The sequence below is a fragment of the Methylobacterium gregans genome, from assembly GCF_022179245.1.
GTDB classification, from domain to species: Bacteria; Pseudomonadota; Alphaproteobacteria; order Rhizobiales; family Beijerinckiaceae; genus Methylobacterium; species Methylobacterium gregans.
This window is the reverse complement of record NZ_BPQM01000045.1, coordinates 1-46451: the sequence shown is the minus strand read 5'-3', so window position 1 is coordinate 46451 and position 46451 is coordinate 1. Positions and strand designations below refer to the sequence as shown.

Annotated in this window: 46 protein-coding genes, 1 tRNA gene and 1 riboswitch; of the genes, 16 read left to right on the top strand and 31 right to left on the bottom strand. The window is 70.1% G+C overall.

Going from position 1 to position 46451, the window contains the following annotated elements; translation table 11 throughout:
- Window positions 1-89: 89 nt before the first annotated feature.
- Both pqqA (MFF54_RS10585) and pqqA (MFF54_RS10580) read right to left on the bottom strand, forming a co-directional pair.
- Window positions 90-179: a pyrroloquinoline quinone precursor peptide PqqA gene (gene pqqA, locus MFF54_RS10585; RefSeq protein ID WP_043388520.1), complete on the bottom strand. Its 90-nt coding sequence runs from the start codon at window positions 177-179 to the stop codon at window positions 90-92.
- Window positions 180-237: 58 nt separating this feature from the next.
- Complete coding sequence (gene pqqA / locus MFF54_RS10580) at window positions 238-327, bottom strand: pyrroloquinoline quinone precursor peptide PqqA (protein ID WP_043388520.1); 90 nt, start codon at window positions 325-327, stop codon at window positions 238-240.
- A 437-nt stretch (window positions 328-764) separates the two neighbouring features.
- Here pqqA (MFF54_RS10580) and mgtE point away from each other — a divergent pair, with 437 nt between their 5' ends.
- Entirely contained in the window at window positions 765-2132 is a 1368-nt protein-coding gene (gene mgtE / locus MFF54_RS10575) for a magnesium transporter (RefSeq protein WP_238302711.1), read from the top strand.
- 26 nt (window positions 2133-2158) lie between these two features.
- On the opposite strand, the gene MFF54_RS10570 is transcribed toward mgtE, so the two are convergent.
- The 3 genes from MFF54_RS10570 to MFF54_RS10560 form a co-directional block, all read right to left on the bottom strand.
- A tRNA-Leu gene (locus MFF54_RS10570) sits at window positions 2159-2245 on the bottom strand.
- Between the two features lie 34 nt (window positions 2246-2279).
- Window positions 2280-3461 (bottom strand): FAD-dependent oxidoreductase, encoded by a 1182-nt coding sequence (locus MFF54_RS10565; protein ID WP_238302710.1) that lies wholly within the window; start codon window positions 3459-3461, stop codon window positions 2280-2282.
- 19 nt (window positions 3462-3480) lie between these two features.
- Window positions 3481-3747: a zinc-finger domain-containing protein gene (locus MFF54_RS10560; RefSeq protein WP_238302709.1), complete on the bottom strand. Its 267-nt coding sequence runs from the start codon at window positions 3745-3747 to the stop codon at window positions 3481-3483.
- 193 nt (window positions 3748-3940) lie between these two features.
- On the opposite strand from MFF54_RS10560, the gene map reads away from it, so the two are divergent.
- The 7 genes from map (at window position 3941) to MFF54_RS10525 (ending at window position 10315) form a co-directional block, all read left to right on the top strand.
- Window positions 3941-4771, top strand: coding sequence for a type I methionyl aminopeptidase (gene map / locus MFF54_RS10555; protein ID WP_238302708.1), 831 nt, complete (start codon window positions 3941-3943; stop codon window positions 4769-4771).
- A 4-nt stretch (window positions 4772-4775) separates the two neighbouring features.
- On the top strand, window positions 4776-5543 hold the full coding sequence (radC, locus tag MFF54_RS10550) for a RadC family protein (RefSeq protein WP_238302707.1): 768 nt from the start codon (window positions 4776-4778) through the stop codon (window positions 5541-5543).
- Between the two features lie 91 nt (window positions 5544-5634).
- Complete coding sequence (locus tag MFF54_RS10545; protein ID WP_238302706.1) at window positions 5635-7074, top strand: circularly permuted type 2 ATP-grasp protein; 1440 nt, start codon at window positions 5635-5637, stop codon at window positions 7072-7074.
- Between the two features lie 72 nt (window positions 7075-7146).
- Window positions 7147-8091, top strand: coding sequence for an alpha-E domain-containing protein (locus MFF54_RS10540; RefSeq protein WP_238302705.1), 945 nt, complete (start codon window positions 7147-7149; stop codon window positions 8089-8091).
- A 25-nt stretch (window positions 8092-8116) separates the two neighbouring features.
- Window positions 8117-8944 (top strand): transglutaminase family protein, encoded by an 828-nt coding sequence (locus tag MFF54_RS10535; RefSeq protein ID WP_238302704.1) that lies wholly within the window; start codon window positions 8117-8119, stop codon window positions 8942-8944.
- 60 nt (window positions 8945-9004) lie between these two features.
- Window positions 9005-9760, top strand: coding sequence for a proteasome-type protease (locus MFF54_RS10530; RefSeq protein WP_238302703.1), 756 nt, complete (start codon window positions 9005-9007; stop codon window positions 9758-9760).
- A gap of 66 nt (window positions 9761-9826) precedes the next feature.
- Window positions 9827-10315 carry a hypothetical protein gene (locus tag MFF54_RS10525; protein WP_238302702.1) on the top strand — a complete coding sequence of 163 codons (489 nt, stop codon included), beginning with the start codon at window positions 9827-9829 and terminating at the stop codon, window positions 10313-10315.
- Here the strand turns inward: MFF54_RS10525 and MFF54_RS10520 are convergent.
- The 16 genes from MFF54_RS10520 to purB all read right to left on the bottom strand — a co-directional run bounded on the left by MFF54_RS10520 (window position 10290) and on the right by purB (window position 29386).
- Window positions 10290-10928, bottom strand: coding sequence for a thiamine phosphate synthase (locus tag MFF54_RS10520; protein WP_238302701.1), 639 nt, complete (start codon window positions 10926-10928; stop codon window positions 10290-10292). The genes MFF54_RS10525 and MFF54_RS10520 overlap by 26 nt on opposite strands.
- Window positions 10915-11724, bottom strand: a complete 810-nt coding sequence (locus MFF54_RS10515; protein ID WP_238302700.1) for a thiazole synthase — start codon at window positions 11722-11724, stop codon at window positions 10915-10917. The genes MFF54_RS10520 and MFF54_RS10515 overlap by 14 nt, the downstream gene beginning before the upstream one ends.
- A 2-nt stretch (window positions 11725-11726) precedes the next feature.
- Window positions 11727-11939, bottom strand: a complete 213-nt coding sequence (thiS, locus tag MFF54_RS10510; RefSeq protein WP_238302699.1) for a sulfur carrier protein ThiS — start codon at window positions 11937-11939, stop codon at window positions 11727-11729.
- Complete coding sequence (gene thiO, locus MFF54_RS10505) at window positions 11936-13144, bottom strand: glycine oxidase ThiO (protein ID WP_238302698.1); 1209 nt, start codon at window positions 13142-13144, stop codon at window positions 11936-11938. The genes thiS and thiO overlap by 4 nt, the downstream gene beginning before the upstream one ends.
- 68 nt (window positions 13145-13212) lie before the next feature.
- Window positions 13213-13343: riboswitch (TPP riboswitch) on the bottom strand.
- Between the two features lie 320 nt (window positions 13344-13663).
- Entirely contained in the window at window positions 13664-14932 is a 1269-nt protein-coding gene (locus MFF54_RS10500) for an adenylate/guanylate cyclase domain-containing protein (protein ID WP_238302697.1), read from the bottom strand.
- Window positions 14933-15072: 140 nt separating this feature from the next.
- Complete coding sequence (rpoD, locus tag MFF54_RS10495; protein ID WP_238302696.1) at window positions 15073-17067, bottom strand: RNA polymerase sigma factor RpoD; 1995 nt, start codon at window positions 17065-17067, stop codon at window positions 15073-15075.
- A 198-nt stretch (window positions 17068-17265) separates the two neighbouring features.
- Window positions 17266-19194, bottom strand: a complete 1929-nt coding sequence (dnaG, locus tag MFF54_RS10490; protein WP_238302695.1) for a DNA primase — start codon at window positions 19192-19194, stop codon at window positions 17266-17268.
- A gap of 107 nt (window positions 19195-19301) precedes the next feature.
- Window positions 19302-20216 carry an ROK family protein gene (locus MFF54_RS10485; protein ID WP_238302694.1) on the bottom strand — a complete coding sequence of 305 codons (915 nt, stop codon included), beginning with the start codon at window positions 20214-20216 and terminating at the stop codon, window positions 19302-19304.
- Window positions 20213-21631, bottom strand: coding sequence for a dicarboxylate/amino acid:cation symporter (locus tag MFF54_RS10480; protein ID WP_370880287.1), 1419 nt, complete (start codon window positions 21629-21631; stop codon window positions 20213-20215). Before MFF54_RS10480 ends, MFF54_RS10485 begins: the two co-directional genes overlap by 4 nt.
- A gap of 595 nt (window positions 21632-22226) precedes the next feature.
- Window positions 22227-23156: a CYTH domain-containing protein gene (locus tag MFF54_RS10475; protein WP_238302693.1), complete on the bottom strand. Its 930-nt coding sequence runs from the start codon at window positions 23154-23156 to the stop codon at window positions 22227-22229.
- A 304-nt stretch (window positions 23157-23460) separates the two neighbouring features.
- Window positions 23461-23874, bottom strand: a complete 414-nt coding sequence (gene msrB, locus MFF54_RS10470; protein WP_238302692.1) for a peptide-methionine (R)-S-oxide reductase MsrB — start codon at window positions 23872-23874, stop codon at window positions 23461-23463.
- Between the two features lie 58 nt (window positions 23875-23932).
- Window positions 23933-25081: a YihY/virulence factor BrkB family protein gene (locus tag MFF54_RS10465; protein ID WP_238302715.1), complete on the bottom strand. Its 1149-nt coding sequence runs from the start codon at window positions 25079-25081 to the stop codon at window positions 23933-23935.
- 95 nt (window positions 25082-25176) lie between these two features.
- Window positions 25177-26697, bottom strand: coding sequence for a malonate--CoA ligase (locus MFF54_RS10460; protein WP_238302691.1), 1521 nt, complete (start codon window positions 26695-26697; stop codon window positions 25177-25179).
- Between the two features lie 52 nt (window positions 26698-26749).
- A complete protein-coding gene (locus tag MFF54_RS10455; RefSeq protein WP_238302690.1) occupies window positions 26750-27091 on the bottom strand; it encodes a hypothetical protein in 342 nt (113 codons plus the stop codon).
- Window positions 27092-27155: 64 nt separating this feature from the next.
- On the bottom strand, window positions 27156-28013 hold the full coding sequence (locus tag MFF54_RS10450; RefSeq protein ID WP_238302689.1) for a D-amino-acid transaminase: 858 nt from the start codon (window positions 28011-28013) through the stop codon (window positions 27156-27158).
- Window positions 28014-28078: 65 nt separating this feature from the next.
- The gene (gene purB / locus MFF54_RS10445; RefSeq protein WP_238302688.1) at window positions 28079-29386 is read right to left on the bottom strand and encodes an adenylosuccinate lyase; all 1308 of its coding nucleotides are present in this window, start codon (window positions 29384-29386) and stop codon (window positions 28079-28081) included.
- Between the two features lie 430 nt (window positions 29387-29816).
- On the opposite strand from purB, the gene MFF54_RS10440 reads away from it, so the two are divergent.
- Window positions 29817-31931 carry a TonB-dependent receptor gene (locus MFF54_RS10440; protein ID WP_238302714.1) on the top strand — a complete coding sequence of 705 codons (2115 nt, stop codon included), beginning with the start codon at window positions 29817-29819 and terminating at the stop codon, window positions 31929-31931.
- Between the two features lie 45 nt (window positions 31932-31976).
- Here the strand turns inward: MFF54_RS10440 and MFF54_RS10435 are convergent, their stop codons facing one another.
- Together MFF54_RS10435 and carA are read right to left on the bottom strand one after the other, a co-directional pair.
- Entirely contained in the window at window positions 31977-32354 is a 378-nt protein-coding gene (locus tag MFF54_RS10435) for a hypothetical protein (protein ID WP_238302687.1), read from the bottom strand.
- Between the two features lie 106 nt (window positions 32355-32460).
- Window positions 32461-33702 (bottom strand): glutamine-hydrolyzing carbamoyl-phosphate synthase small subunit, encoded by a 1242-nt coding sequence (gene carA / locus MFF54_RS10430; protein ID WP_238302686.1) that lies wholly within the window; start codon window positions 33700-33702, stop codon window positions 32461-32463.
- A 191-nt stretch (window positions 33703-33893) separates the two neighbouring features.
- On the opposite strand from carA, the gene MFF54_RS10425 reads away from it, so the two are divergent.
- Window positions 33894-34355, top strand: coding sequence for a GatB/YqeY domain-containing protein (locus tag MFF54_RS10425; RefSeq protein ID WP_238302685.1), 462 nt, complete (start codon window positions 33894-33896; stop codon window positions 34353-34355).
- A gap of 44 nt (window positions 34356-34399) precedes the next feature.
- Here MFF54_RS10425 and MFF54_RS10420 read toward each other — a convergent pair whose 3' ends face one another.
- The 8 genes from MFF54_RS10420 to flgF all read right to left on the bottom strand — a co-directional run bounded on the left by MFF54_RS10420 (window position 34400) and on the right by flgF (window position 41844).
- Entirely contained in the window at window positions 34400-35401 is a 1002-nt protein-coding gene (locus MFF54_RS10420) for an ABC transporter substrate-binding protein (protein ID WP_238302684.1), read from the bottom strand.
- 14 nt (window positions 35402-35415) lie between these two features.
- On the bottom strand, window positions 35416-36201 hold the full coding sequence (locus MFF54_RS10415) for an ABC transporter permease (protein ID WP_238302683.1): 786 nt from the start codon (window positions 36199-36201) through the stop codon (window positions 35416-35418).
- A 22-nt stretch (window positions 36202-36223) separates the two neighbouring features.
- Window positions 36224-37072, bottom strand: a complete 849-nt coding sequence (locus tag MFF54_RS10410) for an ABC transporter ATP-binding protein (RefSeq protein ID WP_238302682.1) — start codon at window positions 37070-37072, stop codon at window positions 36224-36226.
- A gap of 161 nt (window positions 37073-37233) precedes the next feature.
- Complete coding sequence (locus MFF54_RS10405; RefSeq protein WP_238302676.1) at window positions 37234-38295, bottom strand: NAD(P)H-dependent flavin oxidoreductase; 1062 nt, start codon at window positions 38293-38295, stop codon at window positions 37234-37236.
- A gap of 75 nt (window positions 38296-38370) precedes the next feature.
- Window positions 38371-39129: a flagellar basal body L-ring protein FlgH gene (gene flgH, locus MFF54_RS10400; RefSeq protein ID WP_238302668.1), complete on the bottom strand. Its 759-nt coding sequence runs from the start codon at window positions 39127-39129 to the stop codon at window positions 38371-38373.
- 23 nt (window positions 39130-39152) lie between these two features.
- On the bottom strand, window positions 39153-40250 hold the full coding sequence (gene flgA / locus MFF54_RS10395) for a flagellar basal body P-ring formation chaperone FlgA (protein ID WP_370880290.1): 1098 nt from the start codon (window positions 40248-40250) through the stop codon (window positions 39153-39155).
- A 47-nt stretch (window positions 40251-40297) separates the two neighbouring features.
- Complete coding sequence (gene flgG, locus MFF54_RS10390; protein ID WP_238302658.1) at window positions 40298-41089, bottom strand: flagellar basal-body rod protein FlgG; 792 nt, start codon at window positions 41087-41089, stop codon at window positions 40298-40300.
- Window positions 41090-41103: 14 nt separating this feature from the next.
- Window positions 41104-41844: a flagellar basal-body rod protein FlgF gene (gene flgF / locus MFF54_RS10385; protein WP_238302650.1), complete on the bottom strand. Its 741-nt coding sequence runs from the start codon at window positions 41842-41844 to the stop codon at window positions 41104-41106.
- Window positions 41845-42120: 276 nt separating this feature from the next.
- Here flgF and fliL point away from each other — a divergent pair, with 276 nt between their 5' ends.
- The 6 genes from fliL to MFF54_RS10355 all read left to right on the top strand — a co-directional run.
- On the top strand, window positions 42121-42627 hold the full coding sequence (fliL, locus tag MFF54_RS10380) for a flagellar basal body-associated protein FliL (protein ID WP_238302635.1): 507 nt from the start codon (window positions 42121-42123) through the stop codon (window positions 42625-42627).
- A gap of 9 nt (window positions 42628-42636) precedes the next feature.
- Window positions 42637-43857: a flagellar motor switch protein FliM gene (gene fliM, locus MFF54_RS10375; RefSeq protein ID WP_066921077.1), complete on the top strand. Its 1221-nt coding sequence runs from the start codon at window positions 42637-42639 to the stop codon at window positions 43855-43857.
- Between the two features lie 8 nt (window positions 43858-43865).
- Window positions 43866-44390, top strand: a complete 525-nt coding sequence (locus MFF54_RS10370; RefSeq protein ID WP_238302620.1) for a DUF6468 domain-containing protein — start codon at window positions 43866-43868, stop codon at window positions 44388-44390.
- A gap of 47 nt (window positions 44391-44437) precedes the next feature.
- Window positions 44438-45265, top strand: coding sequence for a MotE family protein (locus tag MFF54_RS10365; RefSeq protein ID WP_370880291.1), 828 nt, complete (start codon window positions 44438-44440; stop codon window positions 45263-45265).
- Window positions 45266-45422: 157 nt separating this feature from the next.
- Entirely contained in the window at window positions 45423-45974 is a 552-nt protein-coding gene (gene rfbC, locus MFF54_RS10360; RefSeq protein ID WP_238302611.1) for a dTDP-4-dehydrorhamnose 3,5-epimerase, read from the top strand.
- 109 nt (window positions 45975-46083) lie between these two features.
- Window positions 46084-46451, top strand: a 368-nt coding sequence (locus tag MFF54_RS10355; RefSeq protein WP_238302602.1) for a GDP-mannose 4,6-dehydratase, incomplete at its 3' end; no start/stop codon positions are given.

Genomic DNA, 46451 nt, shown 5'->3' with positions numbered 1-46451 from the left:
TCCCGTCCCCCGATGCGTTCTGCACAACGGAAAAGGGCGCCGCCTCCGCGGAGGCAGCGCCCGGACAAACCGCAGGAGCGGCCGTCGGCTTAGTTGAAGGTGTCGATCTCAGCCGACTCGTAGCTGGTGACTTCCATGCCGACGCAAACTTCCTGAACGACGGGGGCAGACCAAGCCATGATATCTCTCCTGTAGGGGATTGGGATTCAGCGCGCGGCCGCTGGAGCGGCCACCGATTCAGTTGAAGGTGTCGATCTCGGCCGACTCGTAGCTGGTGACTTCCATGCCGACGCAGACTTCCTGAACGACGGGGGCAGACCAAGCCATGGCGTTTCTCCTCTGTTGATGGACGAAACATAGGTGATGTGTTGGGCGCAATACAAGCGGGCCCTACACTTATATTTCTCATAGGCTGCCGCGTCAGCGGCGCGTTCCGCCGGGCAGCGCGGCGAACGGACCGGAAAGGTGAAGGATCACAAGGATGTGGTCCGCTGGCGGTGCGAGTTTCGATCGCCGGAGCTTAGATGCGCAGCAGTCCCGGCTTGACGCTGCGACGGAGCGGGCGCAACCGGAGCTGCGCCGGCCGCAGGGCCGGCACTCCTATTCCCTTCAGAGCGATGCAGAGCGACGCCCCAGACCGATCGTTCGTGCCGGACCCGGGCACGCCGCTCCGCCCGTCGCGCCGCTCGCGCAGGGGCTGACGGCGCGGCCGCGTTCGGCCCGCCGCCCGTCCGGGTTCCGTCGCCTCACCCGAGGCGAGGCCCATGAACGAGATCGTCCAACCCATCCGGGTCGAGCCCTCCGTGCTGGCGGCCCGCCTCTCCGACGAACGCGCGCCGGACATCGTCGAGGCGCTGAACGCAGAGGCCCCGGAGGTCGCCGCCGCGATCCTGCTCGGCCTGTCGATCGAGCGGGCCGTCGAGGTGCTGGACCAGCCCGAACTCGCCTGCGCGGCCGACATCATCGAGATGCTGCCCCGCGACCGGGTCGCCGCCTACCTCACGGGCATGTCGGCCGACCGGGTGACGGACGTGTTCCGGGAGATCGAGGAGCCGGGCCGCTCGGACCTGCGCGCCCGGCTCGATGCCGAGACCCGCGGCGCCGTCGACCGGCTCAGCGCCTACGGCGAGGAGACGGTCGGCTCGCTGATGACGACCGAGTTCGTCAGCGTTCCGGCAACCTGGACGGTGGCGCAGGCGCTCGACCACATCCGGCAGGTCGAGCGGACCCGGGAGACCATCTACGCGATCTTCGTGCTCGACCCGCGCACCCGGACGCTCACCAAGGCGGTGCCCCTGCGCCGCCTGATCGTCGGCGATCCCGGTGCCAGCGTGCTCTCGGTCGCCCCGGAGCGGCGCCCGCTCAGCGTGACGCCCACCGCGAGCCGCGAGGAGGCCGCGCGCCTCATCTCCAAATACGACCTGCTGGCCCTGCCGGTGGTCGACGCGGTCGGCCACGTCATCGGCATCGTGACGGTGGACGACATCATCGACGCGATGGTGGCCAAGCAGACGCAGGACGTGCAGCGCTTCGGCGGCATGGAGGCGCTGCCCGAGCCCTACATGGAGATCGGCTTCTTCACGATGATCCGGAAGCGGGCCGGCTGGCTCTGCGCCCTGTTCCTCTCCGAGATGCTGACCGCCTCGGCCATGCAGGGCTTCGAGGGCGAGCTGGAGCGGGCGCTCGTGCTGACGCTGTTCATCCCGCTCATCATGAGCTCGGGCGGCAATTCCGGCTCGCAGGCAACCTCGCTGCTGATCCGCGCGCTCGCGCTCAACCAGATCCGCCTGCGCGACTGGTGGAAGGTGGCGCTGCGCGAGTTGCCGACCGGGCTGGCACTCGGCGCGATCCTGGGCGCGATCGCCGTCGCGCGGATCGCGATCTGGCAGGAGGCCGGGTTCTACGATTATGGCCCGCACTGGGTTCTGGTGGCGGCCACCGTCGGCGCGGCGCTGGTCGGCATCGTCACGTTCGGGTCGCTCGCGGGCTCGATGCTGCCCTTCCTGCTCCAGCGCGTCGGCTTCGACCCGGCGACCGCCTCGGCGCCCTTCGTGGCGACGCTCGTCGACGTCACCGGGCTGGTGATCTACTTCTCGGTAGCGCTGGTGATCCTGCGCGGCACGCTGCTGTGAGGCGCTGCCGCAAGTGGCGCGGCGGATGGTGCGGACGGCGGGACTCGAACCCGCACGGCCTTGCGGCCGCAAGATTTTAAGTCTCGTGCGTCTACCGGTTCCGCCACGTCCGCCCATCGCGACCGGTAGCCGGGCCCTCATTCGAGATCAAGCGGTGTCGGGGGTCCAGCCGTAGAGCCAGGCGTAGCGCTCGCGCATCCCGTCCGGGCCGAGGCGGCGCATCACGAGGTCGCGGGCGAAGGCCGTCAGCGAACCGGCGTGGTAGGTGCGCCCGTTCCGGCGGGCGGCGCGCTGGACGCGGGCGACGCGGCCCGCGCGGGCCGCCCCGTAGTCCGCCAGCGCTTCCGGCACCGGACGGCCGTCGAGGTGGCGGACGAGCACCGCCGCGTCCTCGATCGCGAGGGCGGCGCCCTGCGCCAGGAACGGCAGGACCGGGTGCGCGGCATCGCCCAGGAGCGCCACCCGGCCACGCGCGATCGGCCGCGCGACCGATCGCTCGGCCAGCGACCAGACAAGCCACGAATCGGGCAGGGCCAGGAGTTCGCGCAAAGGGGCCGCGCAGCCGCGGAAATGCGTGCGCAGCACCGCGGGGTCGCCGATCCGGCCCCAATCGGCGTCACCCTGCCGCTCGGGCACGATCGCCACAACGTTGAGGAAGCGCCCGCCCCGGATCGGATAGTGCACGACGTGCCGTCCGGATCCGAGCCAGAGGCCGGTCTCCGCGCCGCCGAGCCCGTCCGGCAGACCCTCGCGCGGGATCACCGCTCGCCAGGCCGCCATGTGGCCGGCCCGGAGGGGCGCGGGGTCGAGATGACCGCGGATGCGCGAGTGGAGGCCGTCCGCGCCGATCACGAGATCGGCCTCGACCGTGTCGACGCGGGCGTCGCTCTCGCAGGTCAGCGCGATCTCATCCGCCCGCTCGGCGAGACCGGTGACGCCGCGCCCGACGAGGAGGCGGATGTTCGGCCGCCCCCGCACCGCGTCGAGGAGCACCGTCTGCAGATCGGCCCGGTGGATCACGTAGTAGGGCGCGCCGTAGCGCTCGCGGGCGGCTGCGCCCAGCGCGACCGCGCCGATCCGGCGCCCGCTGTCGAGCGCCCGGACAGTCACCCCCGGCGGCTCGCTCGCGGCACGCCTGAGCGCGGCACCGAGCCCGAGATCGCCGAGGACCCGGCTCGCGTTCGGCGAGAGCTGGAGCCCGGCCCCGACCTCGCTGAAGCCGGTGCGGCGCTCGATCACCGTCACCCGGTGCCCGGCATCGGCAAGCGCGAGCGCGGCGGTCAGGCCACCGATGCCGGCGCCGACGACGGCAATGTCGAGCGCGGCCATGGCCGGCGCGGACGCGCGCTCAGGCGGCCTTGACGGTGTCGACCTTGGCGCTGTCGTCCCACAGGCAGGCCGGCGGGTCCGATTCGGTCGCCTTCAGGCCGGGACGGTAGCGGTAGAGGGTCGAGCAGTACTGGCAGATGATCTCGTCGTCCGCGCCCATGTCGAGGAAGACGTGCGGGTGGTCGAAGGGCGGCCGCGCGCCGATGCACATGAACTCGCGCGCACCGACCTCGATGACGGGCACCCCGAGGTCGTTGTGGAAGTGCGGAACCGCCTTATCAGCCATCTGCCGCCCTGCTGCTTGTGAGGGCCGCACGGGCGGCCCGATCCGCTGCCGCTTATGGGGGAAGCGCCGCGTCGCGCGCAAGTGCGGGGGCAAGCGTGCCTGCAAACGCGCCCGATACGCCGTGCCGCTTGGCGGAATCCCCCCGTACACCGTACATAGCGGCAGAGAGACGCCGCAGCGCAAGACCCGCCGAATGAACCAGCAAGATCAAGCGACCGCGCAGGGCGCGCGCCGTTCCCCCGAAGCGCCCATCCACGGGCCGGAGGGCTTCGAGGGGATGCGCCGGGCGGGCCGCCTGACGGCCGAGGCCCTCGACCTCCTGATGGAGGCGACGCAGCCCGGCGTCACCACCGAGGCGCTCGACAAGCTCGCCTACGAGTTCGCGATGGACAACGGTGCCTATCCGGCGTCCCTGCTCTATCGCGGCTACCCGAAATCCATCTGCACCTCGATCAACCATGTGGTCTGTCACGGCATACCGAACGACAAGCCGCTGCGCGAGGGCGACATCGTCAACCTCGACATCTGCCTGATCCTCGACGGCTGGCACGGCGATTCGAGCCGCATGGCCTTCGTGGGCGAGGTGCCCCGCAAGGCTGCGCGCCTCAGCGAGATCACCTACGAGGCGCTGATGCGCGGCATCGCGGCGGTGAAGCCCGGCGGCTCGACCAACGATATCGGTCGGGCGATCCAGGACTACGCCGAGGGCGAGCGCTGCACGGTGGTGCGCGATTTCTGCGGCCACGGCCTCGGGCGGACCTACCACGACGCGCCGACCATCCTGCACTACGTCGAGGCCAGCTACGACGTGCCGCTGAAGCCCGGGCAGTTCTTCACCATCGAGCCGATGATCAATCTCGGCCGCCCCGCCGTGAAGGTGCTGGCGGACGGCTGGACAGCGGTCACCCGCGACCGCTCGCTCTCCGCCCAGTTCGAGCACACCGTCGGCGTCACCGAGACGGGCTGCGAGATCTTCACGGTCTCACCCAAGGGTCTGCACCAGCCCAGCAATCCGGGCGCCTGACCCGGTGGCCCGGCGCGGCTCCGTTCCTGGGCGCCTGCGCGACGCGGACGCCTCCGCCGCGGGCTCGGCCGGCGACGAACCGGGGGGGAAGGGCGCGGAGGCGCCGCACTATCACGGCCACCGCGAGCGCCTGCGCACCCGCTTCGTGCAGGCCGGCGCCGACGCGCTTCCGGATTACGAGTTGCTCGAACTGGTCCTGTTCCGGGCCATTCCGCGCCGAGACGTGAAGCCGCTCGCCAAGGCGCTGATCGATCGCTTCGGCAGCTTCGCCGAGGTGGTCAGCGCCGAGCCGGCGCGGCTGGCCGAAGTGGAGGGCGTCAGCCCCGGCGTAATCGTCGATCTCAAGCTGACCGAGGCGGCCGGTCGCCGCCTCGCCCGGGGGGCGGTCCAGGAGCGATCGCTCCTCTCGTCCTGGAGCGCGGTGCTTGATTATTGCCGCACCACCATGGCGTTCTCGGCCCGCGAGGAGTTCCGGATCCTCTTCCTCGACAAGCGCAACCACCTCATCGCCGACGAGGTGCAGGGGCGCGGCACCGTGGACCATACGCCGGTCTACCCCCGCGAGGTGGCGCGGCGGGCGCTGGAACTCTCGGCCTCAGCGATCATCCTGGCGCACAACCACCCCTCGGGCGATCCGAGCCCCTCCGCCGCCGATGTGCGAATGACACGTGAGGTGGTGAATGTGCTCGATCCACTTGGAATCATCGTTCACGACCACATCATTCTTGGACGCACCGGGCATGCCAGTCTGAAAGGGCTGAAGCTGTTCTGAGGTTGTAGCGCGTTCGAGTCCGCGGCCCCCCGCGGATCCTTGGCGTGGCGCGCCTCTTGCCTCTAGCGTGCGGTATCTGGGAGGCAGCGCGATGGCCGGTGTGGCGTTCGACGAGATGACGGGAACCGGGGGATCGGCCGCGACCGCGGCGGACATCCGCCACGCCTACGGACAACTGAAGACCTGGCTCGACACCACGCCCTCCGACCATTTCAACACGCGCCGCAGCCAGGCCGAACTGCTGTTCCGCCGCATCGGCATCACCTTCGCGGTCTACGGCGACAACGATTCGACCGAGCGACTGATTCCGTTCGATATCATTCCGCGCGTGATCACGAAGCCCGAATGGGGTTTCCTGGAACGCGGCCTGAAGCAGCGCGTCACAGCGATCAACGCCTTCCTCAAGGATGTCTACGGTCCGCAGGAATGCATCAAGGCCGGCATCATCCCGGCGGACCTCGTCTACCGCAACGCGCACTACCGCATGGAGATGCGATCGTTCCGGGTGCCGCACGACCTCTACGTCCACATCGCCGGCATCGACATCGTGCGGACCGGCGAGAACGACTTCTTCGTGCTGGAGGACAATGCCCGCATCCCGTCGGGCGTGTCCTACATGCTGGAGAACCGCGAGGTGATGCTGCGGCTGTTCCCGGACCTGTTCTCGCGCCACCGGGTCGCGCCGGTCGAGAACTACCCGGATGCGCTGCTGGCCACTTTGCGCAGCCTCGCACCGGCGACGGCCACGCGCGATCCTACCTGCGTGCTCCTCACGCCCGGCCGCTACAATTCCGCGTTCTACGAACACTCTTTCCTGGCCGACAAGCTCGGCGTCGATCTGGTGGAGGCCTCCGACCTCTTCACCAAGGACGACGTGGTCTACATGCGCACTACGGAGGGACCGCGCCGGATCGATGTGATCTACCGCCGCCTCGACGATGACTTCCTCGACCCGCTCGTGTTCAGACCGGACTCGGTGCTCGGCGTACCGGGCCTGATGAACGCCTACGAGCGCGGAACCGTCACCTTGGCCAACGCGGTGGGCACGGGCGTAGCCGACGACAAGGCGGTCTACAGCTACATGCCGGACATCGTGAAGTTCTTCACCGGCGAGGAGCCGATCCTGCACAACGTGCCGACCTATCGCTGCCGCGAGAAGGAGGCCTTCGCCTACGTCATGGACAACCTGAAGGATCTCGTCGTGAAGGAGGTCAACGGCTCCGGCGGCTACGGCATGCTGGTGGGCCCGCACGCGACCAAGCGCGAGATCGAGGAGTTCGGCCGGCGCCTGCGTCACGCGCCGGACGGCTTCATCGCGCAGCCGACGCTCTCGCTCTCCACCTGCCCGACCTTCGTGGCCTCGGGCGTGGCGCCCCGGCACGTCGATCTCAGACCCTTCGTGCTGTGCGGTGCGGACGAGATCCGCATCGTGCCGGGCGGCCTCACGCGCGTTGCGCTCAAGGAGGGCTCGCTGGTGGTCAATTCCAGCCAGGGCGGCGGTACGAAGGATACCTGGGTGCTGGACGGCTGAAGCGCCCCAACGCGCGACGAGAGAACCCTTCCACGCGACCGAGCCCGAGCGGCCGAACCCAGCGAAGCACCCATGCTGTCCCGCACCGCCGACAACCTGTACTGGCTCTCGCGCTACGTCGAGCGCGCCGAGTTCGTCGCCCGCATCCTCGACGCGGCCCACCGCCTCGCCTCGCTGCCGACGAGCTATGGCGGCGGCGAGACCAACGAGTGGGCCTCGGCGCTCGCCTCCGCGGGCGACGCCGAGACCTTCCGGCTCCACTACGACACCGTCAACAGCCACACCGTCTGCGACTTCCTGGCCTTCAGCCCGAAGAACCCCTCCTCGATCCGCACCTGCATCGAGACGGCGCGCGAGAACGCCCGCTCGGTCCGCACCGCGCTGACCACCGAGATGTGGGACGCGATCAACGGCGCGTGGCTGGAACTGCGCTCCTACGAGGGCCGCGACCTGACGCGGGACGAGTTCTCGCGCTTCCTCGACTGGGTGAAGGGAATCTCGCTGACCTTCGACGGCTCGGCCTATCGCACGATGCTCAGGAACGACGCCTACTGGTTTACGCGGCTCGGCACCGCCATCGAGCGGGCCGACAACACCGCCCGCATCCTCGACGTGAAATACCAGATCCTTCTGCCGGCCAGCGAGAAGATCGGCGGCAGCCTCGACTACTTCCAGTGGACCACGATCCTGCGCGAGGTCTCGGCCTTCAACGCCTATCACTGGGTGTACCGGGAGAGCATCAAGCCACTGCTGGTGGCCGACCTCCTCATCCTCAACCGGCAGATGCCGCGCTCATTCGCCAACTGCTACGGCATGCTGGTGGAGCATCTCGACCTGATCGCCGATGCCTACGGGCGCCGCGGTCCGAGCCAGCGCCTAGCCAGCAACATGCTGGCGCGGCTAGAGGGGGAGGACATCGACCGGATCTTCGTCTCGGGCCTGCACGAGTTCGTGACCGCCTTCATCGGCGAGAACAACCGGGTGGGCCAGGCGATCGCCGAGCAGTACCTGGTCTGACGCCGCCAACCGATAGAAGACCCGCATGCGCCTCTGCGTCGTCCACGAGACCCACTACACATACGAGCAGCCGGCACGCGGCCTGATCCAGGTCCTGCGCATGACCCCGCGCGACCATGACGGACAGTACGTCCGGCGCTGGCGCATCGACACCTCGGTCGACGGGCGGCTCACCGAGCGCGAGGACGGGTTCGGCAACGTCGTCCACTGGTTCACGCCGGACGAGGCCGCCGACGCGCTGACCATCCGAGTCACCGGCGAGGTCGACACGCTGGAGAGCCACGGCATCGTGCGCGGCGCGGTCGAGCGGCTGCCCGACCTGTTCTACCTGCGCGAGACCGATCTCTGCATCGCCAGCCAGGACATCCAGGACTTCGCCGCGAAGGTCCGCGACGCGGGCGAGCGCGCCGCGCTGCCGATGCTCCACCGGTTGCTCGCGGCCGTTCACGAGCGGGTGCGCTTCGAGCGCGGCCCCGCGAGCGCGGCCGTCACGGCCGCCAAGGCCTTCGAGGCCGAGCGCGGCGTCTGCCAGGACCTCGCCCACGTCTTCATCACGGCGGCCCGCCATCTGGAGATCCCGGCCCGCTACGTCTCCGGCTACCGCATGCAGGAAGACGAGGCGGACGGCACGGAGACCCCGCACGGCTGGGCGGAGGCGCTGGTGCCCGATCTCGGCTGGGTCGCCTTCGATCCCGCCCACGGTGCCGGGACCTCAGAGCACTACATTCGTGTGGCGAGCGGGCTCGATTATCTCGGCGCCGCCCCGATCCGCGGCAGCCGCACCGGCGGCGGCACGGAGACGCTGGACGTCACGCTCAAGGTAGCGCAAGCCCAGGCCGCCCGGCAATCCTGACGGTTTCCCCGATTCTCTCCAAGCGTCCGCGCCGACAGCGGGCGAGAAGCTGACCTCTCCATGACCTACTGCGTCGGTTTGCTCGTCGAGGACGGGCTCGTGATGGTGGCCGATACCCGCACCAATGCGGGGCTCGACGACATCTCGACCTACCGCAAGCTGCACCATTTCAACGTGCCCGGCGAGCGCGTGATGATGCTGGCCTCGGCCGGCAACCTCTCGGTCACGCAGTCCGTGCTGAGCCTGCTCTCGGAGGGCGTGCCGGGCGATGACGGCGAGCCGCCGGCGAAACTCGTCGAGGCGCCGACCATGTTCCAGGCGGCTCAGCTCGTCGGCCGGGCGATCCGGCGGGTGCGCAGCATCGAGCGAGCGGGCTTCGAGGCGGCGCAGATCCGCTTCTCGATCTCGCTCCTGTTCGGCGGCCAGATCGGCGACGAGCCGATGCGCCTCTACCTGATCTACTCGGCCGGCAATTTCATCGAGTGCTCGACCGACGCACCCTTCCTGCAGATCGGCGAGCACAAGTACGGCAAGCCGATCCTCGACCGGGCGGTGAAGTACGAGAGCGACCTCTACGACGCCCTAAAGATCGGGCTCGTCTCGATGGACTCGACCATGCGCTCGAATCTCGGCGTCGGCCTGCCCATCGACATCGCGGTGGCGCGTCGCGACGCCCTGGAGTTAGAGGTGAATCACCGGATCGAGGCGGGCGAGACCTACTTCCACGACCTGCGCGAGCGCTGGTCGGCGGCGCTCCGGGCCGCCCACCGGGCGATCCCGCGGCCGCCCTACGGTCCGGCACCGGCCACGAAGTAACCCGCTACCGCCCATCGCCGTCCCGGGTTAGGCTGGCCCGACGCCGCGGGGAATCGGGCGGACGCCGTGCGACGCCTACTCAAATTTCTTCACACGATGGGGGCGATCGGGCTGATGGGTGCGATGGCCGCGCTCCTCGTGCTGCTCGCCCTCGCGCCGCTGCCGCGCACCGCCCTCGACAGCTACGCGCTGATGCGCGGCGCGATGGGCGCGGTCGCGACCTGGATCTTCCTGCCCTCGCTCGCGCTGGTGCTGCTCTCGGGGCTCCTCGCCATCGCGTTCAACCGCGCCTTCCACAACGCGGGCTGGGCGTTCCTCAAGCTCGCCACCGGCATCCTGGTCTTCGAGGGCGGCTTCGTGGGCATTCAGGGACCGATGCAGGAGGAGGCGCGCCGCAGCGCCGCCGCGCTCGCCGGCACGGTCGATCCAGCCACGCTCGCCCAGTCGCTCGGGGCGGAGCGGGGCACGCTCTGGGTGCTGCTCGCGGTGGCCACCGCCAACGTCGTGCTCGGCATCTGGCGGCCGCGGCTCATCCGGCGTGCTGCCAAGCCCTGATCAGGCGGCGCGTCTCGGCGGCCGGGTCGGCGGCGCGCATCGGGGCGCCCATCACCGCGACGGCCACCGCGCCGGCCGCGCGGCAGCCGGCCAGCGTCCCGGATGTCACGCCGCCGAGCGCGACGACGGGCAGCCCGGTGCGGGTGACGGCCTTCCGGATCGCGGCGGGGCCGAGGGCGGGCCCGTAGCCGGGCTTGCTCGCGCTTGCGAAGATCGGGCTCAGCGTCGCGTAATCGACGCCCTCCGCGGCGGCGCGGGCGATCTCGGCGCAGGTATGGGCGGAGACGCCGATCAGCGCGGTCGGCCCGAGGCGCGCGCGCGCCGCGCGGATTTGGTCGAGCCGATCGCCGCCGAGATGCACGCCGTCGGCGCCGAGATCCGCGGCGAGATCGAGGTCGCCGCCGATCGTCAGCGCGGCGTCCGCCGACCACGTCAGGTCGCGCAGCCGGGCGCCCAGGCAACGGCGCTCGCCGGGCTCCATGTCCCGGTCGCGGAACCAGATCCAGCGCGTCCCACCGTCGAGACAGGCCGCCACCGTGTCGACGAGAGGCCGCGCGGAGCCGTGTCGGTCCGTGACGACGAGGAGCGGGCCCGGAAGCCTACGAGCCGACAAGGCCGAGCTGAGGGCTCGACGGCTCCGCCCGGCCCCGGCGGGGGATGCGGCCGGCGAGATGCGCGTCGCGGCCCGCCTCGACCGCGCTGCGCATGGCGCGGGCCATGCGGACCGGGTCGTCGGCCTTCGCCACCGCGGTGTTGATGAGGCAGGCGGAGGCGCCGAGCTCCATCGCGACCACCGCATCGGAGGCCGTGCCGATGCCCGCATCGACCACGACCGGCACCTTGGCGCGGCGACAGATCAGCTCGAGGTTTGCCGGGTTCGCCACCCCCATGCCGGAGCCGATCAGCGATCCCATCGGCATCACGGCGGCGCAGCCGATGTCTTCAAGGCGCTGGCAGACGATCGGGTCGTCGTTGCAATAGGGCAGCACCGTGAAGCCGTCGTCCACGAGGTGGCGGCAGGCCTCGATCAGCTCGGCGACGTCCGGGTAGAGCGTCTCGCGGTCACCGATCACCTCGACCTTGATCCAGGTGGTGTCGAGAGCCTCGCGGGCGAGCTCGGCGGTCATGATCGCATCGCGGGCCGTCTCGCACCCGGCGGTGTTCGGCAGAAAGCGCTTACCCTTCAGAATCTTGACTGTGTCCGAGCCGTGACCCTGGAGCGAGACGCGCCGGATCGAGGCGGTGACGATCTCGGCCCCGCTCGCCTCCACGGCGTCGCGCATGATCGCCTGGCTTGGGTAGCCGGCGGTGCCGATGAACAGGCGGCTCCCCAGCGTGACGCCCGCGATCACCAGGGGGTCGTCCGTCCCGGGCCGCAGCGGGGTCACGGTGTTCTGTGCTTCGCTCATGCTCAGCCTCCCTGCATGGCGCGGACGATCTCGACGCGGTCGCCGTCGCGCACCGGCGTCGCCTCCCAGTCCCGGCGGCGCACGACCCGGCCGTTCAGCGCGATGGCCACGCCCTCCGGGCTCTCGATGCCGGTCTCCTCGGCCTCCGCCCGGAACAGGGCCGCGACCGTCTCGGCCGCGCGCTCGCGCGGCTCGCCGTTGATCAGAATCGTCATGCGATGGCCCGGGCCTCGGTCCGGAAGCGGGCGAGGGTGAAGGGGCGCGCCACTTCGGGAAGCGCGCCGGTGGTGAGGAGGGCAGCCACGGCGTCTGCGGTCGCGGGCGCCAGCAGGTAGCCGTTGCGGTGGTGGCCCGTGGCGGCGACGAGACCGGGGGCCAGGGTGTCGATGATCGGCGCGTCGTCGTCCGAGGTCGGGCGGTAGCCGCTCCACACGGCCTCGACCTCCATCTCCTCGATGCCCGGTAGTACGCGGCGGGCGCCCTCCAAGAGCGCGTAGAGCCCGCCCGCTGTGACGCCCTCGCGAAAACCGCAATCCTCGACCGTCGCGCCGACGATGAGGTGCCCGTCGCCCTTCGGGGCCATGTGCACCTGCTCGGTCCAGACCATGTGGGAGAGCGTGCCCGTCTGCCGCGTGGTGCGGAGCGCCAGCGACTGACCTTTCAGCGGCCGCACCGGCAGGGCGAGGTGGTCGGGCAGCAACCCGGCGGCGCCGCTCCAGGCGCCGCTCGCCAGTACCACCGTTCCGGCCGCGATCGTGCCGCGCTCGGTCACGAGGCCGGTGACGCGAGGACCGCTCCAGTCGAGCCCGGTCGCGGCACAGCCCTCCACCACGACGACGCCGGCTGCCCGGCAGGCCAGCACCAGCGCCCGCATCACCCGGCGCGGATCGACCTGATGATCGAGCGGGCAGAACACGCCCGCGGTAACGGACGGGCGCAGCGTCGGCTCCCGGCGGCGCACCTCCGTGCCGGCGAGCCATTCGGCGGCGACGCCCGAGCGGCGCTGCAACTCGTAGCGGAAGCGCAGGCGCTCGACCTCGTCGCGGCCGATGGCGAGCACGAGCGTGCCCTCCTGGCGGTAGTCGATATCGATGTCTGAGGCCGCCTGAAGCGCGTCGCGAAAACCCGGCCAGCGGGCGAGCGAGTCGAGGGCGAGCGGCAGCAGCAGGTCGGAGCCCGGCTCGTGCTCGGCGGCCGGCGCCAGCATGCCGGTCGCGGCGAGGCTCGCGCCCGCGCCGACCTCCGCACGCTCGACCACCACGACGCTTCGGCCCGCCTGCGCGAGGCGCCACGCGCTGGCGAGGCCGATCAGCCCGCCGCCGACGACCGCGACGTCCGCCCGCTTCGGCAAGCTCCGCGCCACGCCGGCCTCACCGAGGCCGCGGCGCTGTCCGATGGGTGAGGCGGGCCAATGTGCCACACAAGATCTCCGCGTCTGCCCGCAGGGATCGGTGGCCTCTCGCTTCGTTGCGAAGCGCGCGGGCCCGTCATGGGGCCCCGGTCCAATCCCTACGCCGGTATGAGCCGGATCAGGTTCGAAGGATTTCCGCGCCGCAGGCTCATTTCTGAGCGTGCCAGCGGTTTCTCAGCCCCTTGCCGGGGATCTCCCTGGAACAGGCGTGATGTGGACCCGCCGGAGAGCGGGGTCAAGACGGGGGTGTGACAGGATCGGCGGATGATCGGCTGAGGTTGGCCCCCTCGCGAGCGGGGGAAGCGCATACGATGTTGCCTCCATCCCCGCCGTCATCCCGGGGCCGCGAAGCGGAGTCCGGGATCCATGGACACCGAAATGCTTCGTCTGCCGCTACGGTGTTCATGGATTCCGGGCTTGCCTCAGGCGCCGCGAAATGACGGCGAAGACGATCACTCAGCTTACAGCGACCAACCTGCTCGCGGGGGCAGGAAACCGCAAAGCCCGACAGCCTGCGTTGTGTGGGCCTCAAGCCCGCAAACGCTCCAGCACCGCGGCCTTTGCCTTCGGCCTGTACACCGCCATCGTCTCGCTGAACCCGTCGAGCGGGTGTTCTCCGACGAGTTCCGGGTCGCCCCAGAGGAAGTCCACGAAGGGCTTGGACATCAGGAGCGGCTCGCCGAGAAGGCGGTTGAGGCGCGACAATCGGCTGGCGAGGTTCACGTCGCGGCCGATCACCGTGAAGTCGAGCCGCTGGCCAGAGCCGACATTGCCGTAGGCCGCCTCGCCGTGATGGAGCGCGATGCCGGCGGTGACCGGCACGGAGAACAGGTGCAGGGCGTTGGCCTCGTCGAGCGCGGCCAGCGCGGCCTCGGCCGCCGTCAGAGCACCCTTGGCGGCACCGCCGAGATCGTCGCCGGGCTCGCGGAAGATCGCGAGCAGGCCGTCGCCGAGATATTTCAGCACCTCTCCGCCCTCCCGCTCGATCGGCGGCACGAGGCAATCGAAGAACACGTTGAGCAGCTCTACCGCCTCTTCGGGCGTCATGTCGGCTGAGATGCGGGTGTAATCGCGCATGTCGGCGAACAGGATCGCCGAGCGGATGCGCTTCACCTGTCCGCGCCGGATGTCGCCGGACAGGATCGCCCGGTGCGGCTCGTCGCCGACATAGATCCGCAGAACGTGGTCGAGCTGCTTGTTGACGAGACGCATCTCCATAACGGCCGCCAGCGCCGGCATGACGAAGCGCAGGATCGCGATGTCGTCGTCGCGAAAGCCCTCTGGGGAGCGGGTCGCGAAGGTGATGCCGTTGCGGGTGCCGTTGGTGAAGAAGAGTGGCGCCACAACGTAGTGCGTGTAACCGGCCGCCTTCAGCTCTGCGACGATGCTGTAGGGCTCGTCCAGCGGCTCGGTGAGATCGATGAGGAGCCACTCACCGGATTCGTGCACCGTGTAGAACGGGCTCTCGCGGTAGGCCTTCTCGGAGGTCTCGCCGTGCGGGAACAGTCGCACGGTCGTGCCGGCCTCCGGCGTCCAGACCCGCCCGACGCCGGAATATTCCGAGTGCAGGGTGTCGATTGCCGTCGAGGTCCGGTCCACCGGGACGCCGATGCGGTTCAGCCTCTCCGCGAGGCCGGAGAGCAGGTCGTCGGCCTGGGGCAGACGCGCGCCCTCGCTGAGCAGCCAGTCGCGGATGGCCACGCAGGGCTGGAGGGCCCCAAAGGGCACATCGTCCGCCTCCGACCCGTCAGCCAGGGCCGTGGGCGGTACGGGCTGTGGCGGGCGGCGTTCAAGCATAAGGCCAAGGTGGTGGGTCGGCCGGGCAAAGCAAGGCGCGGTGCCGTGAACGTGCGGGGCGTGCCGCCCACCCGCTCACGGCGATAAGCGCGATCTTAGCGCAACCGCCGCGCGAGTCGGAAGACGCGCGGCGGGAAAGCTCAGTTGTCGAGGAAGCTCCGGAGCTTCCGAGACCGGCTCGGGTGCTTCAGCTTCCGGAGCGCTTTCGCCTCGATCTGGCGGATGCGCTCGCGGGTCACCGAGAACTGCTGGCCGACCTCCTCGAGGGTGTGATCGGTGTTCATGCCGATGCCGAAGCGCATGCGCAGCACGCGCTCCTCGCGGGGCGTCAGCGAGGCCAGCACGCGGGTCGTGGTCTCGCGCAGGTTCGACTGGATCGCCGCGTCGATCGGCAGGACGACGTTCTTGTCCTCGATGAAGTCGCCGAGGTGGCTGTCCTCCTCGTCGCCGATGGGCGTCTCCAGCGAGATCGGCTCCTTGGCGATCTTGAGGACCTTGCGGACCTTCTCCAGCGGCATGGCCAGCTTCTCGGCCAGCTCCTCGGGCGTGGGTTCACGACCAATCTCGTGCAGCATCTGGCGCGAGGTGCGGACGATCTTGTTGATCGTCTCGATCATATGCACCGGGATGCGGATCGTGCGGGCCTGGTCGGCGATCGAGCGGGTGATCGCCTGCCGGATCCACCACGTGGCGTAGGTCGAGAACTTGTAGCCGCGGCGGTACTCGAACTTGTCGACCGCCTTCATCAGGCCGATGTTGCCCTCCTGGATCAGGTCCAGGAACTGCAGGCCGCGGTTGGTGTACTTCTTGGCGATCGAGATCACGAGGCGGAGGTTGGCCTCGATCATCTCCTTCTTGGCCTGCCGGGCCTCGCGCTCGCCCTTCTGGACCATGTTGACGATGCGGCGGTACTCGCCGATCTCCAGGCCCGTCTCGGAGGCGAGCGTCAGGATCTGCTCGCGCAGGGTCTCGACCTGCCGGCCGCCCTTCTCCACGAGGTTCTTCCAGCCGCGGCCGCCCAGCGTGCCGACGCGCTCCATCCAGTTCGGATCGAGCTCGTAGCCCTGGTAGTGGCGCAGGAACTCGTCGCGCGCGACGCCGTGGCTCTCGGCGTAGCGCATCAGCCGGCCCTCGTGGCTGATCAGGCGCTTGTTGATGTCGTAGAGCTGCTCGACCAGCGCCTCGATGCGGTTGTTGTTGAGCGAGAGCGACTTCACGTCGGCGACGACGGTGTCCTTCAGCTCGATCTGCTTCTGGTTCTGGGCGTCGGTGTTCTGCTCGCCCGCGGCACGGCGCTCCGTGCCCTCGTTCTGGGCGCGGCGCAGCTTGCGGTAGTTGTTGGCGATCGCGTCGAAGGTCTCGAGGACCTTCGGCTTGATCTCGGCCTCCATGGCGGCGAGGGAGACGTTGTTCTCCATGTCGTCCTCGTCGTCGCCGCCCTCCGGCGCCGCAGACTCGGACTCGTCGCCGTCCTCACCCTCGCCCTCGGCGAGCTGCGGGCCGTTCTTGCCGTCGGGCCCCGCATAGGTGGCCTCGAGGTCGATGATGTCGCGGAGCAGAACCTTGCCCTCGACGAGCTCGTCCCGCCAGATGATGATGGCCTGGAAGGTCAGCGGGCTCTCGCAGAGGCCCGCGATCATCGCCTCGCGCCCCGCCTCGATGCGCTTGGCGATCGCGATCTCGCCCTCACGCGAGAGCAGCTCCACAGAGCCCATCTCGCGCAGATACATGCGCACGGGATCGTCCGTGCGGTCGGTCGGCTCGCGCGTCGTGGTGGTCGTGGCCACCGCACGGCTCGTCGGGGCGACCTCCGCGACCTCGGAACCCTCGGGCTCCTCGTCATCGGAGGCCTCACCGGCGGCCGGCTTCTCGGCGGCGGCCTCGTCGGTCTCCTCGGCCTCGACGACGTTGATGCCCATCTCGGAGAGCTGGGACAGCACGTCCTCGATCTGGTCCGGGTCGGACTGCCCGTCGGGCAGGACCTCGTTGACCTCCTCGTAGGTGATGTAGCCGCGCTTCTTGGCGAGCTTCACCATCCGCTTGACCGACGCATCGGTCAGGTCGAGGAGCGGTCCATCCGTCTGCTGCTCCGGAGCGGTGTCCGCCTCGTCCCGTTCCGTTGCCTTGGTCGCCATGATCAGCCTATTGTTTTGCCCGGCGCTCCGATGACGGGGCCTGCCGAGCGCTCCGCATCATCGACGCCGCACCGCGCCTGCCGCGCGTCCGGACCCTCCGGCCGCGCCCTATTCTACGTCCCGTATGCAAGCGTGACGCTTGACCGATTGTTAACCATGCCGCACGAATGCGGCGCGTGCCTGCCAATGGCACAAGGATCAGGCCACAGTCGAGTCGGTCGTCTCGGACGGGGCCGCTTCAGCCTCCGCCGCGATCACGACCGCCAGCCCCGCCTTGGCCTGACAGAGCCAGGACCAGTTCGCCTCGGTCGGCTCTTCGGCGAAGGCCCGCTCTGCCTGACGGAGTTCGCTATGTAGCGCTCCAGCCTTGCGGTGCAAGATCATGGCCTGTCTCAGGGCATCCTCGCGCAGAGCAGAGTCGGCATGCGGTTCCAGCGTGCGCCAGTCGCGCGAGCGGGCCATGGCAGTGAGCCGGGCCGCAGCCTCGCCGAGCCCGGCGCGGGCGAGCCGCGCCTCGATCACGGCCCGGTCCGGGTCGCCGGCCTCCGCCGCGCAGTCCAGCAGCAGCGACAGGAGGGTTCGCGCGTCCGGATGCTCGAATTCGAGCACCATCAGCTCGTCGGCGAAATCCCCGATCATCTCCGGGTGGACGAGGAGCAGGGCGGCGATCACCGCCTCGCGCACGGGCGCGGCACCCGCGAAGCCGGCCGACGCGGTCACGGACGGGCTCGGCGCCGCCCGCATCCGGGGGGAGGGGGGCGGATCGCCGGGGCGGGGGCGGCGCGGGAAGCCGCCCGCGTAGCCGCCCGATCTCGGCGCGCCCCCGGGCTCCCGTCCGCTGTCGCGGCGCTGTGCGTTGCGGGGCGAGAGGCCGCGCAGGCGCTCCTCGATCTCGTCGCGGTAGTAGCGCTTCACCGTCTCGTCGCGGATGCCACCAACGGTCTCGCGGAGCGTCGCGGCGAGCCGTGCCCGGCGCTCGGGCGTGTCGGTCTGTCCGGCGGCGAGCGCGTGGGCCCAGAATACCTCGACGAGCGGCTGGGCGGCCGCGAGCACCCGGTCGATCGCCGCCGGCCCCTCCGCGCGCAGCAGGTCGTCCGGGTCCTGGCCCTCTGGCATCACGGCGAAGCGCAGCGACTTGCCCGGCGTGAGGAGCGGCAGCGCCACCTCCAGCGTGCGGTGGGCCGCGCGCTGGCCGGCCTTGTCGCCGTCGAAGCAGAGGATCGGCTCGTCGGCGTGGCGCCAGAGCAGGGCGAGCTGCTCCTCCGTGACCGCCGTGCCGAGCTGCGCCACCGTGTTGGGATGGCCGGCGAGCGTCATCGCGATGGCGTCGACGTAGCCCTCCACCGCCAGGATGGTGCCGCGCTCGTGGGCGGCTTTTCGGGCCTGGTGCAAGTTGTAGAGGCCCTGGCCCTTGTGGAAGAGCGGGGTCTCGGGGGAGTTCAGGTACTTGGCCTTGGCGTCCGCCTGCATGGCCCGGCCACCGAAGGCGATGACCCGGCCGCGCGCGTCGCAGATCGGGAACATCACCCGATCGCGAAACCGGTCGTACGGAACCGCGATGTCGTCGCCCGAGACCAGGAGCCCCAGCTCGGCCATCAGGCCCTTCTCGACGTCCTTGCCCGCCAGATGATCGCGCAGACCGTAGCGCTCGCCCGGGGCGTAGCCGATGCGGAAACGCTTCAGCGTCTCGCCGCCTAGCCCCCGCCGATCGAGATAGTCGCGGGCGGCAGCCCCGGCCGGGGAGCGCAGGCGCTCCTCGAACCAGAGGGCGGCGAGTTCCATCACCTCGATCGCGCCCCGGCGCTTGGTCTCGATCGCCACGGTATCGGCCGAGGGTGCGGGCAACGCGACGCCGGCCTCGGAGGCGAGGCGCTCGACCGCCTCCGGGAAGGTCAGGCCCTCCGTCTCCATCAGGAAGCGGAAGACGTCGCCATGCTTGCCGGAGGAGAAGCAGTGGTAGAACTGCTTCTGGTCGTTCACGTAGAAGGAAGGCGTCTTCTCGGCATTGAACGGCGACAGCCCGCGCCACTCGCGGCCGGCCTTCTTCAGCTTCACCTTGCGCCCGACGACGTCGGAGGCCGGCAGGCGGCTGCGGATCTCTTCGAGGATGTGGGGCGGGTAGCGCACGGCTCTCTGCGGTTCGCGAATCCTTCGGCGGACCGGCGATTGTAGCCCAAGGCTGCCGATCCGGGGGTTAAGCTGCGGCAGCTGTGGATTGCGGTGAGGACGGGTGCTCAGGCGTCGCCGTTCCACAGCCACGCCGCCCCGCGCACGCCGGAGGCGTCGCCGTGCAGGCTCGGGCGGACGGGCGTGTCGAAGGCGTCCGAGAAGACGTGCGGCGCGACCGCTTGGGGCAGGGGGTCAATCAGCTCCGGCACCCGCGAGAGACCGCCGCCGATCACGATCACGTCCGGGTCGAGGATGTTGACGACGTGGGCCACGCTGCGCCCGAGCCGGTCCAGATAGGCCGCGACGCTCGCCCGCGCAGCCGCATCGCCCGCCCGGAAAGCCGCGATGACCGCCTCGCCCGTCGTGCCCGCGCCGGTGCGGCGGGCGTGATCGGCGGCCAGCCCCGGCCCGGAGAGCCAGGTTTCGATGCAGCCCGACCGGCCGCAGTAGCAGGGCGGACCCGGCCGCTCGGCGTCGGTGGGGGCGGGGAGGGGATTGTGCCCCCACTCGCCCGCGATGCGGTCGCGGCCCGAGAGCGCGCGGCCGCGAAGCGCGATGCCGGAGCCGACCCCCGTCCCGAGAATGATCGCCCAGACGACCTCCGCCCCGGCGGCCGCACCGTCGACCGCCTCGGAGACCGCGAGGCAGTTGGCGTCGTTCTCCACCCGGACCGGCCGACCGAGGACGTTGGCGATGTCGGCGAGGAAGGGCCGGCCGTTGAGCCAGATCGAGTTGGCGTTCTTCACGAGGCCCGTGCGGGCCGAGATCGCGCCCGGCATGCCGATGCCGACGCTGCACGGGCCACCGGCCTCCGCCTCCAGTCGGGCGACGAGGTCGGCGACGGCGCGGAGTGTCCCGGGATAGTCGCCCCGCGGGGTCGGCACCCGGGCCTCCGCCCGAGTGCGGCCGGCCCCGTCGAGGATGATCCCGGCGATCTTGGTCCCGCCGAGATCGATGCCGAGGCGCAAGGGAAGGCTCACTCGGCCGCGGCGGCCTTCGTGCCGGGGCCGGTACCGTCATGGACCCGGTCGGTCTCCATCGGTTCGGGCGAGTGGTCCGAGATGTCGGTGCCGATGGAGACCGGGTGAGCCATCACTTGGTTGAGCTTGGCCGTGTCGAGCTCACCCTCCCAGCGGCTGACCACCACGCAGGCGACGCCGTTGCCGATCAGGTTGGTGATCGCGCGGCACTCGGACATGAACTTGTCGATGCCGAGCACCAGGGTCATGGCGGCGACCGGGACCGGGTTGTTCGGGATGGCCGCGAGCGTGGCGGCCAGCGTGATGAAGCCCGCGCCGGTCACACCCGAGGCGCCCTTCGAGGTCAGCATGGCGACCAGGATGATGGTGGCGTACTGCCCGACCGAGAGGTCGGCCCCGACGGCCTGCGCCAGGAACAGCGTGGCCAGCGTCATGTAGATGTTGGTGCCGTCGAGGTTGAACGAGTAGCCGGTCGGGATGACGAGGCCGACCACCGAGTCGGACGCGCCGAGCCGGCGCATCTTGGTCATCATGTGGGGCAGCACCGTCTCGGAGGAGGAGGTGCCGAGCACGATGAGCAGCTCGTCCTTGATGTAGGCCAGGAAGCGGAAGATCGAGAATCCGGCGACCCGCGCGATGGAGCCGAGAACCACGATCACGAACAGGGCCGAGGTGACGTAGAAGGTGCCGACAAGCCAGGCGAGGTCCACGACCTTCTGAATGCCGTACTCGCCGATGGTGAAGGCCATGGCGCCGAAGGCACCGATGGGAGCGAGCTTCACGATCAGGCCGATGATGCGGAAGAAGACCTGACCCGCCATGTCGATGGCGTGTGCGATGCCCTCCGCCTTCTGGCCCATGCCGGTGACGACGACGCCGGTGAGGATCGAGATCAGCAGCACCTGCAGCAGGTCGCCGGTGGCGAAGGCGTCGAAGAAGCTCTTCGGGATCAGCGCCATGATGTGGGCGACGGTGGAGTCGGCCGCGGCCTTCTGGGCGTAGCCCGCGACCTTGCTGGCATCGAGCTTCGAGGGATCGGCGTGGAAGCCGGCGCCCGGCTGGATCACCTCGCCGACGACGATGCCGATGAGCAGGGCCAGGGTCGAGACCACCTCGAAGTAGATCAGCGCCTTGAGGCCGACGCGGCCGACCTTCTTCAGATCGCCGATCGAGGCGATGCCGTGCACGATCGTGCAGAAGATGATCGGCGCGATCATCATTTTGATCAGCGCCACGAAGGCGTCGCCGAGCCATTTCAACGACTTGCCGAATTCGGGGTAGAGGTAGCCGACAGCCACGCCCAGCACGATGGCGATCAGAACTTGGATATAGAGCACCTTGTACCAGGGCTCGCGGGGCGCACCGCCGGACGCGTCGGCATGGCTTGTAGTGGCAGTGCTGGCGGCTTGCGTCATCTGGGCCATCCGGTCCCCCCGGCGCACGGCGAGCCCGTGCTTCCTCGCGGTCCCGCAACGGGGACACACATCCGATTTTTTTCGCGCAGCACGGATGAAACCGCGCCTTCGGTTGCTCTAGCGGCTTTGCCACGGCCCCTCAACGCCGGACCGGTCGCGGCCACGGCATGATGCGTGACAAAAATCCCCGGATCCCGTGCACGGCTCTCCGGTCTCAGACGGCGTTCCCAGACGTCGAGCGCGCGCCTCTAGGCTCGGAGACTGTCGCGGCGCAGCCGCGCATCGCGAGAGAGCTGAACAGACAGAGGCGCTATAGAGGTTCAGCGCCCGCGGGTGCGAGACGACGCGATTCGTCTGTCCCGGCATCGTCATGGAGACCGCGGCGCTCGAAGCGTCCGGGCCGGGGACTGCACGCACCGCGTGCGAAAGTCCGGCGCCCTGCGCTCTGCGGGCAGGGAGGTCACCTGTAATCCGCCCCACCGCTGCTCCAGCGGAAGGGTCAGGGTCGTGCCCCTCTTGAAAAACGTCGCCCGGCAGAGCGGGGGCACTGCCGGGCGCGAAGGCGTTCGGGCGAAGCCGGATTCGGGAGCCGGCCTCAGGTTTGCGGCTGGGTCCGGCGCGGGCGCACGGTCCAGCGCTCGAAGGCCGCGCCCGGATCCTCGCCGCCGGCGGGCTGCGCCGGCTCCTGCGGTTGCTGGATCGCTGCGCCGAGTGCCTGCGAGAGGCTCTCGATCACGTCGTCGATGCGCGCGTCGGTCGGACGCTGCTCCTCGGAGGCAGACGCCGGGGCCGGAGCCGGCTCGGCGGCGGGCTCATGGGCCGGCGCGGGCTGCTCGATCGGCTGCTCCGGGGCAACCTCCGGCGCAGCCACGGCCGCTGCGGGCGCCGCGGCGGCACCGCCACCCGCGATGCGCCGCAGGGAGTTCACGACGCCCTCATCGCCCTCGGCGCGGGGCTCCGCCGGGCGGGAGCTGGTGTTGTTGCCGTAGCGGCCGAAGCCGAAGCGCGGCTCCAGCAGGTCGAGCACCGCGTCGAGCGCGGCGTTGCTCAGAGCCACGTCGCCCGCCTGCGGGACGCCCTGCAGCGCCACGGCCTGACGCTCGAAGGCGGCGTCCTCGCTCACCTCGCGGCCGAACCAGGCCGGCGCCGAGAAGCCGCGGGCGTCGTTCTCGTTGTCGAAGCCGACGCTGACCAGGTCGAGGGTGCCGGGGCTGACGTAGCGGTCTATCAGCACCTCGCGGCCCGCGACGGTGAGCGCGGTGCGGTCGTAGGCGGCCTTGCCGGGGCAGACGTCGAGGAGCGCGTCCCCGTGGGCCCGCGGCACCTCGGTGCGCTCCTCGTTGAGCACCCCGTCGGCGCCCTTCACGGTGAGCACGAGGTGGCAATTCTGCCCATCGACGCGCACGAAGGAGGTGCGGCCGGCCTGCGGGGCGAAGTAGCCCTCGGTGATGCGCGAGCCGCCGCGCTCCTTGCGGATCAGACGGACCAGCGCGGGCGCGATCAGGAAACGGCGGACGACGCTCATACTCTTTACCTCCGCTTAAGCCTTCCGGCGTTACGCCGACCGCCGGTGCGGACCGGTGTGTCGCCGTTCGGGTCTTGGTCGTCGGAAGACCGGGAGCGGACGGGCCTGGGCAGTCGAGACCCCTGGGGGTCAGGCGCCTGGCCAGCCGAGCCGCGCGCAGGGCGCGCGATTGCCGGTCGACAGAGCGATTACAACCTCTCGTACCGTCAGGGACTAAGCAGAAAGCCGCCGAAATCAAGACGAAACCCGGAGATAGCCCCGGATCGTCGGCGCCATCCCCACGGATTCGTTCGGTTCGAGCCGGCTACTCGGCCGGCTCGAAGTTCATCGCCACGCCGTTCATGCAGTAGCGCAGGCCGGTCGGGGCCGGTCCGTCGTCGAAGACGTGGCCGAGATGCCCCTTGCAGCGGGCGCAGTGCACCTCGGTGCGAACCATCCAGTGGCTCCGATCGACCGTGGTCTCGACGGCATCGGGAAGAGGCTCGAAGAAGCTCGGCCAGCCGGTGCCGGATTCGAACTTGGTGCCCTGCTCGAAGAGCGGCGCGCCGCAGCCCGCGCAGGTGAAGGTGCCGGACCGCTTCTCGGCGAGCAGGCAGCTCGTGCCGGCGCGCTCGGTGCCGTGCTCGCGCAGCACGCGGTACTGGTCGGGGGTGAGCGCGTCGCGCCATTCGGCGTCGCTCCGGATCTCCGGGGCGCTCGTCGCGTCGGTCACAGCCATCGTTTCCTCCATCTCTGTCGGGGCAGATATGGCGGTTCGCGTCCGGGCGCGCGAGTCGTCACGCCGCCGCGCCGAGAGAATCGGCCATGCGAGCCTCCCTGCGCCCCATCGGGAGCGCGGGGCCGGTGGTGGTGTCGACAGCGGTCTGGTGCTCGATCTCGGCGTTGATCTCGCCGCCGAGCAGCACGATCGTGGAGGAGATCCAGATCCAGGTCATGAAGCCGATGACGGCGCCGAGGGACCCGTAGGTCTCGTTGTAATTGCCGAAATTGGCCACGTACCAGGAGAACAGGAGGGAGGCCACGAGCCAGAGCAGCGCCGCCACGACGCTGCCGACGCCCACCCAGCGCCAGCGGGCGTGCTCACGGCTCGGACCGTAGCGGTAGAGCACCGCGAGACCACCGAGCAGGACGAGGAGCAGCGCCGGCCAGCGCAGGGCCGCGACCAGCCAGGCGCTGTCGCTGATGCCGACGAAGTTGAACACCACCGGCAGCACCACGATCGAGGTGAGCGCCAGGATGATGAAGACGAGGGCGCCGACCGTGAAGGTGAGCGAGCGCAGGTTCAGCATGAGAAAGCTGCGCTTCTCCTCCTCCTCGTAGACGACGTTGAGCGCGTCGAACATCGCCTTCATGGCGGCGTTCGCGCTCCAGAGCGAGAGCGCGAGGCTCGTCAGGAAGGTGAAGCTCAGCGCGCCGCCGCCCTTTGCGGTGATGCGCTTGACCTGCTCGCCGATGATGTCGATCGCGCCCGAGGGCAGGACGCCGTACAGCGCCGCCAAATGCTCGTTGATGACGTTGGCGTCCGCGAAGAGGCCGTAGCAGGAGACCAGGGCGGCGATCGCCGGGAACAGCGAGAGCAGCGTGTAGAAGGTCACGCCCGCCGCGACCGAGAGCACCCGGTCCTTGTTGAACTCGAGGTAGATCCGGTAGGCGATGTCCTTCCACCCGTTCTGGGGAATCTCGTCCGGCCTGCGGGCGCCGCGCCCGCGCTCCGGCTGCGTGGCGGCCACCAGCGCCGCCGAGCGGCCGGTGTAGGAGTGGGCGCCGGTCTCGGTCCGCTGCGGCGGCTCGATGGCGTCCTCATCGGGCGCGCGCTTGGGAGCGAGCGCGAGGGCGACGAGGGCGGTGCCGAGCAGCATCGTCCACAGGACCGACGCGGGGGCGCCCTCCGGCGGTGCGGACGGGCGGGGATCGTGGGCGGGCATGAGGCAGTCGGGCACCGGCATGCGCTTGGTCGCGCACCGGTGCCAAACGTCGCCGTGGGGCGGGGTGTTCCGCCGGCCGCTGTGGGACGGGCGGCTCAGCCCCCGTAGAGCCCCGCATGCGCCTCGCGCAGCAGGTTCTTCTGCACCTTGCCCATGGTGTTGCGAGGGAGCTCGTCGGCGAAGAGGACCCGTTTCGGGCATTTGAACTTGGCGAGCCGCCCCTCGAGATGGGCGAGGATCGCGGCCTCGTCCGGGGCGTTCTCGCTCGCCACGACCACAGCGGTGACGCCCTCGCCGAAATCGGGGTGGTTCAGACCGATCACCGCCGACTCGACCACGCCCGGCATCGCGTCGATCTCAGTCTCGACCTCCTTCGGGTAGACGTTGAAGCCGCCCGTGATGATCAGGTCCTTGCCGCGCCCGACGATGTGGACGTAGCCGTCGGCGTCGATCTTGCCGAGGTCGCCCGTAATGAAGAAACCGTCGGCCCGGAACTCGGCCGCCGTCTTCTCCGGCATGCGCCAGTAGCCCTGGAAGACATTCGGTCCCTTCACCTCGATCATGCCGACCGTGTCCGCCGGTAATACCTTGCCGGTCTCCGGGTCGACCACCCGGATCCTCACGCCCGGCAGCGGCAACCCGACCGTGCCAGCCACCCGCGCGCCCTCGTAGGGATTCGAGGTGCTCATGTTGGTCTCGGTCATGCCGTAGCGCTCGAGGATGGCGTGGCCGGTGCGGGCCTGCCACTCCCGGTGCGTCTCGGCCAGCAGCGGGGCCGAGCCGGAAACGAAGAGGCGCATGTGCCCGGTGGCCTCGCGGTCGAGACCGGGCTCCTTCAGCAGGCGGGTGTAGAAGGTCGGCACGCCCATCATGCTGGTCGCACGCGGCATCAGGCGGAGGATCAGCTTCGGATCGAGCCGGGGCAGGAACAGCATCGTGCCGCCCGACACCAGCACCGTGTTGGTGGCCACGAACAGGCCGTGCGTGTGGAAGACCGGCAGCGCGTGGATCAGCACGTCGTCGGACGTGAAGCGCCAGAATTCCCTCAGCGTCCGGGCGTTCGAGGCGAGGTTCTCGTGGGAGAGCATGGCGCCCTTGGAGCGCCCGGTCGTTCCCGAGGTATAGAGGATCGCCGCGAGGTCGTCCGCCACCCGCACCACGTCGGCGAACGCGTTCGGATCGGCCCGGTCCGCGGCCTCTGCGGCGCTGCCTTGGCCTGCACCATCGAGGGTGAGCATGTGGGCGACGCCCGCCCTCGCGGCCACGTCGGCGAGCGCGTCGCGCCGGCCCGTGTCGCAGACGAAGACCGCCGGCTCCGCATCGCGCAGGAAGTAGCCGATCTCGGCCGCCGTGTAGGCGGTGTTGAGCGGCAGGAAGACCGCCCCGGCCCGCACCGCGCCGAGATAGAGGAACACCACCTCGGGGCTCTTCTCGACCTGCGCCGCGACGCGGTCGCCGGGCCGGACGCCGAGCTCTTGCAACGCCGCCGCGTAGGCACCCGAACGTGCCAGCAAGTCGGCGTAGCTGTAGGTTCGCCCGTCGGGCGTCTCGATGAAGGTCTTGGCGGAATCGGCGGGCAGGCTCTCCCGCACGAGGGCGAACAGATGATTCGTCATGGCGGCGAGCCCTAGCACAGCCGCGCGCGCGCGCCAGCGGGCGCGGCGAGTCCTACTTCGCTTCCGTTCCGGGCTGGCGGCCCGGCAAGTCGCCCGGCTTGATCACAGGCATCGTCCCGCCGCCGGATTCCGGCGGCCTCACCACCATGCCCTCGGCGGCGTTGCCGGGCGGCTTGATCACGCCATCGTTCTTCTGGAGCTTGTCGCTGAGGTTCTGGTCCTTCGGCGGAGCGTCGGCCTCGGGGCGGACCCGGTCCGGCGGCGTCTGGCTCTGGGGCGGCAGGGCCGGGTCGGTGTCGCGGTTCTTCAGGGGGGCATCGGGGTTCTGCGCGAGCGCGGCCGAGGCCGCGAGGGCGAGCGCCCCGGCAGCGAAACCGGTCAGGATCTTGCGCATCTCGTATCTCTCTCAGACCTCGGTACGGCAGGGGGAACGAGGGCTGAGAGGATCCGTTCCGAGATCAGCCCGCGCGGGCCATGCCGATGTAGAGCTCCCGCAGCCGCCGGGTGAGAGGCCCGGGCCGGCCGTCGTCGATGCTTGCGCCGTCGATCTCGACGACCGGCATCACGAAGGAGGAGGCGCTGGTATAGAAGGCTTCCTGCGCGGCGCGGGCCTCCTCGACCGAGAAGAGCCGCTCCTCCACCGTCAGCTCGGCTTCCTCGGCGAGGCGCAGCACCGCCGCCCGGGTAATGCCGGGCAGGAGGGCCGTCGAGAGCGGGCGGGTGACGAGGCGCCGATCCCGCGTGACGATGAAGGCGGTGGACGACGAGCCCTCTGTGACCGCCCCGTCCTCGACCATCCAGGCCTCGGAGACGCCCGCCGCCACCGCCGCCTGCTTGGCGAGCACCTGGGCGAGCAGCGCGACCGACTTGATGTCGCGCCGCTTCCAGCGGATATCCTCGACGGTGATCACCCGGGCGCCGCGCTCGGCCAGCGGGTTTGCCGCGACGCTCTTTGCCTGCGTGAACATCACCACGGTAGGCGCGGTGTCGGCCGGGGGAAAGCCGAAATCGCGCTCGTGCACGCCGCGCGTCACCTGCATGTAGACGAGGCCCTCGCCGAGCCCGTTGCGGGCGACGAGCTCGGTCTCCAGCCGCTCCCACTCGGCGAGGCTGTGCGGGTTGCGAATGCCAATCTCGCCGAGCGAGCGGTCGAGCCGGGCGAGGTGCGCGGCGTTGTCCACGAGCTTGCCGTCGAGCACCGCCGAGACCTCGTAGATCCCGTCCGCGAACAGGAAGCCCCGGTCCATCACCGGGACCTTGGCCTCCTCAAAGGGCAGGAAGGCGCCGTTGAGGTAGACGATGCGGGGACTGGTCACGACGGGTCTGGCCTTTGGCTGCAGAGAGTGGCGGGCTTAGGCAAGCAGGATTCGTGCGGCGCGGCTCACGCCTCGCCGAACACCCGCCCGAAGATCGTGTCCACGTGCTTCAGGTGGTAGCCGAGATCGAAGCAGGCCTCGATCTCCTCCGGCTTCAGCGCCGCGATCACCTCCGGATCGGCCTTGAGCAGGGTGAGGAAGTCGCCCTCGCCGCGCCAGACCGGCATCGCGTTGCGCTGGACCAGCCGATAGGAATCCTCACGCGAAACGCCTGCCTGGGTCAGCGCCAGCAGCACCCGCTGCGAGTGGACGAGGCCGCCGAGCCGGTCGAGGTTCTTCTGCATGTTGGCCGGATAGACCAGCAGCTTGTCGATGACGCCGGTCATGCGGGCGAGCGCGAAGTCGAGGGTGACGGTCGCGTCCGGGCCGATCATGCGCTCGACAGAGGAGTGCGAGATGTCGCGCTCGTGCCAGAGCGCGACGTTCTCCATCGCGGGGATCGCGTAGCCGCGCACCATCCGGGCGAGCCCGGTGATGTTCTCGGTGAGCACGGGATTGCGCTTGTGCGGCATGGCGGAGGAGCCCTTCTGGCCCTCCGAGAAGAACTCCTCCGCCTCCAGCACCTCGGTCCGCTGCAGGTGGCGCACCTCGATGGCGAGGCGCTCCAGCGAGGAGGCGACGACGCCAAGCGTCGCGAAAAACATCGCGTGCCGGTCGCGGGGGATCACCTGCGTGGAGACGGGCTCCGCGGTGAGGCCCATCGCTCGCGCCACGTATTCCTCGACCCGCGGATCGATGTTGGCGAAGGTGCCGACGGCGCCCGAGATCGCGCAGGTCGCGACTTCCTCGCGGGCGGCGACAAGGCGTGCGCGGTTGCGGGCGAACTCCGCGTAGGCCTGGGCGAGCTTCAGCCCAAAGGTTACGGGCTCGGCATGGATGCCGTGCGAGCGGCCGATCGTCGGCGTCATCTTGTGCTCGAAGGCCCGGCGCTTGAGGGCCACGAGCAGCGCGTCAACGTCGGCGATCAGAATGTCGGCGGCGCGCACCAGCTGCACGTTGAGGCAGGTGTCGAGCACGTCCGAGGAGGTCATGCCCTGGTGCACGAAGCGGGCATCCGGCCCGACGATCTCGGCCAGGTGCGTCAGGAACGCGATGACGTCGTGCTTCGTCACCGCCTCGATCTCGTCGATCCGGGCGACGTCGAACTGCGCGTCCCGGCCCTTGGCCCAGATCGTCTCGGCGGCGGATTTCGGCACCACGCCGAGCTCGGCGAGCGCCGTCGTGGCGTGGGCCTCGATCTCGAACCAGATCCGGAAGCGTGTCTCGGGCGTCCAGATCGCGCTCATCGCGGGGCGAGAATAGCGTGGGATCATGCGGGCGCCTCGATCGGTCCAGTGCGTGCGGGGCCGCGCCCCGGAGGACGCCGCCCGATGCGCGGCGCCTAGCACGCGGGCCGCCCCGGCTCAACGCGCCGAAGCACGCCCGGACCGAGACCGGCACCGCCGCCGAATGTTGCCAGCCGGCAACATCGGGGAACCATCGTGCGCCGAGCGCACGGTTCGGCGGATTATATCCGCGCGGAAACGTTGCTGCCTACGAGCCACTTAGAGCGGACCTTGGATTTCTAATTAGAAAAGCTTCAAATTGAGATCCCCGCTTCGTATTCGCCAGTGAATTGCGAATCCCTCCGCGTTCGATATGGGCCGCTCCCGAGACCGGGCAAACACATCCGGTCGAGACGGATCGCGAACGATCCGGTCGGACGGGGGTCTGCGCGTGAAGATCGGTATTCGTACATTGGCCATGGTCCTGCTGGCCGGAACTGCACTGACCAGCACCTGCCACGCGCAGGCGCGGCCCGTGCCAGCCGGCGACGCCGACGTGACGCTCGACGAGCTCAGCGTGGAGGGCCAGCGCGGCGTCAGCGTCGGATACCTGACCACCCGCACGCGCAGCGCCACGAAGACCGACACGCCCCTGATCGACACGCCGCAATCCGTGAGCGTGGTGACGCAGGCTCAGATCCGCGACCAGGGCTTCCAGTCGATCGAGGAGGCGGTGCGCTACGTGCCCGGCGTGATCCCGCACCAGGGCGAGGGCAACCGCGACGACGTTGTGATCCGCGGCCAGCGCTCGAACGCCGACTTCTACGTCAACGGCATCCGCGACGACGTCCAGTATTTCCGCGATCTCTACAACACGCAGCGCATCGAGGTGCTGAAGGGGCCGAATGCGCTGATCTTCGGCCGCGGCGGCGGCGGCGGCGTGATCAACCGCGTGCTCAAGGAAGCGGACGGCGTGCCGATCCGCGAGGTCCTGCTGCAGGGCGGCCAGTTCGGCAACAAGCGCGTGGCGATCGATGCGGGCGATCGGATCAGCGACAGCGCGTTCTTCCGCCTGAACGGCGTGTTCGAGGATACGGGCACCTACCGCGACTTCGTCGACATCCGCCGCTACGGCATCAACCCGACGATGACCTTCCTGCTCGGGCCGGCGACCACGCTCAAGCTCTCGTACGAGTACTTTCACGACGACCGCACCACCGATCGCGGCATTCCCTCACAGTTCGGCCGGCCCTTCCGCTACCGGCAGAACGTCTCGACCTTCTTCGGCAACCCGGATCTGAACTACGCCAAAGTCGACGCGCACATCGCGACCGCGATCCTCGATCACCAGTTCGATTCGGGCGTGCAGATGCACAGCCAGCTGCGCTTCGCCGACTACCAGAAGTTCTACCAGAACATCTTTCCAGGCGGGGCGGTGAATGCCGCCGGAACGGCGGTCAACCTCAGCGCCTACAACAACGAGACGCCGCGGACGAACTACTTCAGCCAGAACGACTTCACCTACAAGTTCGAGACCGGTCCCCTGCGCCACACGGTGCTGGGCGGGTTCGAGCTCGGCTACCAGCAGGGGCTCGCGCTGCGCGAGAGCGGCTTCTTCGGTGCGACCGGGGCATCGAGCCTCGTGGTCAACCCGCTGGCGCCGGTGACCCGCGTGCCGGTGACCTTCCGCAACACGGGAACCGACAACAACAGCCGCTACGATCTCGGGCTCGCGGCCGTCTACGCCCAGGACCAGATCGAGATCGGACCGCACCTGCAGGTCATCGGCGGGTTGCGCTACGACCATTTCGACTTCGCGGCGACCGACCGGCGCACCAACGTGACCAACGCGCGGGTGGACGATCTGCTCTCGCCCCGGGCCGGCGTGGTGGTGAAGCCGTGGGAGAACCTCGCCTTCTACGGCAGCTACAGCGTCTCCTACCTGCCGGCCGCGGGCGACCAGTTCAGCAGCCTGACGCCGGGTCTGGCGATCAGCCAGCCGGAGCGGTTCGAGAACGCCGAGATCGGGGTGAAGTACGACGTCGCGCCGGCCCTGCAGCTCACCGGCGCGCTCTACAACCTCGACCGCTTCAACCAGCGCCTATCGGATCCGAACCGCCCCGGCTTCTTCCTGGCGACCGGCCAGACCAACACGCAGGGCGCGGAGATCGGGGCGAACGGCTACGTCACCGACTGGTGGCAGATCGCGGGCGGCTACGCCTTCACCGACGCGCGGATCGTGAACGGCTTCTCGTCCGGCTCGACGGCGATCCGTCCCGGCAACCGGGTCGGTCTCGTGCCGTTCAACGCGCTGACCGTCTGGAACAAGTTCGACCTGACGCCGGACTTCTCGGTGGGCGTGGGCTACATCCAGACGGGCCACATCTTCGCCTCGTCGGACAACACCGTCCGGCTGCCGGGAATCACGCGCTTCGATCTGGGCCTGTTCTACCGGATCAACGAGGCCGTGCGGGCGCAGCTCAACATCGAGAACCTGTTCGATCGCCGCTACATCGCGACCGCGGACGGAAACAACAACATCACGCCCGGCGCGCCGCGCCTGATCCGCGTCCAGCTGATCGCGCGGTTCTGAGGCAAATCCGGTGCCCCGCGGGTCGCCCGCGGGGGCACACGAATCTCAGAGGCCGATGGTGATGACCGACACGGCCCGGTCGATCGACAGGTAGAACAGCCCGAAGGCGACGAGCGCCGCGGCGGCGAACTCGAGGGCGACGTTGCCGAGCGTCTGCGAGCGCCGCAGCACTTCGCGGCCGAAATAGACCGAGAGCCAGGCGACGGTGAGGACCATCGGCATCACGAAGAGAAAGGACCACGTGCTCTCGACGCGGCCGAGGCCGGCCGGATCGATCAGCGCCCGGATGTTGCGCACCCACGGCGCGTTGAGAGAGGCGTAGAGCGCCGTCACCCAGGCAAGCGACACCGCGACACCGAGATGGAAGGTGAAGATGCGGTGCAGGCGCGAAAAGTCGTCGCTGACGCGATCGATCGTGGTCAAAGCGGCCCCCGAAATCAGTGGTTGCCCCGCGACGGCGCTCTGATGGCACCGTTCGCGGGGCGCTGAACTGGGAATGAAGGCCGAATGGGCTGTTTCTATGACGCGCTCAGGCCGGATCGGCCTTATTGACGGTCTCGGGTTTTCCTGAGCGCATCAGCGCGACGAAGCGCTCGAACAAGTAGTGGCTGTCGCGCGGGCCGGGCGACGCCTCCGGGTGGTGCTGCACCGAGAAGGCCGGCCGGTCGGTCAGCGTCAGGCCGCAATTCGAGCCGTCGAAGAGCGAAACGTGGGTCTCGACCGCGTTGCCCGGCAGGCTGCCCGGATCGACCGCGAAGCCGTGGTTCATCGAGACGATCTCGACCTTGCCGGTGGTCTTGTCCTTCACCGGATGGTTCGCGCCGTGATGGCCCTGGCCCATCTTCACGGTGCGCCCGCCCAGCGCGAGCCCCATGAGCTGGTGGCCGAGGCAGATGCCGAAGGTCGGCACCTTCTCGTCCAAGAGCTGCCGAATCACCGGCACAGCGTACTGGCCGGTCGCGGCCGGGTCGCCCGGGCCGTTCGACAGGAACACGCCGTCGGGCTTCATCGCCATGATCTCCTCGGCGGTCGTGGTGGCGGGCACCACGGTGACGTCGCAGCCGGCCTCGGCCAGCAGGCGCAGGATGTTACGCTTCACGCCGTAATCGATCGCAACGACCTTCAGGCCCTCGCCTTGCAGGCGGCTGCCGTAGCCGCCCTTCACCGCCCAGGTGGTCTCGGTCCAGGCCGCGTGAGCGCGGCTGGTGACCGGCGGCACGAGGTCGAGGCCCTCCATCGGGGCAAGCGCCGCGGCCCGAGCCTTCAGGGCCTCGCGGTCGAAATTGCCCTGTGGGTCGTTGGCGATCACCGCGTTCGGCATGCCCTGGTCGCGGATGCGGGCGGTCAGCGCGCGGGTGTCGATACCGGTGATGCCGACGATGCCGCGGGCCTTCAGCCAGGCGTCGAGGTGGCTCGACGAGCGCCAGCTCGACGGCCGCGTCACGGCGGAGGCGATCACCGCGCCGCGCACGCCCGAGGCCGGGGCGGCGTCGAGGCTCTCGAGGTCCTCGTCGTTGGTGCCGACATTGCCGATATGCGGGAAGGTGAAGGTGACGATCTGGCCCGCGTAGGAGGGGTCCGTCAGGATCTCCTGATAACCCGTCATCGCGGTGTTGAAGCAGACCTCGCCGTCGGCGACGCCCGTCTGGCCTATGCCGAAGCCCTCCAGCACCGTGCCGTCCGCCAGCACGAGCAGCGCGGTGGCGACGGGCTCGGCCCAGGGCTCGGGCGTGGCTTTCGAGTGCGCGGTGGCGCCTTCGTCTTGCAGCATCGACGTGATCTCGCTTATGTCCGGTGCCGGATCCGGCGCCTGCGATGAGGCGCGGCGGACGGCCAAACCCTCGTGCAGCGCTCTTAGCGAGCGGCCCGCGTTAGGGTCAATGTGGCGCGCCCGCCATCTCCGCTCAACACCCGCGCCGCGCAGGGCCGACGCCCGTTTTTCGTATCACAGGAGACAGTTCGATGCTGCGCGCGCGCTTCACCGCAGAGATGAAGGAGGCCATGAAGGCCGGCGAGAAGGACAAGCTCGCCACGATTCGGATGATTCAGGCGGCGCTCAAGGACAAGGATATCGAGGCCCGGGGCCTCGGCAAGGAGGCGGTCTCCGACGAGGAGATCCTGGCCCTCCTGCAGAAGATGATCAAGCAGCGCACCGAATCGGCCGGCGTCTACGAGCAGGGCGGACGTCCGGAACTCGCCGCCAACGAGCGCGCCGAGATCGCGATCATCCAGGGCTTCCTGCCCCAGCAGATGGACGAGGCCGAGACCAAGGCCGCGATCGAGGCCGCGATCACCGAGACCGGTGCCGCCGGCCCGAAGGACATGGGCAAGGTGATCGGCGCCCTGAAGGGCAAGTTCGCCGGCCGGATGGATTTCGGACGGGCCAGCGGCCTCGTGAAGGACGCGCTCGCCGCCAAGGGCTGAGGCATCGACTGTGCGCCGCCGTCCCTGACGGCGGCGCGTGTCCGCTACTCCATCGCGCGCTTCACGAAGCGGTCCTCGAAGGTCTTGGCGAGGTCGATCTGCGCGCCCTGCAGCTCGGGGTCGAGGGTGCGGACTAGGTCCAGCACGCTGTTCATGCCGTCGCGGCTCGGGATGCCGGTGCGCGAGTAGGTCGGCGCAGAGTTCTTCACCGCCTGCACGTAGAGCGCTCGGTCGCCGAAATGGTAGGCCGGCGGCACGAGGTCGGCGATCTCCTCGGGGCTCGCGGCGGCGAGCCATTTCAGCGCCTTGGCGAAGGCGTTGACCACTTTCTGTGTGCCGGCCGCATGGCGCTCGATCCAGTCCTGCTTGGTGTAGACGACCGCCGCCGGATTCGGGCCGCCGAACAGCAGGCGCGTGCCTTCGTCGGTGCGGGTATCGACCAGCACCTTGATGTCGCCGTCCGCCTCCAGCTTCGCGACCACCGGATCGAGGTGCGAGACCGCATCGATCTCGCCCTTCTTCATCGCCGCGATGGCGCCCGCGCCGCCGCCGATGCCGATCAGCGGCGCGTCGGACGCCTTCAGGCCGGCTTTGATCATCGCGAATTGCGCGGTCAGCGCGGTCGAAGAGCCCGGCGCCGTCACGCCGATCTTGCGCCCCTTCAGGTCGGCCACGGTCTTCACCGTGTCGGCGAGGTCCTTGCGCACGCCGATGACGATGGCGGGCAATCGGCCGAGCTCGCAGACCGCCCGCACATCCTGCCCCTTGGCCTGCATGCGCAGCGTGTGCTCGTAGGCGCCGGTGACGATGTCGACCGAACCGCCGATCAGCGCTTGGAGCGAGCGGGCACCGCCGCCGAAATCATTGATCTCGGCCTCGATGCCTTCCTCCTTGAAGAAGCCCTTCCGCTCGGCGATCGTCAGCGGCAGGTAGTAGAGCAGGGGCTTTCCGCCGACGCCGATGCGGACCTTCACGATGTCGGCGCGGGCCGTCTGCCCGAGGCCCAACATCGCTGCGGCACCGATGAGGAAACTGCGACGTTGCATCTGCGGGATCCTTATCAGCCTTGGTTGCCCGCCTGCGGGCGCCAGACGAGGAGACGGTTCTCGATCAGCGTGACGAGCGTGTCGATCACGATGACGAAGACGGTGAGGATCAGCATGCCGGCGAAGACGCCGGTCACGTCGAACACGCTCTCGGCCTCGTGGATCTTGTAGCCAAGGCCCGCCGACGAGCCGAGATACTCGCCCACCACCGCGCCGACGAGCGCGAAGCCGACAGCGGTGTGGAGCGAGGAGAACATCCAGGTCAGCGCCGAGGGCCAGTAGACGTGGCGCAGCAGGCCGCGCTCGCTCATCCCGAGCATGCGGGCGTTGTTCAGCACCACCGGGCTCACCTCGCGCACGCCCTGGTAGACGTTGAAGAACACGATGAAGAAGACGAGCGTGAAGCCGAGCGCCACCTTCGACCAGATGCCGAGCCCGAACCACAGCGCGAAGATCGGCGCCAGCACCACGCGGGGCAGGGCGTTGGCCGCCTTGATGTAGGGGTCGAACACGGCGGCAAGCAGCGCGTTCCTGGCGAACAGGAAGCCGAATGCGATGCCGCCCGCCGCCCCGAACACGAAGGCCAGCACGGTCTCCTGCAGGGTGATCCAGAGATGGCCCCAGATCTCGGGCGTCAGCAGCTCGGCCCAGGCGCGCGCGAGCACCGCGCCCGGGGTCGAGAAAAAGAACTGAATCTGCCGCGTCTCGCCGAGGACGGGGTAGACGGTCAGCACGTGCCAGATCCCGAGGCCGACGAGGCCGACGCCGATCTGGAGCGCGAGGAGCACGAGGCGGTTCACGGTCTGGACTCTCCGGGGCGGGTCAGGCCGGGCCGTCCGCATAGGCGCGCGTGACCTCGACGCGCAGGCAGGACCAGATCTCGCGGTAGAGGTCGTGGAAGCGGGGCTCCAGGCGGATCTCGCTGATGTCGCGGGGCCGGGCGAGCGGCACGGGGAAATCGCCCACGACGCGCGCGGCGGGGCCGGCCGAGAGCACGATGACCCGGTCGGAGAGCGCGATCGCCTCCTCCAGGTCGTGGGTCACGAAGATCACCGCCTTGCGGTTCTGGGCCCAGAGGTCGAGCAGCAGGTTGCCCATGATCTGCCGGGTCTGGGCGTCGAGCGGCCCGAAGGGCTCGTCCATCAGCAGGATCTCGGGATCGCGGATCAGCATCTGGGCGAGCGCCACGCGCTTGCGCTGGCCGCCCGAGAGCATGTGCGGGTAGCGGTCGGTGAAGGTCGCGAGCCCGACCCGGCCGAGCCAGGCGCGCGCCCGCTCCAGCGCCTCGGCCCGGCGCACGCCCCGGGGTTCGAGGGCCACCGCGACGTTGTCGAGCGCGCTCTTCCACGGCATCAGCGCGTCGGCCTGGAAGAGGTAGCCGGCCCGGCCGTTGAGGCCGCCGAGCGGTTGCCCGAAGATGTCGACCCGGCCCGAGGCGGGCTTCAGCAGGCCCGCGGCGGCGTTGAGGATCGTGGACTTGCCCGAGCCCGTCGGGCCGACGACGGCGACGAACTCGCCCGGCCGCACCGCGAGATCGATGCCCTCCACGGCGACGTAGCGCTTGGCCCCCTTGAGCGTGAAGGCGATGGTGACGTCGCGCAGCGCCACCGCCGCGTCCTGCGGCACCCGCGCGTCGATCTTCTCGGCCGAGCCTTGCCGGCTGCCGTCCATCCGCGTTCCTCCCGCGGCCGCTCGGGCGCTGGTCCTGGCGGCCGTCCTTGCTTTCTCCCCGAGGCCGCCGGCGGATGCAATCGTGCGTGGATCGGCCGGGCGTAACAGAACCGCCCCGTCCAAAGGGATTTATCGCGCGCTGACGGGGATGAAAAACCAAGTCAGCGCAGACGCGCCGCGCCCTCGGCGAGGGCGCGGGTCAGCTCGGCGGCGTCGCGGATCTTCGCCAGGGGCGCGCCCTGTCCGGCCCAGAGCGGGGTGAAGTCGCCCGATCCCCGCGCCTCGGCCGCGGCGCGCACGGGTTGCAGCGCCACCGCCGCGCGCGGAAAGGCCGGGGCGTCGGGGGCGATCGGCCCCAGCGCCCGCATCGCGCGGTTGCGGATGCCGCGGGCGGGCCGGCCGGTGAACACCGTGGTCAGCGCCGTGGCGGCATCGTCAGCCTCCGCCAGGGCACGCGCGTGGACCGCCGACAGGCCGGCCGCGTCGCAGGCGAGATAGGCGGTGCCGACCTGCACCGCCGCGGCGCCGAGCGCGAAGGAAGCCGCGGAGCCTCGCGCGTCCGCGATGCCGCCCGCCGCGATCACCGGCATGTCGACCGCGTCCACCACCTGCGGCACGAGCGCCAGGGTGCCGATCTGCCCCGCGAGATCCTCCGAGAGGAAGAGGCCGCGGTGGCCGCCGGCCTCGACGCCCTGCGCGATGATCGCGTCCACACCCCGCGCGGCGAGCCAGCGCGCCTCGGCGACCGTGGTGGCACAGCCGAGGATGCGGCAGCCCGTCTCCCGCACCGAGGCCAGCAAGTCGGGATCGGGCAGGCCGAAATGGAAGCTGACGACGGGTGGCCGAAGCTCGGCCACGATCTCGGCCATCCCCGCGTCGAACGGCGCACGCTCAGGACCCGGCGCGACCACCGCCGGGTCGAGGCCATACTCTGCGTAGAACGGGGCGAGGCGGGCAGCCCAGGCCGCCTCCCGCCCGGGATCCGGCGCGGCGCGGCGATGGGCGAAGAAGTTGAGGTTGAAGGGGCGGTCGGTCCGCGACCGCAGCGCCGCGACCTCGGCCCGGACCTGGTCCGGGCTCATCGCCGCGCAGGCGATCGAGCCGAGGCCGCCCGCCGCACTCACCGCGGCCGCGAGCGCGGGCTTCGGCCCGATCATCGGAGCCTGGATTACCGGGTGCTCCAGCCCGAACTGCTCGCAGAACGCGCGCCGCAGATCGCTCATCCGTCCCTCTCCGACTCGAAAGATGGACGAGGGATGCATCTTCCGCGGCTCTGGCGCCAGCCCGCCGGCCCTGCCTTAGAACGGCAGGAGGACGTCGATCACCTGCTGGCCGTAGCGCGGCTGCTGCACGTCGGTGATCTGGCCGCGGCCACCGTAGGCGATGCGGGCCTGCGCAATCTTGGCCGAATCGATGGTGTTGTCGGACTCGATGTCCTCCGGCCGCACCACGCCCGCCACGATCAGCTCGCGCACCTCGAAATTGACCCGGATCTCCTGCTTGCCCTCGACCACGAGGTTGCCGTTCGGCAGCACCTGCGTGACGACCGCGGCGACGCTCGTCGTCACGGTCTCGGCCCGCTGCACCGAGCCGGCGCCGTCGCTCGAGGTGTTGGAGGTGGCGTTGAGCAGCTTGTCGGCGGCGATGCCGGCCGCGGCGACGCCGGCATTCTTCTCGAGGCCGAAGGCGTTCGGCAGGCCGAAGCCCTCGCTGTTCGAGCGCGAGCGCTTGGTCTCGTTGTTGAGGTTCGCCCGGTCGGTGACGTTCACCTTCACGGTGACGAGGTCGCCGATGCGGGCGGCGCGCTGGTCCTTGAAGAAGGCCCGAGACCCCGTGCGCCAGAGCGAGTTCGGTGCGTAGGAGACCGGCTGCACATCCGGCATCGGCATCCGCACCGGCCGGTAGCCGGGCTGACTCGTCGGATCCTCGATCGCCGAGAGGGCCGGCTGCGCGCCGATCTGCGAGAGCCGGTCGGCGGTGTTGCAGGCGCCGAGCCCCGCGCAGACGAGCGCGAGGAGCGGGAGATGCAGGACGGCGCGGGTCGCAGATCGGGTCATGGGCTTGAACCGGCGTGTCTGGATCAACGGAGGGCGGTGGAGCCGGGCAGGGCGGCGCTGGCCTGCCGCTGCGGACCGGCGGGGCTGACCGAGACCCGGCCCTGGCCCACGACGACGGCCTGCAGCACCTTCTTGGAGGCCGCGTTGACGACGTTGACGGCGGCGCCGAGCCGGCCCGGCTCGCTGGCGATGCCGCGCATCGAGAGGGTGATGCCGGGTGCCTCGTAGAGGATCGTCACCATCTCGCCGCGGGCGACAAGTTCGGGCGGCGCGGTGTCGCCGCTGCGCAGCACCGTGCCGACAGCGAGGGCGCGCTGCGCGACCTCGCCGGGGACGGCCTGCGCGAGCGCGTCCTGCGGCGCCCCCTCCCGCGGGCGACGCTCGAGCGTGACGTCCGCCTCGGTGAGGCGCTCGCCGCGCCCCACGGCGCGGACCAGCACCGCGACCTCGCGCAGCTCGACCGCGACGCCCGTCACCCGCAGGCTTGCCTGACGCTCGCCGAGGCTGATCAGTCCGGCGAGGCGGCGCGTGCGCGGATCGTAGGTGAGGTCGAGCGCGGCGACCTGCCCGCCGAGGTCCGTCGGCGCCAACAGCACCGGTCCCTCGCCGTCGAGGCGCACGCTCAGCATCGTCGGGTCGAGGCCGTAGCCGGCCTGCAGGCCGCGCTTCAGCGCCGCCTCGATCTCGGCCGCCGCGACCCGGCGCGCGGCGCGCTGCACGCTGACCTGCGCGCGGCCGCCGGTCTCGACCGGGCCGAGGCCGGCGGAGGCGGCGGCGTCCACGATGCGCCGCGCCTGGATCGTGCCGGTGGCGCCCAGCGCGGGCGCCCGGAAGAGCGGGCGCGCCGCCGCAGCCGCGGGGGCGTTCTCCACGAGGTCGCCGAGGGTGAGCACGTCGCCACGGGCCGTCACGTCGCCGCGCAAGCGCATCGGTGCCTCCGCCAGCGCCGGCAGCGTCCAGGCCCCGATCATCGCGAAAGCCGCGAAGGCGAGCCCGGCGCGCAGCGCCACCGCGAAGGGCATCGGCGCGACGCGCGCGGTCGGCCGGCGCACGATCGGCTTCAGGTCGGCGAGGTCGGGTCGATCGTCGACATCGTGGATGGCGGGGGTCTGGGCGTACATCGCGGCTCGGGCGGTTCTGGAACGATCGATCATGGCGCGTCCCGGGATCAGCTGCGGAACATCTGCGAGGTGGTGGAGAGCATCTGGTCGGCGGCGGTGACGACCTTCGAGTTCATCTCGTAGGCGCGCTGCGCGGCGATCAGCGACGAGATCTCGGTGACGGCGTTCACGTTCGCCTCCTCGAGATAGGATTGCTGGAGGTTGCCGAACCCTTCCGTGCCCGGCACGCCGTTGATGGCCGGACCGGAGGCGGCGGTCTCGATGAACAGGTTGTCGCCGATCGATTCGAGGCCGACCTTGTTGACGAAGCGCGCGAGCTGGAACTGGCCGAGCTGCTGGGGCGCGGTCTGGCCCGGCAGGGTCGCCTGCACGGCGCCGGTGGCGCTGATCTGCACGGAGGTCGCGGTGTTCGGTACCGTGACGCCCGGATCGACGAGGTAGCCGTCGCGGGTGACGAGCTGGCCCTGCGCGGAGAGGTCGAAGGATCCGTCGCGGGTGTAGGCGGTGCGCCCGTCCGGCAGGGTGATCCGGAAGAAGCCCTCGCCGCGCACCGCGACGTCGTACTCCTTCTCGGTCGAGGTGAGCGTACCCTGGGCCATGACCCGGGCCGTCGAGCTGGTCTTCACGCCCGAGCCCACCGCGAGGCCGGCCGGGAGCTGCGTGTTCTGCTCCGAGGTCGAGGAGCCGGCCCGGCGCAGGTTCTGATAGAGCAGATCCTGGAAATGCGGCTGCTGGCGCTTGTAGCCGGTGGTGCGCAGGTTCGCGATGTTGTTCGAGATGACCTGGACGTTGAGTTCCTGGGCCGCCATGCCGGTGGCGGCGGCGTAGAGGGCGCGCATCGGTCGAAGCTCCCTTAGGCGACGTCGGCGAGGCGGCGGATCGCCGTGCCCCGCAGGTCGTCGAGGCGCGAGATCATGCTGGAGACCGTCGCGTAGCTGCGGTTCAGATCCATCAGCCGCGTCATCTCGACGACCGGCCGGACGTTGGAGCGCTCCAGCGCGCCGGCCTCGAGCCGGCCCTGGAGACCGGCGGGTTGGGCCGGCGCGGGGGAAGCGTAGAGGTTGCCGCCCTCGTTCGTGAGCCGCTGCGGGTTGGCGAAGGTGACGAGCCGGATTCGGCCGCGCACGCCGAAATTCGTGGATACGGTGCCGTCCGCGCCGATGGAGAGGCCTGTCTCCTGCGCGTTGATCGCGATCGGGCCACCCTCGCCGAGCACCGGGTTGCCGTCGCTCGTCACGATCTGGCCCTGCGCGTTCATCTCCAGCGCGCCGTTGCGGGTGTAGCGCTCGCCCTGGGGCGTCTGCACCGCCAGGAAGGCCTCGCCGCGGATCGCCACGTGGAGCGGGTTGCCGGTCTGCTCGATGGGCCCCTGGGCGAGGTTGAGCACCGTGCCCTGGTCGATGACGTAGGAGACGCGGCGGTCGGGCCCCGTGAAGGTGTCCGCGCTCGCCACCGGCATCAGGTATTCCTGGAAGCGAGTGTCCCGGGACTTGAAGCCGGTGGTCGAGACGTTCGCCATGTTGTTGGCGATGACGTCGAGCTGGCGCTGGAGCGCGGCCTGACTCGACACACCGACGAAGAGAGCGTTCTGCATCTGGGGACCCGGGACGTTCCGCGAGCGGCGGCTCCATCCACAGCGCATCGGACGTGCCAGACCGAGCCAGGACGACAAGTCATTGTTTATCAAATGCTTGCCGTCCGATGAACGCGACGGCGTCCGCGGCGCGAAGCGCCCGGCGGCAAAGCCGACCCGGCAGTTCTTGCCGGCTTAACGGCGCGTTAACCGCGTTCGCCGGATATCGGAGGGCGCCGGCCGTCCGCTTCTAGGATGGGTCGGACCAATCCCGATTCTGCGCCGGATCCGACGCTCATGGCCAAGAAGCCCAAGAAGGCGCCCGCCGCGGAGGGCGAGGCCGGCGAGGCCGAGGCCCCGAAGAGTCGCAAGAAGCTCTTCATCGCCGGGGGCGCCGTGGCGCTCCTCGTGCTTGGTGGCGGCGGTGCCTTCGTGATGAAGAAGCGCGGCGCCGAGGCGCAGGCGGCCCATGTCGAGGAGCAGAAGCCCGTCGTCTTCCTCGACATGCGCGAGATGATGCTCAACCTCTCGCCGGAGGGCGGCTCGGGACAGGATCGGGCGAAGTACGCCAAGCTGCGCATCACCCTGGAGCTGAAGGACGCCAAGGTCGAGGGCGAGGTGAAGCCCCTGATGCCGCGCGTCGAGGACACGCTGCAGGTCTACATGCGGGAGCTGCGCCCGAGCGACCTCTCGGGCTCGATCGGCCTCTACCGGCTCCGCGAGGAATTGCTGCGCCGGGTCAACGTCGCCGTCTACCCGGCCAAAGTCGAGGCCGTGCTCTTCAAGGACGTGATCCTCCAGTAGGCCCGCGCGATGGAACCGGACGATCCGAACCTCGAGGACGACTGGGCCGCGGCCCTGATCGAGCAGAACAACAGCGGCGAAGGGGGCGACGCCTCGCTCGCCGAGGAGTGGGGCGCGGCGCTCGCCGAGCAGGGCACCACCCGCAACGCCAGCGACGTCGCGGCCGAGTGGGCGACGATGATCGAGGACGGGGAGGCCGACGACCTCCCCGAACTCGCCGGCAACGACCGCATCCTCAACCAGGACGAGATTGACGGCGTCCTGGGCTTCTCCATGCGCGAGCTCTCGGCCTCCGGGGCCGGGGGCGTGCGCGCCATCGTCGATTCGGGCGTCGTCCAGTACGAACGCCTGCCGATGCTGGAGATCGTCTTCGACCGGATGATCCGGTTGCTGTCGACATCCTTGCGCAACTTCTTCCAGGACAACGTCGAGGTCACGCTCGACAACATCACCTCGGTGCGCTTCGGCGACTACGTCAACGCGATCCCGCTGCCCACGCTCCTCGGCGTCTTCAAGGCCGATACCTGGGAGAATTCGGGCCTCGTCACGGTCGAGCAGAACCTCGCCTACTCGACGCTCGACCTCCTGCTCGGGGGCAAGCGCGGCGGCTCCTCGACGCGCCTCGACGGCCGGCCCTTCACGGGCATCGAGATGCAGCTCGTGCGCCGTCTCGTGGAGATCATCCTGGGCGATCTGGAGCAGTCGTTCCAGCCGCTCTCGCCGGTGCACTTCGCCATCGACCGGATCGAGACCAACCCGCGCTTCGCCACCATCACCCGGCCCGGCAACGCCGCGATCCTGATCGGCCTGCGCCTCGACATGGACGGACGCGGCGGCCTGCTGCAGATCCTCTTCCCCTACGCGACGATCGAGCCGATCCGTGAACTGCTCATGCAGAGCTTCATGGGCGAGAAGCTCGGCCGCGATCAGATCTGGGAGGGCCATCTCGCCACCGAGATCTGGCAGGCGGACCTGACCATGCAGGCGGTGCTGCACGAGATGATGCTGCCCCTGAAGCGCGTGATGGGGCTGAAGGTCGGCGACACGCTGATGTTCGACGCCAAGCCCACCGACCTGATCACGGTCCGCTGCGGCGACTGGCACCTGACGCAGGGACGGATCGGCCGGATCGACGACAGCATCGCGGTCCAGGTGACCCGGCCGCTGCGGCGCTCGCGCACCACGCTCCAGGCCTACGAGGCCTCGATGAACAACCGCAACGAGGGGTAGCGCGTCCGATGAGTACCCTGGTCACGCTGCTCGCCGACGGCCTCGTCGCCGTCCTGCTCGTCGCCACCATCGCGACCTCGGTCCGCCTGTCCCGCCGCATCCAGCAGATGAAGGCCGACGAGGCGGCCTTTCGTCAGACGATCGGCGACCTGATGGCCGCGAGCATGACCGCCGAGCGCGCGATCGCGGGCCTGCGCGCGGCCATCGACGAGTGCGACCGGAGCTTGGCCGAGCGCCTGGAGGCGGCAGCCCGCAGCGCCGCCGAGATCGCCGCCCAGGTCGCTGCCGGAGAGGGCGTCATCGCGCGCATCGGCGCCATCGTGGGTGAGGCCCGCGGCTCGGGCCGGCCGGCGGCCGCCACTCAGCCCGGCCTGCAGCAAAGCCTGCCGCAAAGCCTGCCGCAAGCGCCCGCGCCCCTGGCGCCCTCCGAGCCGGCCGAGGGCCAGCACAGCGAGCGTCTCGGGGCGGCGGCGGCTGCCGCGCTGGCGATGACAGAGCGGGCGCTGCAGCGCGTGCGGAGCCGCGCCGCGTGAGCGCCCGTCCCACCGCGAAGCAGGAGGCCGGCAAGGTCGCTGGCCAGATCGGCGGCAAAGTTGCCGGCAAGGCGGTGGTCAAGGCCGCCTCGGCGCTGCGCCTGTCCCGCCTGCGCGAGCCGCGGCCGCTGCGCCTGCGACTCGTCGATGCGGTGACGCTGGCGGCTGCCGGGCTGCTCATCCTCAAGCTCCTCTCGCTCTCCCATACCGAGGAGACCGTCGGGGGCGAGCTGCCGTCCTTCGCCCGCGCGCTCGCGCTGGCCCGCACCGGCTACGAGCCGAAAGACCCGGCGACGACCGGCTCGGTCGGCCAGAAGGACCAGGAGAAGACCGCCGAGAAAGCCGGCGAGAAGCCTGCGGAGCCCCCGCGCGCGCCGCAGCCGCCGCCCGAAGCGGGCTCGGCCACTGAGCGCGCGCTTCTGGAGAAGCTCGGAGCCCGCCGCGAGGCCCTGCGGCAGAAGAGCGAGGAGCTGGAGCTGCGCGAGCGCATGATCGGCGAGGCGGAGCGCAAGCTCGAGGCCGGCGTCGGCGAGCTGCGGCAGGCCGAGGACAAGGTCGAGGGCGCCGGCCGGGAACGCGCCGAGGCCGAGCGGGCGGGCATGAAGAACATCGTCACCATGTACGAGACGATGAAGCCGAAGGACGCGGCCCGGGTCTTCGACCGGCTCGGACACGAGGTACTGGTGCCGCTCGTGGTCGCCATGAATCCGCGCAAGATGGCCGAGGTTCTGGCCGTGATGCAGCCGGAGGCGGCCGAGCGCCTGACTGTGGCGCTCGCCAACCGTGCCCGTGGCGTCGCCCCGGCCCAGCAGGCTTCAGTCCCGGGCCTGCCGCCGAACGAATTGCCGGCGATCGACCCGGGCGCCGCGCGCTGAGCCGCCCTGGCCTCGCCATTCGGGGCTCCACCCCGAACTCCGCCGAAGGGTGGTCCACCCTTCGGGATCCCGACCTTTCCCCCGCGGGCCGCTCGCTTGACATCCGCACCGAATGCCCGGAAGCCCCCGCGCAGAGCGGACGGCGCGGGGAGGGGTTATGGACGTCATCGAGACCGAGATCCCGGCGGTGAAGCGGGTGCGCCCGAAGCGCCACGGCGACGCGCGCGGCTGGTTCTCGGAGACTTTCCGGGCCGACGCGCTGGCCGCAGCCGGCATCGCCTGCACCTTCGTGCAGGACAACCAGTCGTTCTCGGCGCCGAAGGGGACGATCCGCGGTCTGCACTTCCAGGTCCCGCCGCAGCCGCAGGCCAAGCTGATCCGGGTGCTGGCGGGCGCGATCCTCGACGTGGCGGTCGATATCCGGCGCGACTCGCCGACCTTCGGCCGTTACGTCGCCGTGATCCTCGACGCCGAGGGCGGCGAGCAGCTCTTCATCCCTCACGGCTTCGCGCACGGCTTTTGCACGCTGACCCCGGACGTGATGGTCGCCTATAAGGTCGATTCCTACTACAGCCCCGCCCATGACCGGGCGCTCGTCTGGAACGATCCGGAGATCGGCATCGACTGGCCGGTGACCGAGGCCGAGGCGATCCTCTCCGATAAGGACCGGCGCGCGCCGCGCCTCGCGGATCTCGGGCCGGCCTTCTAGGCGGCGAGGTCCCTGGCTCGCCACAATCTTCCTGTCTGGGACGTGACAGGCGGGCTCGACGCGGCCTGACGCCCCGAAGACGTGAACCCGCCGACGACGGAGACGATGGATGCGGATACTGGTGACCGGCGGCTGCGGCTTCATCGGCTCGGCGCTCGTCCTGCATCTGGTGCGGGATCTCGGGCACGAGGTCGCCACGCTCGACGCGCTCACCTACGCGGCCAACCCGATCTCGCTGCAGCCTCTCGCCGACGACCCGCGCCACCGCCTCGTCGAGGCCGACATCTGCGACGCGGACGCCGTCCAGGCCGCCTTCGCCGACGTCCGCCCCCAGGCCGTGATGCACCTGGCCGCCGAGAGCCACGTCGACCGCTCGATCACCGGACCCGGCGCCTTCATCCGCACCAACGTGGTCGGCACCCAGGTCCTGCTCGACGCCGCACGCCGCCACTACGCGGGCCTCGCCGGGACGGACCG

Excerpts from the sequence above, each read along its gene's own strand:
- carA (WP_238302686.1), bottom strand. The coding sequence starts at position 33,702 with ATGCTGCAAGACGAAGGCGCCACCGCGCACTCGAAAGCCACGCCCGAG.
- thiS (WP_238302699.1), bottom strand. The coding sequence starts at position 11,939 with ATGACGATTCTGATCAACGGCGAGCCGCGCGAGCGCGCGGCCGAGACG.
- MFF54_RS10535 (WP_238302704.1), top strand. The coding sequence starts at position 8,117 with ATGCGCCTCTGCGTCGTCCACGAGACCCACTACACATACGAGCAGCCG.
- rpoD (WP_238302696.1), bottom strand. The coding sequence starts at position 17,067 with ATGGCGACCAAGGCAACGGAACGGGACGAGGCGGACACCGCTCCGGAG.
- MFF54_RS10440 (WP_238302714.1), top strand. The coding sequence starts at position 29,817 with ATGGTCCTGCTGGCCGGAACTGCACTGACCAGCACCTGCCACGCGCAG.
- flgA (WP_370880290.1), bottom strand. The coding sequence starts at position 40,250 with ATGTACGCCCAGACCCCCGCCATCCACGATGTCGACGATCGACCCGAC.
- MFF54_RS10475 (WP_238302693.1), bottom strand. The coding sequence starts at position 23,156 with ATGAGCGTCGTCCGCCGTTTCCTGATCGCGCCCGCGCTGGTCCGTCTG.
- MFF54_RS10410 (WP_238302682.1), bottom strand. The coding sequence starts at position 37,072 with ATGGACGGCAGCCGGCAAGGCTCGGCCGAGAAGATCGACGCGCGGGTG.
- pqqA (WP_043388520.1), bottom strand. The coding sequence starts at position 179 with ATGGCTTGGTCTGCCCCCGTCGTTCAGGAAGTTTGCGTCGGCATGGAA.
- flgH (WP_238302668.1), bottom strand. The coding sequence starts at position 39,129 with ATGACCCGATCTGCGACCCGCGCCGTCCTGCATCTCCCGCTCCTCGCG.
- MFF54_RS10545 (WP_238302706.1), top strand. The coding sequence starts at position 5,635 with ATGGCCGGTGTGGCGTTCGACGAGATGACGGGAACCGGGGGATCGGCC.
- MFF54_RS10460 (WP_238302691.1), bottom strand. The coding sequence starts at position 26,697 with ATGACGAATCATCTGTTCGCCCTCGTGCGGGAGAGCCTGCCCGCCGAT.
- MFF54_RS10500 (WP_238302697.1), bottom strand. The coding sequence starts at position 14,932 with ATGCTTGAACGCCGCCCGCCACAGCCCGTACCGCCCACGGCCCTGGCT.
- msrB (WP_238302692.1), bottom strand. The coding sequence starts at position 23,874 with ATGGCTGTGACCGACGCGACGAGCGCCCCGGAGATCCGGAGCGACGCC.
- fliM (WP_066921077.1), top strand. The coding sequence starts at position 42,637 with ATGGAACCGGACGATCCGAACCTCGAGGACGACTGGGCCGCGGCCCTG.
- MFF54_RS10370 (WP_238302620.1), top strand. The coding sequence starts at position 43,866 with ATGAGTACCCTGGTCACGCTGCTCGCCGACGGCCTCGTCGCCGTCCTG.
- MFF54_RS10565 (WP_238302710.1), bottom strand. The coding sequence starts at position 3,461 with ATGGCCGCGCTCGACATTGCCGTCGTCGGCGCCGGCATCGGTGGCCTG.
- MFF54_RS10420 (WP_238302684.1), bottom strand. The coding sequence starts at position 35,401 with ATGCAACGTCGCAGTTTCCTCATCGGTGCCGCAGCGATGTTGGGCCTC.
- MFF54_RS10530 (WP_238302703.1), top strand. The coding sequence starts at position 9,005 with ATGACCTACTGCGTCGGTTTGCTCGTCGAGGACGGGCTCGTGATGGTG.
- MFF54_RS10515 (WP_238302700.1), bottom strand. The coding sequence starts at position 11,724 with ATGAGCGAAGCACAGAACACCGTGACCCCGCTGCGGCCCGGGACGGAC.
- MFF54_RS10405 (WP_238302676.1), bottom strand. The coding sequence starts at position 38,295 with ATGAGCGATCTGCGGCGCGCGTTCTGCGAGCAGTTCGGGCTGGAGCAC.
- flgG (WP_238302658.1), bottom strand. The coding sequence starts at position 41,089 with ATGCGCGCCCTCTACGCCGCCGCCACCGGCATGGCGGCCCAGGAACTC.
- MFF54_RS10455 (WP_238302690.1), bottom strand. The coding sequence starts at position 27,091 with ATGCGCAAGATCCTGACCGGTTTCGCTGCCGGGGCGCTCGCCCTCGCG.
- MFF54_RS10560 (WP_238302709.1), bottom strand. The coding sequence starts at position 3,747 with ATGGCTGATAAGGCGGTTCCGCACTTCCACAACGACCTCGGGGTGCCC.
- MFF54_RS10465 (WP_238302715.1), bottom strand. The coding sequence starts at position 25,081 with ATGCCCGCCCACGATCCCCGCCCGTCCGCACCGCCGGAGGGCGCCCCC.
- MFF54_RS10425 (WP_238302685.1), top strand. The coding sequence starts at position 33,894 with ATGCTGCGCGCGCGCTTCACCGCAGAGATGAAGGAGGCCATGAAGGCC.
- mgtE (WP_238302711.1), top strand. The coding sequence starts at position 765 with ATGAACGAGATCGTCCAACCCATCCGGGTCGAGCCCTCCGTGCTGGCG.
- MFF54_RS10540 (WP_238302705.1), top strand. The coding sequence starts at position 7,147 with ATGCTGTCCCGCACCGCCGACAACCTGTACTGGCTCTCGCGCTACGTC.
- fliL (WP_238302635.1), top strand. The coding sequence starts at position 42,121 with ATGGCCAAGAAGCCCAAGAAGGCGCCCGCCGCGGAGGGCGAGGCCGGC.
- flgF (WP_238302650.1), bottom strand. The coding sequence starts at position 41,844 with ATGCAGAACGCTCTCTTCGTCGGTGTGTCGAGTCAGGCCGCGCTCCAG.
- purB (WP_238302688.1), bottom strand. The coding sequence starts at position 29,386 with ATGATCCCACGCTATTCTCGCCCCGCGATGAGCGCGATCTGGACGCCC.
- rfbC (WP_238302611.1), top strand. The coding sequence starts at position 45,423 with ATGGACGTCATCGAGACCGAGATCCCGGCGGTGAAGCGGGTGCGCCCG.
- pqqA (WP_043388520.1), bottom strand. The coding sequence starts at position 327 with ATGGCTTGGTCTGCCCCCGTCGTTCAGGAAGTCTGCGTCGGCATGGAA.
- map (WP_238302708.1), top strand. The coding sequence starts at position 3,941 with ATGAACCAGCAAGATCAAGCGACCGCGCAGGGCGCGCGCCGTTCCCCC.
- MFF54_RS10480 (WP_370880287.1), bottom strand. The coding sequence starts at position 21,631 with ATGACGCAAGCCGCCAGCACTGCCACTACAAGCCATGCCGACGCGTCC.